The organism is Castellaniella sp. S9, assembly GCF_027257175.1.
Lineage (GTDB): Bacteria > Pseudomonadota > Gammaproteobacteria > Burkholderiales > Burkholderiaceae_B > Castellaniella.
The window spans coordinates 110,947-167,748 of the sequence record NZ_JAPFGD010000007.1 but is presented as its reverse complement, the minus strand read 5'-3'; the positions used below and the strand labels follow the sequence as shown (position 1 = coordinate 167,748).

Here is a 56,802-nt window from a genome sequence, read left to right as displayed (position 1 = left end):
CCCTTCCAATATAGCCTCAGGCGCTAAGGTAAATTATGGATCCCATTACGATTGGCACCATCGCGCTTGCCGCGATGATAGGGGCCGTGGCCGGCGGTGTGCCTGTCGGCATCGCCATGATCGGCGTTGCTTCGCTAGGAATGTATCTCTCGGCAGGCTGGCTTTTCATGCTGACGACGCTTGAAACGCTGCCTTTTGCGGTATCGGCGGACTACGCGTTTGTCGTTCTTCCAATGTTCATGTTGATGGGCGCACTAACGTCCCAGACAGGCATAACCGGCGAACTTTATACCGCCGCGCACCGCTGGGTCAGTGGAATGCGTGGAGGCCTGTATTACGCCACCATACTGGCATCAGGCGCCTTTGGCGCGATCAATGGTTCGACAGTGGTGAGCGCGGTTCTTTTCACCAAGATTGCCCTGCCGGAGATGATCAAGCATGGGTACAACAAAGGGATCAGCGCGGCGGCAATCTGTTGCGCAGGCACCTTTGCGGCCCTCATCCCACCCTCTATTGCGCTGATTCTTTACGGCCTTCTCACGAACGAGTCAGTCGGTGCATTATTGATCGCTGGTGTTGTCCCCGGCCTGCTGACCATTGCCATTTACATGCTCGGCGTGGGTGTCATGCTCCGGTTCAAGCCGTCTTGGGCACCAAGTCTTGATGTCAAGTTCAGCTTCAAAGAGAAGATGACGAGCCTGAAGCCGCTGTGGGCGATTGTGATCCTTATTGTTTTGGTCATGGGCGGAATTTATACCGGAGCCATATTCCCGTCGGCCGCAGGCGCCGTAGGATCCGCGGGCGCCATTGTGATTGCGATCATGCGTCGCAGGATGCCGGCCGATAAGTTTTGGGCGGCATTGCGCGAGTCGCTGTCTATCACGGCGGCCCTCTTTCTCATCATTATTGGCGGCCTCCTGTTCTCGCGCTTGTTGTTGGTGTCGGGCTTCGTCAGCACGATCACTGACGTGATGATCGCGATGGAGTTGACTCCGGCGCTTTTCGTCGCGATGGTGATCGTCCTGTATCTGGTTCTGGGCATGTTCGTCGACTCGATTTCTTTGATGGTCATGACGATTCCCGTCCTGCATCCCATTGCAGTGGCCTTTGGACTCGATCCCATATGGTTCGGTGTCGTGATCGTCAAGCTCATCGAACTCGCCGTCATCACACCGCCGGTCGGGTTGAACCTGTATGCGGTGATTGGCGCGTCGGAAGGCAAGGTGTCCAGCGCAGAACTGTTTCGCGGCGTGGTGCCCTTCATTCTATTTGAGTTGGTCACCCTCGCCATCATCATTGCGGTGCCTCAGCTGACGCTGTGGATGCCGGGCCAGATGATGCAGTAAATATATCGCGCGCCGCGGCGGCGGCGCGCGAGGAGATATTCGTGGCAATAAAAATAATTGAGGTTTCAGCAGAGGCGTACGAGCTGAAATTCAAGTCGACATACCAGAATGCGCGCGTTGTGACGCCGAATAATCGATACGTTCGCGTGCAGGTCAAAAGCGGGGAGTGCATCGGCATCGGCGAGGTGTCGCCCATGCCGGGTTATTCGGCCGAAACGTCGCTTTCCATTACCGAGGCCGTCAATCGCTGGCTGGGTCCCGCGGTCCTGGGGAGGGACGCCTTCGATTGCAACGAGATCGATCATCGCCTGGCCAGGACGCTGCCTGACAACTGGTATGCGAAGGCGGCCTTGGACATGGCATTGTGGGACCTGCGTGCACGTTCCTTGAATGTCAGCGCGGCCGCCTTGTTCGGCGGCAAGGCTCGGGACGAGGTGCCGATCGGGGCGGTCATTGCCCTGTCGGACCCAGAGTCCATGGCGCGCGATGCAGCGGTATGGTTGAAGCGCGGTGCCCGCTTTTTTCAATGCAAGATCGCCGAGGATGAGCGCTCCAGCGTCGCTCGGCTGTCGGCGATTCGCGAGGCCGTCGGCCGCGACGTTGAAATCGCCGTCGACGGCAATGCCAGTTTCTCTCTGATCGCCGCCCGTCGGACGGTCGAGGCGATCACGCAGTTCGATATCAAGTATTTCGAGCAACCGCTGCCTCGTTATGAATTGGATGGCCTGGCGACTCTTGTCCGGGAGGCCCCGTTTCCCATCGTGGCGGATGAAAGCCTGCATAGCGCCATGGACGCCATGCGCCTATGCGATCGAAAGGCGGCCAACGGATTCAACGTCAAGTTGTCCAAATCGGGCATCAGCGAAAGCAGGCGCATTATCGCCATCGCCGAGGCGGCGGGTATTCCGTATGGTCTGGGGACGATGTTCGAAAGCAAGCGCGGCACGCTGGCTTCCGTACAGTTTGCCGCCAGCATTCCTTCCCCGTTCTATCCGACCGAAGCGGTCGGCCCGTGGATGGTTGAAGATCCGGAGGATGTCCCCGGCCTTCAGTTGGCGGAGGGGACTCTTGCATGGAAGGTTCCGACCGGCCCTGGTTGGGGATATGCGTGACACTTTTACGTATCTTCAGCATGACTTCACTTTGAACTAAGTATGTAAGGCAGGACGCAATATGAGTAGCGATAAGCAGCAAACCGACTTGACCATCGCCCTGGGGAAGACGGTGATGAAGGCGCACCTCAAGCAACGGGGGCACGATCCACAAAGCGCCCATCGCCCGCACGTCGGGATCGTCAACACGTCCAGCGGGCTCGCCGTCTGTTATGCACACCTGGATGAAATCTCTGCCCTGGTGGCTGCGGCCGTGAAGGCGGCGGGGGGGCTTGCCACTGAGGTTCGGACCTCGGGCCCTACCGATGGTTTGTTTTTCGTGCTTGGAGGGCGAAAAGAGGTGCCGTCCGCGCGCGACGTACTGGCCAAGGACGTCGAGATGATGGCGCGTGGCGAGAACCTAGACGGCCTCATCTTTTTGTCATCATGCGACAGCACGACGCCGGGGCATTTGCTGGCGGCCGCGCGCCTCAATCTTCCGGCGATTGTCGTGCCCTGTGGCTTTCAGGCCGGTGGTAGCCATTGCGGTCGTCGGGTCGCCATCATGGACCTGTACGAGGGCGTGGGCGCGGTGGCGGCTAAGCGCCTCAGTACAGAGGAGCTTTCCGAGATGGCAGAGGTCGCCATCACCTCGCCCGGCGTGTGTGCCGGTCTGGGCACCGCCAATACGATGCACATGGTCGCCGAGGCGTTGGGCTTGGCGCTGCCGGGCACCTCGCCAATCTGGGCGGGCAGCGAGCGCCTTCGGCAAATCGCGGGCGAGGCCGGACGACATATCCTGGGATTGATCGAGAAAGGCCCCCGGCCTGCAGAGATCTTGACGGAATCGGCTTTGCGCAACGCGGCTGCGGTGGTTCTCGCGTCCGGCGGCGCAGCGACAGCTGTCCATCATTTACAGGCCTTGGCCGACCAGCTCGGCTTTTCCATGGATATGCATGCCGTGTTCGATGAACTGGGCGACCATGTCAAGCAAAGCCGGTTCATCTCGCCGGCCGGTCCAGGGGCCATGGAGGATCTCGAGTCCTCGGGAGGGACGCTGGCAATCATGAAGTCCATTGAGGCCCATCTTCAACGGGATGCCATGACGATTTCGGGCCCGCTGTCCGATGTGCTGCATGGCTTTTCTCCGTCAGCGGACGCGCCTTTGCCGGTGGACGATGCAGACGCCGCCTTGCCTGGCCTGGTGGTTTTGCACGGCAGCTTGGCGCCCGAAGGGGCGGTGGTGAGGCCGGGAATAGCACAGGCGGGCATGGGGATCTTCGAAGGGCCCGCGACCGTATTCCAGAACCCTCAAGCGCTTTTTGACAGCATGTCGTCAGGCCGGCTCGCCAGCGGTAGTGTCGCCGTGGTTTTGGGCAGCATTGACGATATGGCGTGCCTTGTGACCGGGGCGGGGCTTGGCGAGGATGTGGCCATCGTCTCGAATGGCGGGTTCTCCGGCTTGAGCCGAGGGCTCGTCGTGGGATTCATGAAATCCGCACAAACGAGCGATCACCCCATATTCCAGGTGCGCGACGGCGACAGGATCCGGATCGACGTTGCCAATCGATCGCTTGACTGGGAACGAGGGCCGATGAATCAAAACCCTGAACGCAGGGCGGCGAGCGCCGCCTCCGGTGCGGGGAGCATGGCGCAAGGGAGCGGCATATGAAGACACTGAGAGGCAGGGGCGTCGTTGCGGGCGTGGCCGAGGGCATCGCCTTGGTCAGCCAGGAACGGATATCCGTGAATCTGGGGATCAACGAGCAGACTGGCATCGTGGTCGAGCGCGGCCACGACCTGGAGGGCCAGTCCGTGGCCGGCAAGATCCTGGTCTTCAAAGGCGAGAAAGGCAGCGGCAGCAGCTCGCTCAGCCTGTTCCAGTTGGTGCGGCTTGGCCTGGGCCCGCTGGCGATCATCAATAGCGAGTCCGGTGCCATTATCGCGGCCGGCGCAGCGCTTGCCGGCATCCCGCTGGTACATCGTTTCGACAGCGATCCGCTGGCGGCGATCCGGACTGGGGATCATGTGCGCGTCGATGCGTCGACGGGGATTGTTCAGGTGACACAACAAGAGGGCGTGACGTCATGAAGCTGAATTCGGCGGAAAAAGAGTGGCTGGACGGTTCGCGCGGCCCTGGCGTGCAGCTTGCGATGAAAATGCTGGTGGCCGTCGGCGAAGCAACGGGGGCTGATCGGCTGATTCCCGTGTCTTCGGCGCACGTGGTGCTGGATTCCTTCCCGCTGGGCGAGCCTGGTGCTGTTCTGCTCGAAGAGCTCGCAGCGGCTGGCGAGCGTTTCGTGGTCCCCACCACCACCAACTCCATATCGATCGACCGCAACAAGCCCGAGGACGTGGACGAGGTCCAGACCAGGATTCTCGCGGCCAGCAGCCAGCTCGGTGCACTGTCGACGTGCTCCTGTAATCCCTTTAGCCAGATCATCGCCCCGATGTTCGGGGAATCGCTCGCCTGGAGCGAATCGGCTACCGCGCCGTATCTCAACGGCGTCATCGGCGCCCGGACCAACCGGGAAGGGGGTTCCGCCTTCGCTTCGGCCTTGACGGGCCTCACGCCGCGCTATGGCATGCATCTGGATTCAGAACGGCGTGGCGGAACGGTGTTCGAGGTGGATGCGGACCTGGATGACCTGTCGGACTTCAATGTCTTGGGCTCCATTGTTGCAAGGCGTACCGAGCAGGGTGTGCCTGTGCTCAAGCTGCGCAGCAGGCCGTCGGTGTCGCATTTGTTCGGGTTTGGCGCCTCCTTGGCTTTTCTGTCGAGTCTTCCGATGTACCACTTGGTGGGCATCACGCCGGAAGCACCCAGCATGGATGCTTTGTTTCCTGACGGGACGCCCTCCGCGATACGGATTTCGCAGAAGGACATCGAGGACGAGCACGAGCGCTTTTGCACGACGCAAGGCAATCGCGTCGACATCGTATCGCTTGGTCAGCCCCACGCGACATTCGATGAAGTCTGTGAAATCGACAGGTTGATCGCCGGCCGTCGCGTCAATGGCAACATCAAGTTTTCGATTTCGACCAACCAGTCCGTATTCGGCTTGGTCCGCGCCGCCGGTGTACTGCGATCCCTGGAGGCTGCAGGCGTCGAGGTGACGGTGGACAGAATGTGCTTCGGGTGCGACCTGGGCCCCATCAAGTATTCCTCGGACGTCGTGGTGGCAACGAACTCGGTCAAGCTCGCGAACAGCGCGCCCGGGACACGCAAGGTCTCTATACGCCTGGGCAGTACGAAAGAGTGCGTTGAGGCCGCCATCGCCGGCCAATGGGCCTAGTTGCCGCGTATCACGTGCGGCGCCTCTGAGGACCCTTGAACGGTGCGTTGGCCCGGTGGGGAATTTTATAAGACTGGTCATTCTGTTCTTGAATTGGAGACGTTATGAAGCTTGGACTAGACGGAAAAGTGGTGTGGGTGACAGGGGCTACAGGCGCCCTTGGTCGAGAGATCGCCCTGGGCTTTGCCGCTGAGGGGGCTCGAGTAGGCATTTCAGCGCGTACGCCGGATGCGCTGGATTCTCTATCCAAAGACATCAAGGAGGCGACGAACGCCGATGTATGGAGCCTGCCTGTCGATGTGACTGACGCTGCCGCGGTCGCTGATACGGCAAGCTCCCTTATTGAGAAAGCGGGACGGATCGATGTGCTGGTCACTACCGTAGCGGTGCCGGCGTTCGGGCCCTTCCTCGAGATCAATAACGACGCCTTTCAAGCTGCGCTGAACGTGAAGTACCTTGGATACATCAATTGTATTCACGCGGTCCTTCCGCATATGGTCCAGATGGGAGGAGGTGCGGTCGTCGGCATCACCGGTACGGGCGGGCGGCAGCCGATAGGCATTCATCTTCCTGGCTGCGGCGTCAATGGGGCTCTTAATATTGTTCTTAAAGGCCTTGCCAATGAATTTGGCGCCAGCGGAATCCGGGTTAATGCCGTCGCTCCCGGTATGATCTCGTCCCCGCGTGCGCGTCAGATGGCTGACGCCGGGATGGGAGATCCTGCCAAAGGTGTGCCTCTGCGAAGGCTCGGCGAGCCATCAGAAATCGCAGACGCAACTGTGTTTTTGGCGAGCGAACGAGCCACCTATATTACTGGCCAGATCCTCATGGTCGACGGCGGCCGGGTTGAATCGCTTTAACGTGAAAAACAGCGTGTTCTGGACGAGCGCGCCCTAACCTGGGCCGGGACGAATGGGGCCGCGCGGGGGCATCGCCCCCGCGCGGTTTACTTTTGCGGGCGCGGCGTGGCGCTGGTGCTGGGTGGCAGCGTCGGGTACACGACCTTGGGTTGTTCGCCGGTCAGGGTGTGCAGGAACTGCGTGATGGCCTTGACTTCGTCCGGATTCAGTTCCTGGCCGAGCTGGCTGGAGCCCATGATGGCCACGGCCTGCTCCAGGGACCAGACCTCGCCGCTGTGGAAATAGGGTGCGGTCAACGCGATGTTGCGTAACGGGCCGGCACGGAACACATATTCGTCGCTGGCCGTGTTGGTCACGGTGAAGCGGCCCTTGTCGTCGGGTGGCAGGATGTCGGCCCCCGGTTTCTTGATCACGCCGAAGGGAAAGTAGCCCTGTCCGCCGAAGTTCACGCCTTGGTGGCAGGCCACGCAGCCCTTGCTCATGAACAGGTGCAGGCCCTGGAGTTCCGTCACCTCGAGGACGTCCTGGCATTCTGGGCGGCCGGGATGCACACGGCCGCTGCGGCGGCCAGTGCGAGAACAGAGCGTTTGACCATGGTGTTCCCCTGGGTTGTGGATATATCCACTATGTGAACATGGTCATTCGGAAGGCGTATTGATACCGGTCAAGGGGAGGCTCAATGTACCGATTGGGAAATCAGACGTTCATGACGCGGCCCATACTCGTGCAAGGCGTCGCGCACCTTGGCGACCTGTTCCGGTGTCACGGCCGAGGCCTTGTTGCCCCAGTTGTTTCGCACGAAGGTCAGTACGTCCGCCACCTGCCGGTCGTCCAGCTTCCAGGCAAAGCCCGGCATGCCCAGGCCCGTGGGCAGTTCGGCGGGGTCGGCCATGAACTCACCGCCCAAGACCACCTGTATCAGTGATTGCGGCTGCTCCGCGTGAACCGGCACGCTGCCGGCCAGGCGCGGAAACGCGTCCTCTTGGCCTTCGCCGTCCGCCATGTGGCAGCCCATGCACTGATCGACGTATACGGCCTTGCCGCGTGCCATGACTTCCTGGGTGACGGCTTTGTCGTCGCCGTCGTGGTCATCGGCCTGGCCCGTGTCGTGTGCGGGAATATCCTTGAGGTAGGTGGCGATCGCGGTCAGGTCCTGCTTGCTGAGGTGTTGCGTCGAATTCATGACGACTTCCGTCATGGGGCCGGCGTTGGCCGTGTTCGCATTGGCGCCGGTGCTCAGGTACTGCACGATGTCCTGTGTCGACCACGCGCCCAGCCCGTCGCGCTCGTGGCTGGTCAGGCTGGGGGCGAACCAGGATTCGCCGGCGTCGCCTCCTTGCAGGGCATGGTCGCGGTCGGTGGCGCCCAACATGTTCTTCGGACTATGGCAGGCTGCGCAATGTCCGGCACCGTTCACAAGGTATGCGCCGCGATTCCAGAGCCTGGATTTGTCAGGGCGGTCGATGAATTCCCCTTCGTCAAAGAACAGCAGGTTCCAGCCCGCGACCAGTTGGCGCCAACCCAGCGGCCACATCAGTTCATTGTCCGGTGCAATGGCGCGAACGGGTTCCAGGGTATCCAGGTAATCCTTGATGGCGTCCACATCTTCGCGTGTCATCTTGGTAAACCATGGATAGGGACAGGCCGGGTATAGGTGCTGGCCGTCCTTGCGTATGCCGCTGTGCAGGGCTCGATAAAAGTCGTCCTTGCTCCAGTTGCCGATTCCGGTGGCCAGGTCGGGGGTGATGTTGCTGGAATAAATCGTGCCAAACGGGGTTTCCAGCGGATAACCCCCCGCGAAAGGCTTGCCGCCCTTGACCGTGTGGCAGGAGATGCAGTCGCTGGCCTGGGCCAGATAGCGTCCGCGCTGGACATTGGTAAATTCAGTGCCTTGGGCACGGGCGCCGCCGGCCAGTACTGCCGCGCCGACCAACAGCGTCAGTCCCGCAAGGTTTTGCCGGGTCATATGCATGATGTCGCTCCGATCACGCCTGGACCAAGGGTCCGGGCCGCTTCAGATATTGGTGTCGTATGGCATCGGCCGCCCAGAATGCCAGGGCGCCCACGGTGCCGGTGGGGTTGTAACCGTGGTTCTGCGGGAAGTTGCAGGCGCCCACCACGAAAACGTTGGGCACGTCCCAGCACTGCAGGTAGCGGTTCACCACACTGGTGCGCGGGTCGTCGCCCATCACCGCGCCGCCGGTATTGTGCGTGGTCTGGTAGGGGACGATGGTATACGGGCCCGTGCGCTTCTTCACGTTGATCGAGCGGGGCTTCATGGCCTTGGCAATTCCCTCGGCCTTGCCGGTCAGGAAGTCGGACATCCGGAGGTCGTTGTCATGAAAATCGAAGGTCAGGCGCAGCAGGGGCTTGCCATAGATGTCCTTGTAGGTCGGGTCCAGATCCAGATAGGCGCCGCGCTGGCTCACGACGCTTCCATGCGTCGAGATCGAGACGCTTCTCAGGTAGTTCTCGGCCATGGCCTTCTTCCATTTCGAGCCCCATTGGGGCGTGCCCTTGGGAAGCCGGTGCTGCAGAATGGGTCGGCCGCCCGTGGTCCATAGCGCGATGTAGCCGCCGCCCATGAAGCCTTCGGGGCCGTGGTCGAAGTTGTCGCCGTTGAACTCGTCGATGGCTTGGCCCAGGGCGCCGGCCCCCATGTAGGGGTTGATGAGCTCGTCCACGAAGGCATCCACCGATGAGGTGATCTGGTAGGCATAGTTGCGTCCCGTCACGCCGGTGTCGCTGACCGGATCGTAGGGTTGGCCGATGCCCGAGAGCAGCAGCAGATGGACGTTGTGCTGGGCATACGCGCACAGGATGACCAGCTGTGCGGGCTGTTCGTACTCCCGCCCTTCGAGGTCGTAATACAGCACACCCTTGGCCTTGCGGCCGGTATTGTCCAGCACCACCTGTGTCACGTCGCAGCCGGTGCGATACGAAAAATTGTCCTTCTTCAGAAGCACGGGCAGTATGGTCGTTTGCGGGGAGGCCTTGGAATAATTGCCACAGCCGAACCATTCACAGAAGCCGCAGTAGGTGCATTGACCCATTTGCACGCCCAAGGGGTTTTTGTAGGGACGCGAGGCGTTGGCGGCCGGTGCGGCAAAGGGATGGTAGCCCAGTTCGCGTGCCGCCTTGTCGAACATCAGCGAGCCGGCGCTGCGCTCCAGCGGGGGCAGGGGATACTCGCGGCTGCGCGCGCCCTCGAAGGGGTTGCCTTCGGCCTGCGTGCGACCGCCCAGGTTGCCGGCCTTGCCCGACACGCCGCACAGGTACTCGAAGCGGTCGTAGTAGGGTTCCAGCTCGTCATAGGTGACGCCCCAGTCCTGGATGGTGACGTCTTCGGGCACGAAGCCCGCGCCGTAGCGCTCTTCGACATGCGAGCGCATCACAAAATCGTCGGGCAGAAAACGCCATGTCTGTCCATTCCAATGCACGCCCGCGCCGCCCACGCCTGCGCCGGGGCGGAAAGAGCCGAGTCTGCGCATGGGCAAAGCCACTTGGTCGGACGTGTTGCGAAAGCTCATGGTCTCGCGCACGGGCGCCTGGAACAGGCCGCCGCGCACGGCATACTTGAGTTCGTCCTGGATGTGCGTGGTTGCAAAATCGGGAACCGTGGCGCGATCCGCGCCTCGCTCCAGCGCCAGGACCTGCAATCCCTCCTCGGTCAGTTCCTGAGCGATGATGGAGGCTGTCCAGCCGAATCCCACCAGCACCACGTCCACGGGTTTCATCCTTGTCGCCATGTCTTCTCCTTCAAGTGCGGGCGCCCGTGTCCCGCCGGCCTTGCAGGCCGACGGTTGGCAGCGAGTAGGGCTGGCCATACTGGCGCACTTCCTTCACATAGTTGTAGCGGGGCCCTGGAAAGCCGATCAGATTCCAGCCGGCGAAGTCGCGGTTGCCGCCATACATGGGATCGGCCAGAAAGCCTTCTTGCGTGTTCTGCAGCAGCAGCGTGAAAAACGCCTTGACGGGCACGTCCTTGACGGTGAGCTTGCCGTCCTCCAGATTGTGCAGGATCTGGTCTTGTTGCGCTTCGGGCAGCTCTGCGTAGCTTTTCCCCTCGTGTTGCTCGCGGCAATAGGCGTCGATGGCCGCGATGGCCTTGCGGTAGAGTTCGGCCGGGGTTTCCTCCAGCTGATAGCCTTGCTGCTCCGTGCCTTGTGACCACGGCCCTTGCCGATACCATCGGTCGGCCCGCCCGAACGGCCCCGACAGTTGCAGGTCGATGAAACGAGGCACGCCGGCTTCCAAGGCGCCAGGGTCCGCGCTGTCGCCGGGGATGAGCCGGGCCGTCGCGGCTTCGATGAAGCGCTGTTCGTCAGCGGAAAAGAAGGTGCGTGTCACGGTGGCGGGAGCCGCATCCGCACCGCAGCCCTGTAGCGCAAAAAGTACCGAGCCCGCCAGCGACGCCGCGATGAATCGTCGTCGGCTCAGGGCAATGTCGTGGAGTGTCGGCCCGGCCGTCGATGACTGCCGTCCGTCTTGCCCAGCCGAAAGCACGCCGGAGGATGCGTGTCCGAATGAAGGGGGTGTATCCATGGGTGTCTCCAGGAAATGGCGGATGCCGGGCTGAGGCGGCAACTGTCATTCCTGAACGCAAGCTGGCACAGGGGCGCGGGCCCGATACTTCTTTTACACCAGACAGTAAAAGACACTTTTTCAGCGTGTTGTCAGATTGGGCCTTTGCGGCGGCAGGGCACAGCCCGGGTGGTCTGGAGGAGGCGTGCGGCAAAAACGCCACCGCGCAATGGGTGGCGTCGAGGCTTGATTGGGCTGGTGCCGGCTAGAGGAGTCGAACCCCCGACCTTCGCATTACAAGTGCGCTGCTCTACCAACTGAGCTAAGCCGGCAAGGCTGCCTATTCTACAGGAACATTCCCGGCCGGCCCCATCCGGACGTCGACGGCGACGCGCCGATGTCGCGGCCCGGGCGGTGGCCGAAACCGTTTCCTTCAAGCCTCAATGTTGTTACGATGGGCTTTGTTTGTAACAAGGAGCATCCCATGCACCCTGGCGCCAGCCTGGCCACCCTGGCCGTGATCCTCGCCGTGCAGACGCATGCCGTGGCCGCGGCCGACCCTGCGAAGCAGACGCCGGCCTATATCGAGCTGCGGCGGGACGTGTTGATCAATGCCGACCTGTGGACCGACCAGCCGCGGATTCTGGCCGCCAACTATGGCTTCGAGGGCATCATCGGCATCCCCGGCCTGCAGATCGGCAATCTCGACCTTGCCAAGGATGCGGGTGCCGGCGTCAACTGGGACTGGGCGGAGCTGGACCCCACCCCGCCGCTGCGCAACCTGACCAGCGCCGCCAGTGTCATCGGTCTTGCGGCGGCGGGTTTTGGCGCCGCTCCGACGTACGCCGACGCCATGCCCATCGAGGTGAGCTGGCCGCTGCTGCCCAGCTCGGTGTCGCCGGAAAACATTGCCATCACGCTCAATACCGGCGAGGTCGTCACGCCGGTGGCGGCGGCGTTGAATCCGAACTACGACCACAACGAGCGTCACGTGATCGTGGTGTTCGGCGAGTTCGGCAATCGTCTGACGCCCGGGACGCCGGGGGCGATCCATCCCACCTCCGTGGCGTTCGTGCCGGGCAATTCGCCGCTGATGGCGGTCGGCCCGGATGGGCCGGTGTCCATCGTCGGCCTGTCCGCGCCCAGCACCAATCCCTACGAGGCGGGACCGTCGTTGGTCGGTGCCAAACTGAGCCGATTCTCGCCGGCAGGCGATTTCCCGCCGCCCGCGCTGGCCGGCGCCTTTCCCAATGACGCCTATTCGGCGTTCGGCGAGGGGGCGCAGTATCGGCTGCGCCTGTTCACGTCGGGCGGCTTCTCGCCGAATGGCGTCAGCGGCTTTCTGCCCACGGATTTCCAGAAGTTCTTCCGCCTGCATGCGGTGGACGGCGCGGGCAAGGACGTGGTGCTGGAGGAAACGGGCCGGGTCTATGACCTGGGCGTCGGACGGGTCGAAATCCTCGGGCTGGCCGAGCTGGGCGCGCCTGGCGACGATGTGCAGGAGCCCTATTACGCCGAGGATCACGACAATTATTTCGATATCGTGTTGAAGGGCGACCTGGAGGCCGTGCGCAGGCTGCGGGCGGTAGAGATCCCCACCAGCAAAGGGGGCTACAGCGACATCTACAATCCCGGCGGCCCGGGCCAGGACCCTTCGCCGGGTACGACCTATACCGAACCGGCGCCGCCGCAAACCTTTCCCATCGCCCTCAGCCTGGATGCGCCGCGCACGGTCAGCCATGCCGCGCAGTCGCTGGAACAGTATGACCTGGACGACGACTTGCCTGTGGTGTTCCGCCTGCGTGCGAATGGCCAGCCGGATCGCCTGACCAGCAGTTCGCGACAGGCGGCCGATCTGGTCGGCGGCGGCTTCGTGCTCCAAGGGGTGGAGTTCGCCAATGAAATGGCGCGGCCCGGCGTCAGCGCCGTGATGAGCTATGTCTCGGACGACGGCGATCGCATCTATACCCTCGACGCGTCGGAGCAGGCGCGCCTCGAGGCCGATGCCGGCTGGCGCGCGGAAGGTCTCGCCTTCGGCGCTTTCGCGCGGCCTTGGCCCGGCCTGTCGCCGGTGTATCGATTCCGCGACCGTGCCACCGGCCATCACTGGTTCTCGCCGGATATAGCCGTCGGTGGGCGCCGGCGGGCGCAGGTCGAATACGAGGGGGTGGCCTGGTATGCAGCCCTGTTCGTACCGGCGGACGCCTCGGGAATGGGCGGTGGCTCGGGCGGTGGCGCAGCGGGACCCCTCTGGCTGGCGGGCTTGGCCGCTCTGTGGTGGTATCGGCGCCGGTATGCAGGCCGTCGGGCTACTTGACGACCTTGAGCCGGGGAGGCTTGGGATCGTCGGGCCCGCCCCCGTCCGGCGGCGGGGTGCGCGGGGCCTCGGGCCCGGCGTCGGGGCTGCCGTCCTGGCCGCCGGGGTAGGGCTGTGATTCGACCACCTCGAAACCCATACCCGCGCCGGTCTCGCGCGCGTAGATGGCGGCCACTGCCGCCACGGGAACGAACAGGTGTTCGGTCACCCCGCTGAACCGGGCCTCGAACTCGATGTAGTCGTTGCCGATGGCCAGCCGGTTGGTGGCCAGGGGGCTGATGTTCAGCGTGATCTGGCCGTCATGGATATGGGCTGCCGGGACGACGGTGTTGGCGTCCACGGTGACGACGATGTGTGGCGTGTAGCCGTTGTCCATGCACCATTCGTGCAGGGCGCGGATCAGGTAGGGTTTGGTGGAGGCTTCCTGCATGTTCAGCGCCGCATGACCTTTTCAGACGGGGTCAGCGACTCGATGTAGGCCGGGCGTGAGAACAGGCGCTCGGCGTATTTCTGGATGGGCGCGGCGCTCTTGGGCAGTTCGATCTCGTAGTGGTCGAGGCGCCACAGCAGCGGGGCGATGGCCACGTCGAGCATCGAGAATTCGTCGCCCAGCATGTATTTGTTCTTGACCAGCAGCGGGGCGAGCTGGGACAGGCGGTCGCGGATGTTGTTGCGTGCGGCCTCGCGGGCCTTGGCCTCGACCGGGTTGCGGTTCTCGAGCACCGAGACGTGGACGAACAGCTCTTTTTCGAAGTTGTACAGGAACAGCCGGGTGCGCGCCCGCATGATGGGGTCGGCCGGCATCAGCTGCGGATGCGGGAAGCGCTCGTCGATGTATTCGTTGATGATGTTGGATTCGTACAGGATCAGGTCGCGCTCGACGAGGATGGGAACCTGTCCGTACGGATTCATCACGGCGATGTCCTCGGGCTTGTTGTACAGGTCGATGTCGCGGATCTCGAAATCCATGCCCTTTTCAAACAACACGAAGCGGCAGCGTTGGGAAAAGGGGCAGGTCGTTCCGGAATAGAGCACCATCATGTCGTGGGTTCCAATGCAAAGATGTTTCAATCCGCACCCGTGAGCGGGCGGAGCGGCAAGAACGGGGCTGCACCGCTACGGCGACCGATCATCCCCTTCAGGAGATGGTTTCCATCGAGCCTTCGACGGGAACGTGCGGTGCGACCCCTGAAAAACGGAACAGGCGCATGACACGCCCATTCCATCCGCCAGGCCGGTCACGCGCCCCGGAGGGCGCGGGATCTACCTGACATGCTTCCAGTATGACGCATTCATGCGTATGGCGACAAACAGGAAGAGGAACAGGAACAGCATGACCCATACGCCGATCTGCTTGCGCAGGAGCTGGTTGGGTTCGGCCATCCAGCCCAGGAAATTGCTGATGTCGGCGACGTTGCTCTCGAAGGCGCTGAACTGCTTGGGATCATCGGTATGGAAGGTGATCTTTTCGGACGGGCCGCCATGGTAGTCCTTGAGCGCCTCGTCCTTGACGGTCGAGAAGCCCTCGGGGTCGAAGGTCTGGGTCGTGCGCGTCCACTGCGTGGAGCCGTCGTCGGCGGTGACCTCATGGACCGCGATGCGCGTCATGCTGCGCGGGCCCTCGAGTTCCCAGAGCACGTTGGGCATCGCCACGCTGGGGAAGGTGGTGTTGTCCCAGCCGGTCTTTTTGGAGGCGTCGCGATAGAAGGTGCGCAGGTAGGTGTAGATGTAGTCCACGCCGGACGGACCCATGGTCGTGCTCTTGGCGCGCGCGATCACCGACAGGTCGGGCGGCGTGGTGCCGAACCATTTCTTGCCGTCCTCGGGTGTCATGGCGATGGTCATGAGTTCGCCCACCTTGTCGGCGGTGAACAGCAGGTTTTTCTTGATGTCGTCCTCTGTCAGCCCCAGGTCGGTGAGCTTGTTGTAGCGCATGGAGTTGGCGCTGTGGCAGTTCAGACAGTAGTTGACGAAGAGTTTGGCGCCGTTTTGCAGCGCGGCCAGGTCGTTGATGCGGTCCGGGGCGCGATCCAGGTGCACCCCGCCTTCGGCCGCGACGGCCATCGCGCAGGTCAGGGACAGGGCCAGGGCACCGAGCAATTTTTTGATCATGATCTTTCCGTAACGTGGTGATGGCCTTAGTGGGCGTGGAACGTGACGCGGTCGGGCACCGGCTTGAAGGTGCCCAGGCGGCTCCAGACGGGCATCAGCAGGAAGAACGCCAGGTAGATGACCGTCCCGACTTGGCCCATGAGGGTGTAGGTCGGGGTGACCGGCTGCGTGCCCAGCCAGCCCAGGATCAGGAAATTGATGATGAAGATCGCGTACAGCACCTTGTGCCAGTTCGGACGGTAGCGGATGGACTTGACCGGCGAGTGGTCGAGCCACGGCAGGAAGAACAGGATCACGACGGCACCGCCCATGGACACGACACCCCAGAACTTGGCGTCGAAGACCTTGAGCAGCACGGCGACGGCCAGCAGGATGACCGGGACGATCACGCGCCAGATGCCGGGCAGGCGGCCCTTGATGAACAAGGCCACGGCCGCGATCAAGGCGGCGGCGGCCAGCACCCACGTAAAGTCGCTGGTGGTGGCGCGCAGCATCGTATAGAACGGCGTGAAGTACCAGACCGGCGCGATGTGCGGCGGGGTCTTGAGCGGATCGGCCGGGATGAAGTTGTTGTATTCGAGGAAGTAGCCGCCCATCTCGGGGCCGAAGAAAATGATCGCGGCGAACACGATGAGGAATCCGGCCACGCCCACCATGTCGTGCACGGAGTAGTAGGGGTGGAACGGGATGCCGTCGACCGGACGGCCGTATTTGTCCTTGGGGCCTTGCTTGATTTCGACGCCGTCGGGGTTGTTGGAGCCCACCTCGTGCAGGGCGAGGATGTGCGCCACGACCAGGCCGATCAGCACCAGCGGGATGGCGATCACGTGGAAGGCGAAGAAGCGGTTGAGGGTGGCGTCGGAGACCACGTAGTCACCGCGGATCCACAGCGACAGTTCGGGGCCGATGAAGGGGATGGCCGAGAACAGGTTCACGATCACCTGGGCGCCCCAGTAGGACATCTGGCCCCAGGGCAGCAGATAGCCGAAGAACGCCTCGCCCATCAGGCACAGGAAGATCGCCACGCCGAAGATCCAGACCAGCTCGCGGGGCTTGCGGTAGGAGCCGTAGAACAGGCCGCGCAGCATGTGCAGGTAGACGACCACGAAGAACATCGACGCGCCGGTCGAGTGCATGTAGCGGATGAACCAGCCGCCCGGCACCTCGCGCATGATGTACTCGACGGATTCGAACGCGAAGCGCGCGTCGGGCTTGTAGCTCATCACCAGGAAGATGCCGGTGACGATCTGGATGACCAGCACCAGCAGCGCCAGCGATCCAAAGAAATACCAGAAATTGAAATTCTTGGGAGCATAGTACTCGGACATGTGCTCCTTGATCATGCTGGTCAGCGGGAATCGGCGATCCACCCAACCCAGCAATCCGGTCGTCTCGACGTTTTTCTCGGCCATGAATGGCTCCTAGTTTCTCAGTGTCACGGAACGATGACCGCGGGTCATCAGGCCTGTTCGTTTTCTTCGACGCCGATCGTGACGCGAGTGCCGTCGGCGGAGAAAACGTAGGGCGGGATTTCGAGGTTGTCGGGGGCCGGTTTGTTGGCGAACACCCGTCCCGCCAGATCGAAGGTGGATCCGTGGCAGGGGCAGAACCAGCCGCCGGGCCAGTCGGCCGGCAGACCGGGCTGCGGCCCGGGCTGGAAGTGCGCGGTGGGCGAGCAGCCCAGGTGGGTGCAGATGCCGATGCAGACGAAGATCTCGGGCTTGCGGGAACGGTATTCGTTTTTGGCGAAATCGGGGGTATAGCCGGGGCGCTCGGACTGCGGGTCGGCGAGCTCGGCGTCGTGCTTGGGCAGGGCGTCGAGTTCGGCCTGCGTGCGGCGCACGATCCAGACGGGCTTGCCGCGCCATTCCACGGTCAGCATCTGGCCCGGCGCGAGGCCCGAGATGTCGGCCTCGACGGGGGCGCCCGCCGCGCGGGCCTTTTCAGAAGGAGCAAAAGAACCGACGAAGGGAACCGCCGTTGCCACACCCGCCACGCCGCCCAGGGTACAGGCCGAAGCGACCCAGAATCGGCGGGAAGGATCGGGTGGCAGGTTCGGATCGACCGCGCCCTGTTCGTCGGACTGTGTCGTGTTCTGACTCATTCTTGTATCCCTGGTTGCTGTGCCCGCTGGGCTTTGCGTTGAAATGTCTGCTTGCGCAAAAGGCTCTTCAGCCGCGTATTATAGCGTTACGCCAAGTAGGGCGAAATCCAAGAAGGGAGGTGGCATGGCCAACGCAAGAGGTTTCATCAAGGAATTCCAGGAATTCGCGATCAAGGGCAATATGATGGACTTGGCGATCGGTGTGATCATCGGCGCCGCGTTCGGCAAGATCATCGATTCGATCGTCAACGACCTCGTGATGCCGGTCATCAGCTTCATCCTCGGCGGCGAGGTCAACTTCGACAATCTGTTCCTGATTCTGCGCATGCCCGAGGGCTATGCGGGACCGCAGACCCACGAGGCCTTGACCCAGGCCGGCGGCGTGGTGTTCGCCTGGGGCCATTTTCTCACGGTGTTCATCAATTTCCTGTTGCTCGCCCTGGTGGTGTTCATCATGGTCAAGGCGGTCAACAACGCCCGGCGCCGCTTCGAGGCCCCGCCGCCGCCAGCTGCCGCACCGGCCACGCCCGAGGATGTCCTGCTGCTGCGCGAGATCCGCGACTCGCTGAGGAAATGATCGCGGACACGCGCTGTCCGCGGCCGCCTTCAGGCCGGGTTGTCGATGTCCACGAAATCGCAGCGGATGCCGAATTGCGCGGCGGCCGCTGCGCCCAGCGCCTGCACGCCGTAGCGTTCGGTGGCGTGGTGGCCCGCGCCGATGAAGGCCACGCCGGTCTCGCGCGCGAGGTGGACGGTCTGTTCGGACACCTCGCCTGTCAGATAGGCGTCGACGCCGGCCTCGACGGCGGCGTCCATCATGCCTTGCGCCGCGCCCGTGCACCAGGCCACGCGTGTGATCGGGCGTTGCGCGTCGCCGACGACCAAGGGCTCGCGCGCCAGGCGCCGTCCCACGTCGCGGGCCAGTTCCGCCAGCGGCATGGCCGCGCGCGGCCGGCCCAGCCAGACCAGCTCGTCGGGTCCGCAACGGCGCGGGGCCCCGGCCGTATCGGTGTCCGGCGTCCACCCCAGGACTCGCCCCAGTTGGGCGTTGTTGCCCAGCAATGGATGGGCGTCCAGCGGCAGGTGGTAGGCGAACAGGCTCAGTCCGTGCTCCAGCATGAGCGCCAGGCGGGTGCGCTTCGGGCCCCGGACGCGGGGATCTTCGTTTTTCCAGAACCAGCCGTGATGCACCAGGATGGCGTCGGCCTTTTCGCGGATGGCGGCCTCGATGAGCGCCTGCGAGGCGGTGACGCCGGCGATGATGCGGCCCACGGCGCCGCGGCCCTCGACCTGCAGGCCGTTGGGGCAGTAGTCGCGGAATCGCCCGGCCTGCAGCGTGTCGTCGAACCACGCCGCGAGTTCGTGCAGGGGTACCTGTGTCATTCCTTCTTCCTTCGATCCGAGTTCCCGGCGTGATGCCGGCCAGCATGCCATGCGTCGATTGTGGCTGATTTTCGCGCAGACCGTGACAGTGTGCCTGGGCATCCTGTTCATCGTCTCGACCTTGCGGCCCCAGTGGTTGGGGATGGGGGCGGCCCCCCCGCCCGGCGCGGCGGCGCCGGCCGTGCAAAGCTACGCCGCCGCCGTCGAGCGCGCGGCGCCCGCCGTGGTGAACATCTATACCGAGCGGCATGAGGACGTGCCGCTGATCCCGCTGCCAGGCGATCCCGGCCTGGAGCAGCTGTTGCGCCAATTGCCCGGCTTCACCCAGCGGCAGTCCTCGACCAGCCTGGGCTCCGGCGTGATCGTGCGCGCCGACGGATACATCCTGACCAACCACCACGTGATCGAGTCGGCCGATGCCATCCGGGTGGCCCTGCACGACGGCCGCCAGGCGCCGGCCCGGCTGGTGGGCGCCGATCCCGAGAGCGACCTGGCCGTGCTGCGCGTCGACCTGTCCGACCTGCCGGTGATCGCCTTCAGCCCGCGCCGCGAGGTCCGCGTGGGCGACGTGGTGCTGGCCATCGGCAATCCCTTCGGCGTCGGCCAGACCACCACGATGGGCATCGTCTCGGCGCTGGGCCGCAACCGCCTCGGGATCAACATCTACGAAAATTTCATCCAGACCGATGCGGCCATCAATCCCGGCAACTCGGGCGGTGCGCTGATCGATACGCGCGGCGAGCTGGTCGGGATCAACACGGCGATCTATTCCGAGACCGGCGGTTCGTTGGGAATCGGCTTCGCGATCCCGGCCGCGGCGGCGCACGACGTGCTCGATCAGATCATCCAGCACGGCAGCGTACAGCGCGGCTGGCTGGGCCTGGAACCCCAGGATGTCACGCCCGACCTGGCGCGCGCCTTCCACCTGCGCAAGGCGACCGGGGTGATCGTGGCGCGCGTGCTGCCGCGCGGGCCGGCCGCGGCGGCGGGCATCCAGGTGGGGGATATCGTGCGGACCCTGGATGGCGAGCCCGTGCGCGATTCGGTCGATCTGCTCAACCGGCTGGCGCCCCTGGCGCGGGGCACGCCGGTGCGCCTGGGCTTGCTGCGCGGCGGCCGCGACATCGAGGTCGAGGTGAGGATCGGCGCGCGTCCCTCGGCGCCGCGTCCGCCGCGCCGCTGACCAGGGCGCCTGCCGCGCGGCTCAGCGCTCTCAGCGCAGCTTGCGCGCCGCCGCCATGGCGAAATACGTCAGGATCCCGTCGCCGCCCGCGCGCTTGAAGGCCAGCAGGGACTCCATCATCACCTTGTCGTGGTCCAGCCAGCCGTTGGCGGCCGCGGCCTTGATCATGGCGTATTCGCCGCTGACCTGGTAGGCGTAGGTCGGCATGCCGAAGGCGTCCTTGACCTCGCGCAGCACGTCCAGGTAGGGCAGGCCCGGCTTGACCATCACCATGTCGGCACCCTCGCGGATGTCGGCGGCGACCTCGCGCAGGGCCTCGAGCCGGTTGGCGGGGTCCATCTGGTAGGTCGCCTTGTCGGCGGCGCCGAGGCTGGCCGCCGAGCCCACCGCGTCGCGGAACGGACCGTAGAAGGCGCTGGCGTACTTGGCCGAGTAGGCCATGATGCGCGTGTGGATGCGGTCCTGTGCGTCGAGCGCGCGCCGCACGGCGCCGATCCGGCCGTCCATCATGTCGCTGGGGGCGACGATGTCGACGCCGGCCTGGGCCTGGGTCAGCGCCTGGCGCACCAGGACCTCGACCGTGGCCTCGTTCAGGAGCTGGCCGTGTTCGTCGATGAGGCCGTCTTGGCCGTGGCTGGTGTAGGGGTCCAGGGCCACGTCGGTCAGCACGCCCAGTTCCGGAAAGCGGGATTTCAGCAGGGCCACCGTGCGCGGCACCAGGCCGTCGGGGTTGGCGGCCTCGGCGCCGTCGGGCGTCTTGAGCGCCGGGTCGATGTGCGGGAACAGGGCCAGCACCGGGATGCCCAGGGCCAGGCAGTCCTCGGCGGTGCGCAGTAGTTCGTCGGGCGAGTGGCGCACGACCTCGGGCATCGAGGCCACTGGATCGCGGACCTTGCTGCCCTCGCAGACGAACACCGGGTAGATCAGGTCGTCGGCCGTCAGGGCGTTCTCGCGGACCAGTCGGCGCGAGAACCCGTCGCGCCGGTTGCGGCGCAGACGGACGTTGGGGAATTCGGTATGGGGCAGGAATTTCGTCATGGCACGACCTTGGGTGAAATCCAGTTTTCGATGTGGGCACCGGCCTCGTCCAGGCCGATCCGGTGGGTGGCCGAAAAGGGCAGCGCGCTGAGGGTGCCGATCTCGGCCAGGTCCTTGCGCGCCTGGGCGACGGCCCGCAGCCGCTGGCCGTAGGGCAGCTTGTCGGCCTTGGTCAGCAGCGCCAGGGTGGGCAGGCCGCGCATCCCGATCCAGTGCGCCAGCCGCCGGTCGAGGTCGGTCACCCCGCGCCGGATGTCGATCAGCAGCACCACGCCGGCCAGCGAGCTGCGCGTGTGCAGGTAGCCGCCCAGCACTTCGGCCCACTCGTCGCGCGCGGCCTTGTCGACCGCCGCGTAGCCGTAGCCCGGCAGGTCGACCAGGAAGCCCAGCCAGGCGCCGTCCTCGACCGGATCGGGAATGCCGAACAGATTGATCAGCCGCGTGCGGCCCGGCGTCTTGCTGGAGAACGCCAGCCGGCGCTGGTTCGTCAATACGTTGATCGCCGAGGACTTGCCGGCGTTCGAGCGCCCGGCGAAGCAGACCTCGGCGGTCGTCGGCGGCGGCAATTGCTCGAGGCGGGCGGCCGAAACCGTGAAGCGGGCGCGATGCAGGAGGGACACGGCGGGGGCGGTCTCAGTAATGGTCAAAGGCTATTGTATAATTTCGAATTGAACTTGTTGCGCCGTCTGTCGCGAAGCACGCAGTATCCTCGGCGCGGGCATGGTGGCGCCATGGTGCGCCGTGATCGAATAACAATCGAGGACTTCATGAATCGCATGCTCTCCAGAATGGTCATGGCCGCCGGCCTGGTTGTCGCCGGCAGCGTCTCCAGCGCCCTGGCGGCCGATGCGGGCGTCGCCCGGCCCGACGCAGCGGCCGGCGAGCAATTGTTCGTCAAGGGCGACCCGGCGCGCGGCGTGCTCGCCTGTGTGACCTGTCACGGTGAGGGCGGCAACAGCACCATCCCGATGAATCCCAATCTCGCGGCGATGCCGCACGAGTACCTCGCCAAGCAGCTCGCCGATTTCCAGAAAAAGGACGACAAGCCCGCCGTGCGGCGCGGCCATGACGGCGCGGATTCGATCATGACGGCCATCGCCGCCGGCATGACGCCCGAGGATATCCAGAACGTCGCCCTGTACCTGTCGCAGCAGCCGCTCAACCCGGACACCGCCGCGACGGCGACCAACGAGGACACGATGGAGCGCGGCCAGCATATCTGGCGCGCCGGCCTGGTCGATCGCAAGGTGCCGGCCTGTGCCGCATGCCACGGGGCCAACGGCGCCGGGATCCCCGGCGAGTTCCCGCGCCTGGCGGGACAGCACCCGGAATACCTGGTCGACCAGCTCAAGCTTTTCCGTGCCGGCGACCGTGCCAATGGCATCATGCACGACATCGCCGACAGGATGAACGACAAGGACATCGCCGCCGTGGCGGATTACGCCGCGGGCCTGCGCTAGACAGGGGGCTGTTTCCGTATTGCGGTCAGGGTTATCGGAGGGGCCGGCCGCGATCCGATGTATCGTTTTTTGATTGACATATAAATCGAGGGGGGCACGCGCAAGCGCACCTCCCTTTTTTTGCAGAATCGGATTGCCGTGACGCCGTCTTCCAGTTTTCGCGTGCGAGGCGCGGACGTGATCGAACTGCTGGGTTCGATGCGCTTTGCCATCAGCCTCCTGGTCTTCATTTGCGTGGCCAGCCTGATCGGCACGGTCTTGCCTCAGAACCAGGCCGCCAATACCTACGTCGACCAGTTCGGCCCCTTCTGGTTCGCGGTCTTCGACCGGTTCTCCATCTGGCATATCTACAACAGCTGGTGGTTCCTGCTGATCATGGCGTTCCTGGTGGTGTCCACCACCTTGTGCGTCTTGCGCAATGCCCCCAAGATGATCCGCGATGCCCGCTCATTCCGGGAATATGTGCGCGGCTCCAGCCTGCGCGCGTTCCATCATCGGGTCGAACTGCAGGCGAACGACGATGTGGCGCAGGCGGGCCGCAAGGTCGGCGCGCTGCTGCGCGAACAGGGCTTCCGCTACCGCGTCCGCGAGGACGGCGACAGCCTGATGGTCGCCGCGAAAAAGGGCGGCGCCAATCGCCTGGGCTATATCTTTGCCCACGTCGCCATCGTGGTGGTGTGCCTGGGGGGGCTGCTGGACAGCGAGCTGCCGGTGCGCCTGCAGGCCTGGCTGCTGGACAAACATCCGATCACCGACAACATGCTGATCGCCGACGTGCCTGAATCGGGGCGCCTGCCGGCACGCAATCCCAGCTTCCGGGCGAATATGCTGGTGCCCGACGGCAAGCAAAGCAGCATGGGCATCGTGTCGTACGGCCAAGGCGTGCTGCTGCAGCCGTTGCCGTTTTCGTTGCGGCTCGAGCGTTTTTACGTCGATTACTACGAGACCGGGATGCCCAGCGATTTCCGCAGCGACGTCGAGGTCACCGATCTCGCGACGGGCGAGCGCTTCGAACAGACGATCCGGGTCAACGAGCCCCTGCGCTACAAGGGCGTGACCGTCTACCAGTCCAGTTTCGATGACGGCGGCAGCACGCTGCGTCTGCGCGCCTGGCCCCTGAAGGGGACGGGCGAGCCCACCGAGGTCGAGGGGACCGTCGGCCAGGAAACCTCGCTGGGCAAGGGCGCGGCCGCCGTGAAGGTCGATTTCACCAGCCTGCGGGTGATCAACGTCGAGAACATGGGCGACGGGGCGCTGCCGCAGCCCTCGGGGATGGCCGAGCACGTCGCGGCCGTTACCGGCAGCGCCGCGCGCCCGCGCAACGATGGCTTGCGCAATGTCGGGCCCAGCGTCCAGTACCAGGTGATCGGCGCCGACGGCCAGGCGCACGAGTTCAACAACTACATGCTGCCGGTCGAGATCGACGGATTCCCGGTGTTCCTGCTGGGGATGCGCACGAATGCATCCGAACCCTACCGCTACCTGCGCATCCCGGCCGACGCGCAGGGCACCATGGGCGAGTTCATGCGGCTGCGGCAGGCCTTGGCCGATCCGATCCTGCGCGAGGCGGCGGCGCGGGGGTTCGCCGAACGCAACGCCCCCGAGGGCGAGCAGCGCCAGCTGCTGTTCCAGGCGGCACGCGGCGCCCTGCAGACGTTTTCCGAGCGCGGTTTCAATGGCATACTGGAATCTGCGCCGGAAGGCGAGCGCGAGAAAATCCTGAATTTCGCAGTGCCGATGATCCAGCTCAGCCTCACCGAATTGCGTGATGCCATGCACCGGCAGGCGGGCCAGCCGCCCGTCGATTACCAGGGTGCCGATGGCGAGCGCGAGGTCCAGTGGATGCGCCTGGCGGTCCTGGGCTTGACCAGCCTGCCCGATTATCCGGCGCCGATGGCCCTGCAGCTCAGCGGCTTCGACCAGGTACAGGCCAGCGTCTTCCAGGTGGCCCGCAGCCCGGGCAAGACCACCGTCTACCTGGGGTGCATCCTGCTGGTGATCGGGGTGTTTTCCATGTTCTACATCCGTGAGCGCCGCGTCTGGGTGTGGATCCGTCCGGGGTCGGGCGGCAGCGAATTGCTGGCCGCCATGACGTCCCAGCGGCGCACGCTGGACTTCGACCATGAGTTCCGGCGGCTCAAGGGCGCCTTGCAGCGCCGGTTCGCCCAGGGCGATGGCCCCGGGGACAAGGGGTAATCATCATGACTGAATCCGTCGTCCGTTCGAACCTGCCCACCTGGGAGGACACCATGTCCTCCAGCGGCGACCGTCGTGGCCGGCGCGGCCGTCCCGACTGGACCGACATCGCGTTCTTCGCCGTGCTGGCCGCGGGCGCCGCTTATGTGCTGACCGGCTACGGCCAGTTCATGGATTATTACGAAAAAGCCATTCTGGTGGGTGCGGTCGGGCTCTTCAGCTGGATGGCCTGGCTGTGGCGGCCGCTGCGCACCCTGATGATCGCCAGCGGATTGTCGGCTTTGCTGGCGATCTGGCTCTACAGTCCGACCGGCGAGCTGCTGCAGGGCGACCTGTCGCGCGCCCAGACGAATTTCCTCCTGCAGTACCTGTTGTCTTCGCAATCCGCCATCCTGTGGATGTGCGCCCTGTTCGCCCTGGCCACCATCAGCTACTGGATCGGTTTCGCCAGCCGCACCGCGGCGTGGCTGGGCACGGTGCTGACCTGGAGCGCCGTCTATGCGGGCGTCACCGGCCTGTTGGTGCGCTGGCGCGAAGGCCACCTGCTGGGCCCGGACATCGGCCATATTCCCGTCAGCAACCTCTACGAGGTCTTCGTCCTGTTTTCGCTGATCACGGCCCTGTTCTATCTCTATTACGAGCGCCGCTACGCGACGCGCGCGCTGGGCGGCTTTGTGCTGCTGGTGATCAGCTCGGCGGTCGTGTTCCTGCTGTGGTATTCGTTCACCCGCGACGCCTATCAGATCCAGCCCTTGGTGCCGGCCCTCAAGAGCTGGTGGATGAAGCTGCACGTGCCGGCGAATTTCATCGGCTATGGCACCTTCAGCCTGGCCGCGATGGTGGGTTTCGCCTACCTGGTCAAGGAGCATGGCCAGACCGTCCAGCGGCGGCGCTTGATACCGGTCTTCATCCTGGGCGCCGTGCTGTGCGCCGAACCCATGATGTTCGGCTCCCGCGAACTCTCGGCCACCTGGATGCTGTACTTTGGCCTCGGCGCCCTGATCGTGGGCGGCATCCTCGCCTGTCGCGCGCCGATCGCGCGCCGCCTGCCGCCGCTCGAGATCCTTGACGACATCATGTATCGCGCCATTGCCGTCGGCTTCGCGTTCTTTACCGTGGCCACCATCCTGGGGGCGCTATGGGCCGCCGATGCCTGGGGCACGTACTGGCAATGGGATCCCAAGGAAACCTGGGCGCTGATCGTCTGGCTGAACTATGCGGCCTGGTTGCACATGCGCCTGATGAAGGGCTTGCGCGGCACCATGGCCGCGTATTGGGCGCTGGGCGGCTTGCTGGTGACGAGCTTCGCCTTCCTGGGGGTCAATATGTTCCTGTCGGGGCTGCACTCGTACGGCGAACTATAGGCCGCCCCTGCGCCGGCGGCGGCACGTCCGTTCAAGCCTCGTCGGCCAGGGACTGGATGAAGCTCCGCGCCCGGTCGTCGGCGATCAGGGGCAGGACGGTCTCGTTGGCCAGGATCTCGGAAGGCGAGCGCGCGGCCGACAGGACGTGGCCCTGGACGTGGTCCACGCCCATCCTGGCAAGGGTCTCCAGGGTTTCGAAGTCCTCGACCCATTCGGCAATGCATTCCATGTGCAGGTTGTGGGCCAGCTCTATGATGCTGTTGACGATGGCGATGTTGGCTTCGCTGCGGATCATGTCACGGATCAGCGAGCCGTCGATCTTGATGATGTCGGCGGGCAGTTCCTTCAGGTACGAGAACGAGGTATAGCCCGCACCGAAATCGTCGAGGGCGACCTTGGCGCCCATGCGTTGCAGGCGCCGCATGAATTGCCGCGTGCGTTCCAGGTCCTGCAGCGCCACGCCCTCGGTGATTTCGATGCACAGCCGGCGGGTGAGCTGCGGATGCAGGCCCAGAATGCCGAACAGCACATCGATGAACTTGTCGTCGTTCAGGGACACGCCGCTGAGGTTGACGTTGACCTGTTGCGTGCGGGCGAGCTTGGTCTGATGCCGGGCCATCCACTCGAGCGTGGCCGACAGCACCCATTTGTCGATCGTGCCGATCATGCCGTTTTCCTCGGCTGCCTGGATGATCTTGGTGGTGCTGATGCTGGTGGCGTCCGAACTGCGCGCACGCAGCAGGATCTCGATGTTGAGGGTGTGCAATGGGCGCCTGAGCGAGACGATCGGCTGCATTTCGAGGTAGATGTCTCGTGGGCTGCCGCCCTCCTCGAGCTGGTCGAACAGCCGCAGCTCCTCGATGTGGTCGAAGAGCTCGCTGGCGTTTTCCTCGTAGAGCATGATTTCCGTGTGCTGCTTGCGCGCGGCCCGGCAGGCCCGGCTGGCGGCCGAGATCGCATCCTTGGGATTCATGTTCTGATGGATGTCGATGATGCCCATCGCGCTCTTGATCTGAAAGGCGCGATTGCCGATGTACAGGGCTGAGCCGTTCAGGCTGTCGATGATGTCCTGCCCGATGGGCCGCGCCTCGCTGGCGCGCAGGTTGGGGAACAGGATGACGAATTCGTCGTTGCCCACCCGTCCCAGGCGCTGGCTTTCGTTGAGCGAATATTTGAGGCGTTCGCACACCATCTGCAGGAGTTCGTCGCCCGCGGTGTGCCCGAACGTGTCGTTGATGTGCTTGAGGTGGTCGAGACTGAGAAACGCCAGTGCGCAGGGCTTGCCCTCGTTGACCAGTTGCGTGATGCATTGTTCGGTGGCGCTTTCGATGCCGCGGCGGTTGAGCGCATTGGTCAGCGGGTCGTTCTCGGCCATCAGGCGCAGCTTGCGGATCGTTTCGGTCCGTGCGCTGATGTCCTGCAGCGAGCCCTCGATTCGGCCGCCCACTAGCGTCGCGCGCAGCAGGAAACTGCGGGCCGGGCCGGGCTGTGTGAGATTGTCGAGCATCCGGATTTCGGTTTCGATGCCGAGTTCGGTGTTCCGGGCCACCTGCTGCCAGTCCTGCGCGGGAAAGAAATCGGTCCAGAGCAAGCCGCGGTAGTCTTGCCCGTCGGCCAGCCCGAGGCTCTGGCGCGTGGCGGCGTTGAGGTGTTCGAACAGATGGCCGGAACTGAGCGTGAACAGGCCGAATGGCACCAGGGCGTCGGCGACGATGAGCTCGTTGCGCGCACGAAAACCGCTCTGGCGTTCCTCGCGCATGTGTTCGGCGGCACCCAGGGCGACCATGACGCTGGACAGCAGCAGGATGATGGCCCCGGCCAGCGTATCGATGCCGTCGCCCAGGCCCAGGGCATACAGCACCAGGCCCAGGAGCAGGGTCGCCATGGCCAGGCACAGGCCGCCGATGTGCCACTGCCAGATCCTGGAAGGAGAGCGCAGCAACGCATACAGCAGCATGACGGTGATCAGGCCCGAACCGACCCAGGCCGCGAGGAACAGTACGGGCTGGAACCAGGCGTAGGGCAGGACCAGCGCGGCCACGATGAGCGCAATGCTGCTGAGGCGTCCGACCCGCTGGACCTGCTTGCGGGCGGTGGCGCCCAGGCTTTGGTCGAACAGGCGCAGGAACAGGCTGTAGGTGAGGATGTAGTAGGCGGTGGCGGTCGCCTTGCGCAGGAGGGGGATGAGGTCCGCCGGGATGGCGTGGCCCACCCACTGCATGTCCCACCCCATGACCCAGGCGCCCAGCCGCAGGTTGCCGACCAGCCATGCGGCCAGGAGCATGTACATCCATTCGCGATTCGTCAGGGCGATGATCGCGATGAACAGAGCCAGGGTCAGCAGCCCGCCCTCGACCAGACCGATGGCGCGCGACAGCCGGGTCACGGACTGGGCCAGCGCCGCGCCGTTCCAGAGCGTGGCCGACACGTCGCCGGCGACGGCGAGCCGGGTCGCGCAGACGAGGCGCCCGGGGCGTTCGATGCCATCGAGGCGGATCACCGGCCCGTGCAGGTTGCGATGGAGCTGTCCGCTGGTCACATCGCCCACCATGGCGCCGACGGGGCTGGCCATTGCCCCGGCATCCCAGCAGAACAGCGACTGTGCGTAGGGATTGGGAATGCCGAGGATCGGGGTGCCTGTGCCGCCTGCGGCGGCCGGGATTTCAATCAGGAACCAGGCCGGCTCGCCGTTGGCCGTGAGTTCCGCCTTGTAGCGCGTGGGCGTCGAGTTCAGCAGGTCGAGCGCCTCGGCGGGACCGGCCGGGGGGGCCGAGGCATCGGGCAGGGCGCGGATCGCCAGCGGGGTGCCGGCGGTGTCGGGATACAGATTGCCCAGGACGAGGACCGCCACCGCCACGCCCAGCAGGATCGCCAGCGGGGTCAGATAATAGGCGATCAGGCGCACCGCCAGCCCACAGAAATCCGCCACCCGCGAGGGGGTGGAGGCAAGAGGTGGTTTGCTGGGCGCCATAGGACGGGACTTAAGGTTTTTCCGCCCTCTGGGCGTAACCGGCATGATACGGGTTAAACGGCCGTGTTCTGTAGTTCTTTACCCCCACATTATGGGGCCTGGCCTGAGCGTAGACCAGAATGTCGTGGCGCCGCGCAGAAGGGCTGCGTCGTCGGCGCAACGCGGCCGGCCGGGGGGTGACGAGGCGTGGCGCCCGCCGTCATGTGCCGCCGGTGGATCCTTGGGCCGGAATCCGCTCGGAGGCGTACAGATCGGCGACGGACTCGCGCGGCCGGATCAGGTGGGCCTGGCCGCCGTCGACCAGGATCTCGGCCGCCCGCGGGCGCGTATTGTACTGGCTGGCCATCGAGAACGCGTACGCGCCGGCGGACATGATCGCCAGGAGATCACCCTGCTCGATCGAGAGTTCGCGCTCGCGGGCGAGCCAATCGCCGCTTTCACAGATGGGCCCCACGATGTCGTAGCGATGACTCGTCTGACCCGCGCGCGGCGCCACCGGTTCGACGTCGTGCCACGCCTCGTACAGCGCCGGCCGCATCAGGTCGTTCATGGCGGCGTCGACGATCGCGAAGTTGCGCGCCGGCGTGTGCTTCAGATACTCGATGCGGGTCAGCAGCACTCCGGCATTGCCCACCAGCGAGCGCCCCGGCTCGAGGATCAGCTGCAGATGCGCGAGACCGCGGGATTCGAGGGTGGCAAAGACCGGACCGAGCAGCTCGGCCGGGTCCAGCGGCGTTTCGTCGGTGTAGCGGATGCCCAGGCCGCCGCCCAGGTCCAGGTGGCGCAGCTCGATGCCGTCATTGCGCAAGGCGAGGATCAGATCGATCAGCTTGTCCAGGGCGTCGAGGTAGGGGGCGATCTCGAGGATCTGCGAGCCGATGTGGCAATCGACGCCCGCGATCTCGAGGCCCGGGTGTTCCATGGCTTGGCGGTACAGGCCGCGGGCGGCGGCGATATCCACGCCGAACTTGTTTTCCTTGAGTCCGGTCGAGATATAAGGATGGGTGTGCGCGTCCACGTCCGGGTTCACCCGCAGCGACACCGGTGCGCGCAGGCCCATCTCGAGGGCGATGTCGGCCAGGCGCTCGAGTTCGGCGGCGGATTCGACGTTGAAGCACTTGATGCCCGCCGACAGGGCCTGCCGGATTTCCCAGGACTGCTTGCCCACGCCTGAAAATACGATCCGCCCCGGGTCCGCGCCGGCGGCCAGCGCGCGCGACAGCTCGCCGCCGGAGACGATGTCGAAGCCCGCGCCCAGGCGCTGGAACTCGTGCAGCACGGCCAGATTGGAGTTGGCCTTCATGCCGTAGCAGATCAGGGCGTTGCGCCCGGCGATGGCGCGCGCATAGCGGTCCCAGGCGGCGTGCAGGGCACTGCGGGAATAGACGTACAGGGGCGTGGCGTACTGGTCGGCCAGCTCGGGCAGCGGGATGTCCTCCGCATGCAGGATGCCGTTCTTGAACTGGAATTGCGGGGCGACGGTCATGGGCGTGTCCTGTGGCCGGGCTAGGGGTTGTCGGCGCGGTTCCGGGGCCTCGCGCGGCACCGGCGCGTTCCTATGGCTGGGCGGTGGGGGCGGCGGATGCGGGGGGCGCGGCCGGCGCCACGGAGGGGGGCGCGGCCAGTGCCGGATCCGGTGGGGGCGGCGGCGGCAGGGTCAGGGGCCCTTTCATGCCGCAGGCTGAAAGAAGGAGGGCCAGAAGGGCGGCCGGGCCGGCGCGGCGCGCGAAGTGGCGTAGCAGTATGCGCATGTCAGAATGGAACGCGGGTCGGTTGGGTGTCGCTGTTGCCGGTCCCGCCGCCACCGACACCCAGTTGGTCGAGCAGGTTGCCGATGCCGTCCATGGGGGCGGCGCCTGCCACCGAGTCGCCCGGTGCGGGCAGGCCGACGCGGGCGATGGCGGTGCCGGGCGGGAATTCGCTGAAGTAGAACTCGCCGTCGATGCGCGACAATCCGCTGGGCATGGGGCCCGGCGGGATCTCGGGCTGTCCGTCGAGGGCGACGCGCATGTAGTTCAACCAGATCGGCAGGGCGGCGCCGCCGCCGGTCTCGCCCGACCCCAGGGACTTCGGCTGGTCGAAGCCCATCCAGGCGACGGCCACGAGTTTGGGTGTGAACCCCGCGAACCAGGCGTCCTGCGAATCATTGGTGGTGCCGGTCTTGCCGCCGATGTCGTTGCGCTTGAGCTCGCGGTGCGCCCGGGCGCCGGTGCCGTAGGTCGCCACGCCGCGCAACATGTCGTCCATGACGTAGGCGGTGCGCGGATCGATGGCGCGCGCCAGGGTGTCGCCGCTCACGGTGGGCCGCGCCCGCATGATCACCTTGCCGGCGCTGTCGGTCACGTGGTCGATGAGGTAGGGCGGGACCCGGTATCCGCCGTTGGCGAAGACCGCATAGCCGCCGGCCATTTGCAGCGGCGTGACGCTGCCCGCGCCCAGCGCCAGGGGCAGCACGGCGGGTTGGCGCGAGCGGTCAAAGCCGAAGCGCGTCACGTAATCCTGGACGTACTGGGGGCCGACCGCCTGCATGATCCGGATCGAGACCATGTTCTTGGACTTGTAGAGGCCCTGCCGCATGGTGAGCATGGGCTCGTACGTGCGGCCGTAGTTCTTGGGGTTCCAGGCCTTGGATCCGGTCTGCTCGGCGGTCAGCGAGAACGGTTCGTCGGAGATCTGGGTCGCCGGCGTGAGGCCGCGCTCGAGTGCGGAGGCATAGATGAAGGGCTTGAAGGAGGAGCCCGGCTGGCGCCAGGCCTGCGTGACCCGGTTGAACTTGCCTTCCTCGAAGTCGAATCCGCCGACCATGGAGATGACCGCGCCGTCCTGGGCGCGCACCGATACCAGCGCCGCCTGCACCGTGGGCTTGTTGATCAGTTCCCAGTATTCCGGACGCTTGTGCACGTAGACGACGTCGCCGCGATCGATGCGCAGCTCGGGCTTGGCCTTGGGCGTCAGGCCGCGGGCGATCACGCGCAAGGCCCGCTTGTCCGTGATGTCGATGATTTCGGAGGCGCTGCGGGCGACCTTGACGCCGTTGGCATCGGCGGCCAGCACGACGCCGGCGATCAGGTCGCCGTTGTCCGGGTACTTTTCCTGTACGGCGTCGAGGATCTCGTCGAAGGCCTCGGCCTGGGACTCGATGCCGTCCGGCAATTCGACCGAACCCTCGGGGCCCGGATAGGGCGCGCGCCGCGTATAGTCCAGCACCCCTTCGCGCAGCGCCTGGTAGGCGGCCTCCTGGTCCTTGGAATGGATGGTGGTGTAGATGTTGAAGCCGCGGGAATAGATGTCGTCCTGGTAGACCCCGTAGAGCAGTTGCCGGGCGAGCTCCGCCGGATATTCGCCGTGCACGGCGTAGCGGCCCGTGGGCGTGCCTGGGGCGGACTTGATCTCGATGGGCTGGGCGAGCGCCTGCTGGTATTCGTCCTCGGTCAGGTAGCCCAGATTGCGCATGCGTCCCAGCACGTAGGCCTGCCGTCCCTTGGCCCGCTTGAAATTCGAGATCGGGTTGAAGCGCGAGGGCGCCTTCGGGATGCCCGCCAGCATGGCGGCCTCGGCCGCGGTGATGTCCGAGAGCTGCTTGCCGAAATACGTGCGGCTGGCCGCGGCGAAGCCGTACGCCCGATGTCCCAGGAAGATCTGGTTCATGTACAGATCGAGGATCTCGTTCTTGGTCAGCGTGGCCTCGATCTTGAAGGTCAGCAGCAGCTCGTAGAATTTCCGGGTGTACGTCTTTTCCGAGGACAGGTAGAAATTGCGCGCCACCTGCATGGTGATGGTGCTGGCCCCCTGGGACTTGGACATGTTGACGATGTTGGCCATCGCCGCGCGCAGCACGCCGGCCCAGTCGATCCCGCCGTGCTGGTAGAAGCGGTCGTCCTCGGCGGCGAGGATGGCGGATTTCATGATGTCCGGGATCTCGTCGAAGCGCAGCACATTGCGGCGTTCCTCGCCGAATTCGCCAATCAGGACGTGATCCGAGGTATAAATGCGCAGCGGCACCCGCGGCCGGTAGTCGATCATCGCGCTCAGGTCGGGCAGGTTCGGCCAGGCCAGCGCCAGGGCGAGCGTCCCCAGGAGGGCCCCGCAAAGGCCCAGGCCGGCCACGAAGACCACGGACTTGAGGATGAAGCGTGACAGCCAGGAACGCGACGGCGCCGATGCGGAGGAGGATTGTTTCTGAGAGCTCATCAGGGGCGATTTTAAGCCCAAGCGGTGTCGGGCCAGAAAATGTGCGCGGAGTCAATGTAACCGGATGATGCGGGCCGCACCTCGGCTGCCGGGCCGCTAATGCGATAATACACGCAAAATGAAAGCCACTTTATCCCTCATGGACATCGATTCCGAAGGACACGACGCCGGGCGCGCCGCCGCATCGGGCGCCGGCGCGTCGCCGCCCATCATCCTGGTGGGCATGATGGGCGCGGGCAAGACCACGATCGGACGGCAGCTCGCCCATGCGTTGGGGCGCAAGTTCCTCGACCTGGATCACGAGATGGAAGCCCGCTGCGGGGTCCGTATTGCATTGATCTTCGACATCGAGGGCGAGGCCGGGTTCCGCAAGCGCGAAACCGCGCTGCTCGACGAGTGCTCGCAGCGTCCCGGCCTGGTGCTGGCCACCGGCGGAGGCGCCGTGCTCGCGCCCGAGAACCGCGAAATCCTCAAGTCGCGCGGCCTCGTGGTGTACCTGCGCGCGGGGGTGGACGAGCTCTTCCGGCGCGTGGCCCGCGACCGCAACCGGCCCTTGCTCAAGACCTCGGACCCGCGCCAGCGCATCGCCGAACTCATCGCCCAGCGCGAACCGCTGTACGAAAGCGTGGCCGACATCACGCTGGACACCGGCCATATGCCGGCCTCGCAAGTATTGCGCAGCCTGCTGCCGCACTTGCTGGACTACCAGGCCCAGGGGGATGCACCTTGAGCGACATCCAGGTCCGGGTCGACACCCCCGGGGGGGCTTATCCGATCCATATCGCGGCCGGCCGGCTCGATGAGTTGGCCCACAGCATCCCGGACGACGCCACGGCCGTCGCGCTGGTCACGAATGACACGGTTTCCGCCCTATACGGCACGCGTGCGCGCGCCGCGCTGGCCGCCTCGGGCAAGCCCGTGCATGTGATCGAGCTGCCCGACGGCGAGGGCCACAAGACCTGGGAAACCCTCAATCGGATCTTCGACGCCCTGCTGGTTGCCCAGCTCGATCGCAAGGCGGTGCTGGTGGCGCTGGGCGGGGGCGTGGTGGGCGACGTCTGCGGCTTTGCCGCCGCCTGCTACATGCGCGGCGTGCGCTTCGTGCAGGCGCCTACGACGCTGCTGGCTCAGGTGGATTCCTCGGTGGGCGGCAAGACCGCCATCAATCATCCGCTGGGCAAGAACATGATCGGCGCCTTCTACCAGCCGCTGGCCGTCGAGATCGACACCGACGTGCTGGCCACGCTGCCGCCGCGCGAGGTTTCCGCCGGCTTGGCCGAGGTCATCAAATACGGCATGATCGCCGATGCGCCGTTCTTCGACTGGTGCGAGGCGCATGCGCAGGCCCTGCGCGCGCTCGATCCCGAGGCCGTGCGCCACGCCATCCGCCGTTCGTGCGAAATCAAGGCCCGGGTGGTGTCCCGGGACGAACGGGACGTGGGCCTGCGCGCCATCCTGAATTTCGGCCACACTTTCGGCCACGCGATCGAATCGGGCCTGGGTTATGGCCAGTGGCTGCACGGCGAGGCGGTGGGCTGCGGCATGGTGATGGCCGCCGAACTGTCGGTCCGGGCCTGCGGGCTGGACGCCGCCGTGGTCGAACGCATCCGTAGCCTGGTGGCGGCGATCGGCTGCCCGGTGCGCGCCCCCGATCTGGGCGTGGACCGCTGGCTCGATCTCATGCGTGTCGACAAAAAGGTCGAAGGACGCGTGATCCGCTATGTGCTGCTGCCCGCGCTCGGCCGGGCCGACGTCCAGGGGGTCGATGACGACCTGGTCCGCCCCCTGCTGGCGTCGGGGCGGCTCATCGAGGGCCGCTGAGCCGTGCAGGCGCTGGCAGCCTACGCCTGCCATCCGGACGCCTCGCGCGGCCGTGTCCATGCCGAGCCCGCGCCTGTCGGGCGCAATGCCTTCCAGCGGGACCGCGACCGCATCATCCACTGCAATGCTTTCCGGCGCCTCGAATACAAGACCCAGGTCTTTCTCAACCATGAGGGCGACCTGTTCCGCACGCGCCTGACCCACAGCCTGGAGGTGGCCCAGATCGCCCGGTCGCTGGCCCGCAACCTGGGGGTGCACGAGGACCTGATCGAGGCGATCGCCCTGGCCCATGATCTGGGCCACACGCCCTTTGGCCATGCCGGGCAGGACGAGCTCAACGCCTGCATGCGGGCCTTCGCGCCGGCGGCGGGCGGCTTCGAGCACAATCTGCAGAGCCTGCGCGTGGTCGACGAGCTCGAGGAGCGCTACGCCGCCTTCAACGGCCTGAACCTGTGTTTCGAGACGCGCGAGGGCATCCTGAAGCATTGCGCCCGACGCCACGCGCGTTTGCTGGGCGCGGTTGGCGAGCGTTTCCTGAACGGCACCCAGGCGTCGCTGGAGGCCCAGCTGGCCAACCTCGCCGACGAGATCGCCTACAACAATCATGACATTGACGACGGCCTGCGTTCGGGCCTGATCACGGTGCAGCAGCTGCAGCGCCTGGAAATCTTCGCCGTGCATTACGCACAGGTGCGCCGCCGCTACCCCAACGCCGAACAAAAACGCCTGGTGTCCGAGGTCATCCGTGCGATGATCAATACGCTGGTGCTCGACCTGACGCACCAGACGCAGGCGCGCATCGCCGATTTGCGCCCGTCATCGGTCGACGAGGTGCGCGCCGGTCCGCCGCTGGCGGCGTTCTCGGAGGGCATACGCGCCCAGGCCGACGCCCTGAAGAAATTCCTGCTGGACAATCTGTACCGCCATTCCCAGGTCATCCGCATGACCGCCAAGGCGCGGCGCATCGTGCGCGATCTGTTCCAGGCGTTCATCGAGGATCCCCGCTTGCTGGCCGACGAGTACCGTCGCGAAGACCCGGTTGCCCAGGCGCGCGCCATCGCCGATTACATCGCCGGCATGACCGATCGCTACGCCATCCGCGAGCATCGCGCGATTTTCGTGATGGACTGACGGCAGTCCCCGGCACTGCTTGCGGCCGTCCCGCCGGCGTGTGCGAATGGGGTTCAGCCTTTGGCGCGGTCCAGCACCGCGCGCAGGTGATGGCCGGTATGGCTGTCGGGGTGCGCGGCAATCGCCTCGGGCGTGCCCTGGGCCACGATGCGTCCGCCGCCGGCGCCGCCCTCGGGGCCCAGGTCCACGACCCAATCCGCCGTCTTGACGACGTCCAGGTTGTGCTCGATCACCAGCACCGTGCTGCCGGCATCGACCAGGCGCTGCAGTACGCCGAGCAGAACGGCGATATCCTCGAAGTGCAGGCCCGTGGTGGGCTCGTCCAGCACGTACAGGGTGCGGGCGGTGCCTCGCCGCGAGAGTTCCTGCGACAGCTTGACCCGCTGGGCCTCGCCGCCCGACAGCGTCGTCGCGCTTTGGCCCAGGCGAATGTAGGACAGTCCCACGTCGGCCAGGGTGCGCAGCTTGCGCGCGATCGCCGGCACGGCGTCGAAATAGTCCATCGCCTGGGCCACCGACAGGTCCAGGACCTCGCTGATGTTGCGCCCCCGGTAGCGGATGTCCAGGGTTTCGCGGTTGTAGCGCAACCCTTGGCAGACCTCGCAGGGGACGTACATGTCGGGCAGGAAATGCATTTCGACCTTGACCACGCCGTCGCCCTGACAGGCCTCGCAGCGCCCGCCCTTGACGTTGAACGAGAACCGCCCCGGGTCGTAGCCGCGCAGGCGCGCCTCCGGCACCCCGGCAAAGAGCTCGCGGATCGGGGTGAACAGGCCGGTGTAGGTCGCCGGATTGCTGCGCGGCGTGCGGCCGATGGGGCTTTGATCCACGCTGATGATCTTGTCGAAGGCTTCGAGGCCCTCGAGGCGGCCGTAGGGGGCCGGTTCAGCCTGCGTGCGGTGCAGGGCGCGCGCCATGGCGGCGACCAGGGTGTCGTTGATCAGGGTCGATTTGCCCGATCCCGAGACACCGGTGACGCAGCTCAGGCGTCCCGCGGGAATGGCCAGATCGACGGCCTGCAGGTTGTGCCCCCGGCAGCCCGTGATGCGCAGCCAGGCCTGGTCCTCGGTGACGGGCCGGCGGGACGGGATGGCGATGCGCCGCTGGCCGGACAGGTACTGGCCGGTCAACGAGGCGGGCGATGCCGCGATCTGCGCGGGCGTGCCCTGGGCGATCACTTCGCCGCCGTGCTCGCCCGCGCCCGGCCCCATGTCGAGGATGTGGTCGGCGGCGCGGATCATGTCCTCGTCGTGTTCGACCACGATCACGCTGTTGCCCTGATCGCGCAGCTGCTGCAGGGTGTGGATGAGGCGGTGGTTGTCGCGCTGGTGCAGGCCGATCGAGGGCTCGTCCAGTACGTACATCACGCCCGTGAGGCCCGAGCCGATCTGGCTGGCCAGGCGGATGCGCTGGGCCTCGCCGCCCGACAGCGTGTCGGCGCCGCGGTCCAGCGTCAGGTAGCCCAGGCCCACGTCGTCCAGGAAATCCAGGCGCGCGTTGATCTCGTGCACGATGCGCTCGGCGATCTCGCGGCGGGCGCCGTGCGGCGGCAGGTCGCGAAACCAGCGCCGGCAGTCGGCCAGCGACAGGGCCTCGACCTCGTAGATGGCCAGGCCGCGCCGTTCCCCCGGACCGGGGTCGTCGCCGATCAGCACGTTGCGGGCCTCGGCACGCAGGCGCGCGCCGCCGCATTCCGGGCAGGCGGTGGTATGACGCAATTTTCCGAGTTCCTCGCGCACTGCGCTGGAATGGGTTTCGCGCCAGCGCCGTTCGAGGTTCGGTATGACGCCTTCGAAGACGTGCCGGCGCACCGAGGTGGCCCCGTCGGCGCCGAGGTACAGGAAGGGAATCTCGTCGGTCCCGGATCCGTGCAGGATCTTGCGGCGCAGGTCCTCGTCCAGCCGTTCGAAGGGGGTCTCGAGGTCGAAGCCGTAATGCGTGGCCAGGCTGCGCATCATGGTGTGGGTAAAGGCGTTGCGCCGGTCCCAGCCGTGTATGGCGCCGCCCGCGAGGCTCAGTTCGGGGAAGGCCACGACGCGTTGCGGGTCGAAGGACTCGACCGTGCCCAGGCCGTTGCAGGAAGGGCAGGCGCCGACCGGGTTGTTGAAGCTGAACAGGCGCGGCTCCAGCTCGGCCAGCCCGTGCGCGCACACCGGACAGGCATAGGTGCTGGAGAAACCCTGTTCGGTGCCGTCGTCCAGGTCCAGGGCGATGGCGCGGCTGTCGGCAAGTTCCAGCGCGGTCTCGAAGGATTCCGCCAGGCGCTGGCGGCTGTCGGCCCGCGCCCGCAGCCGGTCCACCACCACGTCGAGGTCGTGCGCGCCGGCCGGCGGCAGCTCGGGCATGGGGTCCAGCGCCAGGATCTCGCCGTCGATGCGTACGCGTACGTAGCCCAGTGCCAGCAGCCGCGCGCATTCGGCGACGAGGTCGCCGCCGGCGCCCCGCGCCAGGGGGGCGAGGATCGCGATGCGGTGTTCGCCGGGCCGGGCCAGCACCTTGTCGACCATCTGGCTGACGCTCTGGGCGCGCAGCGGCAGACCATGTTCCGGACAATAGGGCGTGCCCACGCGCGCATACAGTAGCCGCAGGTAGTCGTGGATCTCGGTCACGGTCCCCACCGTCGAGCGCGGATTGTGCCCCGCCGCCTTTTGTTCGATGGCGATGGCCGGGGACAGGCCGGCGATCACGTCCACGTCGGGCTTGTCCATCATCTGCAGGAACTGCCGCGCGTAGGCCGACAGGCTCTCGACATAGCGCCGCTGGCCCTCGGCGTACAGCGTGTCGAACGCCAGCGAGGATTTGCCCGAACCCGACAGGCCGGTGAAGACCACGAGCCGGCGCCGCGGCAGGTCCACCGAGATGTTCTTGAGGTTGTGCGTGCGTGCGCCGCGAATGCGTATGGCTTCCATGCCGTGTGGGGGTTCAGGTTTTTCAAAGACCAACTTGCTACTATAACGCGCAGCCCCCTTCGATCCGAACCACGCACCCCGACCACCATGCCACACTCGTCCACCGCCCTGAAGCTGACGCCCCTCGAGCGGCGTGCCAGCCTGTCGCTGGCGGCCTTGTTTGCCGCCCGCATGCTGGGGCTGTTCCTGCTGACGCCGATCTTCGCGGTCGCCGCCACCTCGCTGGTGGGCGGCAACGACCCCGCGCGTGTCGGACTGGCCCTGGGCGCCTACGGCCTGACCCAGGCGGTCATGCAGATTCCCCTGGGCATGGCGTCCGACCGCTACGGCCGCCGGCCGGTGATCGTGTTCGGCATGCTGCTGTTCGTCATCGGCGGGGTGGTGTGCGCCATGGCTGCGTCGGTCGACTGGGTGACGGTGGGCCGGGTGATCCAGGGGCTGGGCGCCGTGTCCGCCGCGATCACGGCCTGGATCGCCGACGCCACCCGGCCCGAGGTGCGCACGCGCGCCATGGCGATGGTGGGCGGCTCGATCGGGATTTCCTTCGCGCTCTCGCTGGTGCTGTCGCCGATGCTGGTGGGCGAGTTCGGACTGTCGGGGCTGTTCTGGGCGATCAGCCTGCTGGGTTTCGTCTGCCTGTTGATCGCGATGTTTTTCGTGCCCTCGGTGCCGCGCTCCGAGGCCGACATCGTGCAGGCCACCGCCCGCGACGTGCTGGGCCACAAGGGCCTGCTGCGCCTGAATTTCGGCGTGTTCTGCCTGCACTTCATCCTGATGGCGGTGTTCATGGTGGCGCCCGGTCTGCTGGGGCGCCTGGGCGGCTACGATTCCTCCAGCCTCTGGCAGGTCTACCTGCCCGTGATTCTCGCCTCCTTCGTATTCATGGTGCCGGCGGTCTTCGTCACCGAAAAGCGCCAGGCGCACAAGGCGGCCCTCGAGTGGGCGGTGATGGGCCTGGTGGTGGTGCTGGGCCTGCTGCCGTGGCTGCAGGATGCGTTCTATCCGGCGGTGCTGGCGCTGGTGGGGTTCTTCGTCGCCTTCAATATCCTCGAGGCGCTGCAGCCCTCGCTGGTGTCGCGCGCGGCGCCGCCCCACTACAAAGGCCTGGCGCTGGGCTTCTACAACACCGCGCAATCCCTGGGGGTGTTCGCCGGCGGCGTGCTGGGCGGCGTGCTGGTGCGCTGGGGCGGCTCGGCGGCGGTGTTCTGGGTGGGCGCCATGCTGTCGGTGGTCTGGCTGTATACGGCGCGCGGGTTCCGCGAATCGCGCTGAATCCGTCCGCAGGCCGGCTGCTGTTTTACGTAGCTGCCGTGCTGGGCGATAATGTCCGGCTGACAGCAATCCGGTGCCGCCCGGCGAGCCGCTTCGCCGATAATGGATGCACCCGCAATTCATCACAGGATCTACATCATGGCCTCCGTCAACAAAGTCATTCTCGTCGGCAACCTGGGGCGCGACCCCGAAGTCCGCTACAGTCCTGACGGCGCGGCGATCTGCAACGTGTCGATTGCCACCACCTCCCAATGGAAGGACAAGGCCACCGGCGAGCGCCGCGAGGAAACCGAATGGCATCGCGTGGTGTTCTACAACCGCCTGGCCGAGATCGCCGGCGAATACCTGCGCAAGGGACGCGCGGTCTACGTCGAGGGCAGGCTCAAGACCCGCAAGTGGCAGGACAAGGAAACCGGGGCCGACCGCTACAGCACGGAAATCGTCGCCGACCAGATGCAGATGCTGGGCGGGCGCGACAGCGGCGAGGGCGGCGGCGATACGGGCGGTTTCAGCCAGGCTCCCGCACGGCGTCCCGCGCAGCAGCCGCGCCCCGCGGCGCCGGCAGCCGCGCCGGCCGGCAACCTGGCCGACATGGACGACGATATTCCATTCTAGGGATTTTCCCTTTTAGGGATACTCCCTTCTAGGGATACTCCGTATACGTCGTTGCGGCGCATAGATTCAATGCTCCCGGTGGTCTGCGGCGCCGCGCATGCCTGCAATGGCACAGGCCGCCATGCATAAAAAAACCTCTGTGAATCCAGAGGTTTTTTTATGCATGGCGGTCTTGCCCATGTGGTTTTCCGGAGGGATTCGGCCAGTATTTTGGAAAGTCCCCGACAGCGGCCGACCAGTATTTTGGAAAGACTGTAAACAAACTGTAGGTCTTGATTCCCAAATGAAAAAAAAGTGATTTCTGAACCAAAGGGAAACGACTTCTAATCGATAAAACCCCATGCCATACTAGGTTTCACAGAAAAACCGGCACGAGGATCGACCATGGCAATTCCTCATCGGATACGCGGCGTATTATCGCCCGTGCTGACTCCGTTCAACAGCGATTATTCAATTTCCGAACCGCGTTTCGTCGCGCATTGCCGGACATTGGTCGACCTGGATGTAGGCCTGGCGGTCTTCGGCACGAACTCCGAGGCCAATTCGCTGTCCGTCCCGGAAAAAAGGCGCCTGCTGGACGTCCTGATCGACGCGGGCATTCCGCCGGCCAGAATGATGCCGGGGACCGGCTGCTGCTCGATCAGCGATTCGATCGAGCTCACGCGCCATGCGGTCGGGGCCGGTTGCGCCGGCGTGCTGATGCTCCCGCCGTTCTACTACAAGGGGGTCGGCGACGAGGGCCTGTACCGGAACTTCGCCACCATCATCGAGGCCGTGGCCGATCCGCGCCTGCAGGTCTATCTCTATCACATTCCCCCCGTCAGCCAGGTCGGCATCAGCTATGCCTTGATCGAGCGCCTGCTCAAGGACTTCCCCGGCACCGTCGCCGGCATCAAGGACAGCTCGGGCGACTGGAACAACACCCTGGGGATGCTGGAACAATTCCAGCCCCACGGTTTCGACGTGTTCGCGGGCAGCGAGCCCTTCCTGCTGCAGACCATGCGGCACGGTGGCGCGGGTTGCATCACGGCGACCGGCAACGTGAATGCCGCGGCGATCGCCCATCTGCACGCCAGCTGGCAGGCCGAGGATGCCGACAGCCAGCAAGCCGCCCTCAATGCCGTGCGGGCCGCCTTCCAGCGGCAGCCCATGATTCCGGCCATGAAGGCGGCCATCGCCCTGCAGCAGGACGACCCTGAATGGGCGGTCCTGAGGCCCCCGCTCGTGGAACTGACGCCGGACCAGGCTCGTCAATTGAAGGAGGACCTGGCGGCCCTCCGGTTCACCCCCAATGCCGCCGTGGGCGCCGTCTGACGTCACGCCCGGATCCGTCATTGCCGCAGGAGCATCTAGACCGCAATAAGAATTCCAATCATTAGGAGACCACCCACAATGACTCGGAAACCGAGCAGGCGCAGATGGTTCGGAGAGCAGCAGCGTTTCGCGCTGATGCTGATCGTCCCGGCAGCCGCCATACTGACATTCTTCCAGCTGATCCCCATCATCATGGGGACCAGCGCCAGCTTTCGCGACTGGATGCTGTACAACCCGAAAAAAACCTGGGTTGGGCTGGCGCAATACGAGAAGGTTCTGACGGATCCGGCGTTCCTCACGGTCGTCATGCCCAATACGTTCCTGTTCATGTTCTGCAGCGTCGTGATCTCGCTGGTGATCGGCCTGGCGCTGGCAGTCGCCATGAACCGGGTCTTTCGCGGCCAGAAATTCGTCCAGACGGTGCTGCTGCTGCCCCTGATGGTCGCGCCGGTCATCGCCGCCATCATGATGCGCTGGATCTTCAATGACCAGTTCGGCATCGTGAACGTCGTCCTGGACGCCGTGGGCATCGGCGGCCTGCCCTGGCTGGTGCAGCGCTGGACCGCGTTCAGCGTGATCGTGCTGACCGATATCTGGCTGTGGGCGCCGTGGTTCACGCTGCTGTTGCTGGCGGGGCTGCAGAGCCTGCCGCGCGAACCCTTCGAGGCCGCGCAGATCGACGGCACGACCCGCTGGCGCGTGTTCCGCTATCTGACGCTGCCCATGCTGCGGCCGGTCATCATCGTCTGCATCGTGATCCGCGCGATCGACGCATTCCGGACCTTCGACACCGTCTGGGCCCTGACCGGCGGCGGGCCGGCGCGCCAGACCGAACTATTCAGCCTTTATGCCTACGAGGAGGCCTTTGTCTTCCTGGATTTTGCCAAAGGCACGGCGGCCGCCATGATCGGCGCTGTCATCATTCTCGTGGCCGGGCTGCTGCTGTATCGCGTGCTCGGCCATGTGCGGGAGGGTTCGTGATGAACAAGGTCCAACACTCGATCTTTGCGGCGTTTACGCCGGGCGCGCGACGACTCCCGTTCATCGTCGGCATGTCCATCACATGCTTCCTGTTCGCCTTCCCCGTCCTGTGGCTGATCCTGACCTCGGTCAGGCCGGAATCGGACATCTATTACGTCTACAAAGGCACGAATTTCACGCTGGACAACTTCCGGCAGGTGCTCGACAACCCCCGGGTCACGCTGGCGTTCTTCAATAGCGCGGTGGTGGCGACGGTCGCGACGTTTTTTTCGATCCTCGTGACGGTGTCCAGCGGCTACATGCTGTCGCGCCTCAAGGGGCCGATCGCCCGCACCTGGTTCGGCACCATCTATGCCTTGCGCTGCGTGCCTTTCGTCACCTGGGTCCTGCCCCTGTATTTCGTCGAGCAGCAGTACGGCCTCTACGATACGTACACGGGGCTGTTCCTGGCCCACGTGGCGGTCCACATCTGCTTTTTCTCGTGGCTGATGAAGGGTTTCTTCGACGGCATCGATCCCGCCATGGAGCATGCCGCGCTGATCGATGGCTGCACGCGCTGGGGGGCCTTCCTGCGGGTCGCGCTGCCGTCCGCCATCCCGGCGATCTCGGCCTTGTCCGTCCTCAGTTGGCTGTTTTCGTGGAACGAATTTCTCTTTGCCCTGATTCTGTCCGGACAGCACACGCCCCTGACGACCGTCGTCATGGCGCAGTTCGTCTCCGAAATGGGCATGCAATGGAACCTGATGGCCGCAACGGCGGTGCTGGCCCTGGTGCCGGCCTTCCTGTTGACCCTGTTCGGGCAGAAGTATGTGCTGCGCGGCCTCAAGATCTGATCCTGCGCATGGTGCCCGCCGGCAGGCGGGCTGCCGATGCCCGAGCAAACGGAGGTATTGCCCATGACCTGACCCAGAAGTCCGTATCAAATCTTTGTTGGTGAAAGCCAACCTAACTCGAGGAGGCTGAGGTGACCAAACTAAAACTAAAGCGGTTATTCATATTGAGCATTGCCGGCGCCGGGCTGGCGATGGGTAGCGCCATGGCGCAGCAAAAGGAATTGCGCATTGCGTACCAGCCCAATCCCATGCAGGAATCATCGATCGACATGATGGTCAAGTGGGGTGAGGCGAACAACGTCAAGATCGTCAAGATCCCCAACTCGTACGGCGTGTACGTCGAAAAGATGACCGCGTCGCTGACGTCCGGGGCCGACCAGTATGACGTGATCTGGCACAACGACGACTGGGGCCAGCTCTGGGCGCACTTGCTGGAGCCCGTGGATGACATCGATGCCCTGAAGCACGCGGATAAATGGAGCAACGACCCCATCATCTTCGCCAACAAGGAGGGCAAGATCACGGTCGTCCCCATGGGGGAAACCCTGGGCGCGCTCTTTTACCGGACGGACCTGATCAAGGAAAGCGAGCTGCCCAAGACCTGGGCCGAACTCGTCGCCTTGGGCAAGAAGCTGCAATCCGAGGGCAAGGTCAAGTATGGCTTTGTCGGCGGCATGGACAAGAACGCCGACTGGAACTCCACGCTCTGGACCTTGTGGAACAACGAGTGCGACGTGATGCTGCCCATGCACACGCGTGACAACGCGGTGCTCGCGAAGAACGGCTGGAAGGGCGGGATCGGCCAGCCTTGCGGTCAACAGGTCGCCGAGTTCTGGTGGGATGCGCTGAACAAGGACAAGCTCATTCCGGCCGGCATGCCGGCTTACGGGCGCAACGAGGCCAACGCCGTCTTTACGGCCGGCAATGCCGCGTTCACCGTTGCCGATACCACGTACTGGGGCGATTTCAACGATCCCAAGAAATCCAAGGTGGCCGGGAATGTGGGTCTGGCGAAGTTCCCGCTGGGTCCGAACGGGAAGGTCGTCCGCAACTGGGACGAGATCTGGGGCTGGGCCATTCCCAAGGCGGCGCCCGCGGCCAACAAGGCATTGGCCAAGGAAATGCTGGGCGCCATTATGATGGACAAGGAAGGCCAGCTCGCCTTCTGGGAAAAGACCGGCGCCCCGCCGCCCAACGTCGATTTCTGGCCTGAAATCGCCAAAGCGGACCCCTTCATGGAGAAGCTCCTGGAGATGTATCTGAATAATCCCGACAAGGTGCATTCGGCATACTATTTCCCGAACTGGTCCGCCGTGCACAAGGCCTATAACGATGCGATGACCAAGGCGATTACCGGCGACCGTGCGGACATCGCCAAGGCGCTAGCAGAAGGCGATGAACATATTCACGCTGCAGCAACCAAGTAATCTCACGCAATAGGTGATCCGCGCCCCCGCGGGCGGCGCGGATCGCTCTCACATGAGACCCACAATGAGTGAAATTGTTTTAAGCCAGGTCAACAAGCACTACGGGACCGCCCACCATGCCGTCAAGGACGTGGATCTGACCATTGCGGACAAGGAATTCGTCGTTTTGGTGGGCCCCTCGGGCTGCGGAAAATCGACGACCCTGCGCATGATCGCAGGCTTGGAGGACATCAGCAGCGGCGAGATCCGTATCGGCGGCCGCGTGGTCAACGACCTGCCGCCGCGGGACCGCGATATCGCCATGGTCTTCCAGAACTATGCCTTGTACCTGCACATGACCGTCTATGACAACCTGGCCTTCGGCTTGCGCAACAAGAAGGTCCCGGAGGCCGAAATCAAAAAATCCATCGATCAGGTGGCCGGCATACTGGGCCTGGGCGAGATGATGCAAAGGCGGCCGCGCCAGCTCTCCGGCGGCCAGCAGCAGCGGGTCGCCCTGGGGCGCTGCATCGTCCGCAACCCTCAGGCCTTTCTGTTCGACGAACCGCTGTCCAACCTGGATGCCAAGCTGCGCACGCAGATGCGCCTCGAGCTCAAGCGGCTGCGGACCCAGGTGCCCACCACGTCCGTCTTCGTCACGCACGACCAGGTCGAGGCCATGACGCTGGGCGATCGCGTCGTGGTGATGAAGGACGGCTGCATCCAGCAATGCGGCACGCCCCTCGAGGTCTATACCGAGCCCGCCAATAAATTCGTCGCCGGCTTCATCGGCGCGCCGGCCATGAACTTCGTCGAGGTCGAGATCCGCGCCGAGGATGGCGTGTTGATGGCGCATGCGCCCGGCCTGCGCCTGCGGGTGCCCGAGCGATGCCGCCAGACCTTGGCGCCGTGGGTGGATCGCCGTGTGACCATGGGCATACGCCCCGAGCATGTCTCCATCAAGCCGTCCGATGATCCGGCGGGGTCCGGGCATGTCGAGGTCATCGAGCAGCTCGGTTCCGAAATCTTGCTGCAGGTCCGGGTCGAGGGGTGGTCGCTGACCGTCTCCCGCGTGGACCCGCAGGGACACCTGCAGACCGGGGATGCGGTCAGCCTGTCCATCGTCAGCGACCAGTTGAGCTTTTTCCATCCCGAAACAGAGTGGTTGATCAAATGACGCCTTTTACGACACCGGAGAACCTTCGTGTGCTGATCACCGGCGCGGCCGGCAACATCGGCATGTGCCTGCGCACGCATCTGCGCGATCGGTATGCGCTGCTGCGCCTCGCCGACATCGCCGACCAGGAGCCGGCGCAGGGTCGCGAGGAGGTCTGCCGCATGGACGTGCGTGACATGGATTCCATCGAACGCTGCATGCAGGACATCGATTGCGTCATCCATCTGGCCGGCATCCCGGGCGCGGACACCTGGGAAAAGATCCTGCCGATGAATATTGAGGGCTGCTACAACGTGTTCGAGGCGGCTCGCCGCAAAGGCGTGCGCCGCGTCATTTTTGCCAGTTCCAATCACGCCGTCGGCTACCATCGCCGGGAACGGTTCCTCGACGACACGGTGCAGCCGCGCCCGGACTCGCGCTACGGGATCTCGAAGGTGTTCGGCGAGGCCGTCGGCCGGATGTATGCCGACAAGTACGGCCTCTCGGTGGCGTGTTTGCGCATCGGCACCTTCCGCAGCCCCGACCGCCCGACGGAATCCCGCCAGTTGCTGACGTGGATCAGCCATCGCGATATGGCCCAGCTGGTGCGCTGCTGCATCGAGCACGAGTCCTATCACTTCGTCGTGGCCTATGGCGTGTCCAACAATCTGCGCAGCCGCTGGGACAATTCGAACGTGAAATTCCTGGGCTACCGGCCGCAGGACGACTCTGAAGCATTCGCGGCCGAGATCCTGGCACAGAACATTCCCGAGGATCCCATCGCCGCGCAATTCCATGGCGGCTTCTATTGCCCGCTGGAATTCGTCGGCTCCACCGATCGCATTTCGTAGAGGAGACATCATGTACGCCGCACCGCCAGTGATCCAGACCACGGTTTTTGCCAGAATTCCGGATTCGCTCCGAATTCGCGGCCGTTCGAACCGGTGGGTCGACGTGCAGCGCGGCGGCGCCGCCACCGAATGTTTCCTGGAGGGCCCCTCGTTCGACCGCGAGGGCTATCTCTATGTGGTGGACGTCGCCTGGGGGCGTATCCTCAGGATCAGCCCCGATGGGGCCGACGTCGAGGTCGTGGTCCAGTACGACGGAGAGCCCAACGGCCTGAAGATCCACCGGGACGGACGTGTCTTCGTCGCCGACTATCGCCACGGCATCATGGTCCTCGACCCCGCGACGCGCCGGATCGAGCCGTTCCTGGAACGTTCGATACTGGATCGCTTCAAGGGCATCAATGACCTGGTCTTTGCCAGCAATGGCGACCTGTATTTCACCGATCAGGGCATGACGGGGCTGCATGATCCCAGCGGCTGCCTCTATCGCTATACGGCGGCAGGCCGGCTCGACCGCCTGCTCGATAACATCCCCAGTCCCAACGGCCTGGTTCTGAGCCTCGATGAAAAGGCGGTCTTCGTCAATGCCACCCGCGGCAATTGTGTCTGGCGGGTGCCCTTGTCGCCCCTGACCGGCATGCCCTACAAGGTGGGTAATTTCATCCAGCTGTCGGGCGCCCTGGGCGGCCCCGACGGCCTGGCCATCGATAGCGCGGGCAATCTGGCGGTGGCGCACATCGGGCTGGGCGTGGTGTGGCTGTTCAGCCGGCTGGGGGAGCCCCTGGCACGCATCAATTCATGCGAAGGCCTGTCCATCACCAACCTGGCGTATGGCGGACCGGAAAATAAAACGCTTTACATCACCGAATCGGATTCGGGTTCGATCCTGAAGGCCGAACTGGAGGTTCCAGGACAGCCGATGTATTCACATTCGTAGCACAGCCGGTCTCAAAGCGCGATCTTGCCGAATTCCTGGACGAGGCCTTTGCGCGCGGTGGACCGCAGCCAGAGCAGCCCGATCGAACGGGTGGGGGTGGGTCCCGGCAGCTTGTATTGGAGGACCGCCGGATCCTGGATGCCGTGGGCTGCGGAGCTGGGCAATATGGCGACGCCCAGGCCGTTTTTCACGAGGTCGGCAATATGATTGATGCCGTCGAGCTCGAGTATGGTTTCAGGCACGATGTCATGGGCCTTTAAATAATCATCCACCATCTTGCCGCCGACCACGCGTCGGTCGTAACGGATGAACGGATTTTCCCGAATAATATCGAATGGTGCTTTTGGAGGGGTGGATGCAGGCGTCAACAGGATAATCGTATCGGTGCGCAGAAGCTGCCAATGGCAGGTCTTGGGCAGCTCGAACAGCGGCTTGGTCAAAATGGCGGCGTCCAATTGATTTTGAATGACGCGCTGATAGAGAATCGTCGAGGCCGCGGGTTCTATGAGAATCTGGATATTGCGGTGTTTTTGTATCCATTTTCTGAGCATTGCCGGCAGCATGCCGTTCATGACCGAGGGAATGGCGCCCAGCGTCAGGGGGCCGGCTGGCAGTTCGTCGTTCGTGGCCAGCGAATTGAGAACGTCGACCTCCGCCAATATCAGTTTGGCCTGGGCCAGGATTTTCGTGCCCGACTCCGTCGGCATGACCGTGCGCCCGGCGCGTTCGATCAGCCGGGTGTGGACCTGATCCTCGAGCGCCTTGATGCGCATCGAGATGGCTGTCGGCGTCAGGTGCAGCGTCCTGGCGGCTTCCGCGATGGAGCCGAGTTCCACCACCTGGACGAAGCTCTCGAGAAATCTGATATCCATTGACAAGCCTGGCGTGGTGATGAAGAACGGATCATTTTAGGGGAAAAATACTTTCCATTCTCTCTAAACACAGGAAAAGATAATTGTACATTTATTCCCGATCGCCAAGAATATATTCACCGGGACATATGCCCGGTTTTTCGCCATCTCGAAACAAGGAAATGCCATGCCGATCATCGAATCCGTAGAGACCTGCGCACCTGCCGTCCCGCTCGATAAAGTGACTGCGTTTTCGAATAGAACCGTCACGACCCGACACTACGGCCTCGTCAAGGTCCGCTCGACCGAGGGTGTCGAAGGCATCGGGTTTTGTTATGTGGGCAGCTCCGGCGGCAGCGTATTCACCAAGGCCGTGAAAGAGCTCTTTTCCCCGCTGCTGCTGCAGGCCGATTCGTACGGTGTGGAATCCTTGTGGGCGAAAATGTACCAGGAGGCCCTGCTGCAGGGGCGTTACGGCACCGTCATGCGCGCGCTGAGCGCGCTGGACATCGCCTTGTGGGACCTCAACGCCAAGACCCATCAATTGCCGCTGCACAAGTATCTCGGGGCGTTCGAGCTGGACTCCGTGGCGGCCTACGCCAGCGGCGGTTATTACCTGGACGGCAAGGGCCCCAAGGAACTGGCCAAGGAAATGACCGACTACGTCGCCATGGGGTTCAACACCGTCAAGATGAAATCCGGGCGCTTGACGCCGGGCGAAGAGGAAATCCGCCTGAAGGCCGTGCGCGATGCCGTAGGGCCGGATGTCGACATCATGATGGACATGAACAACGCATGGTCCGACGTGACCGAGGCCATGCGCTACGTCCGGCGCTTCGAGGCCTACGATCCCTATTTCTTCGAAGAGCCCTTTTCGCCGGACGACATCGACAACCATGCCCGCCTCGCACGCCTGACGAAAGTCCCCGTGGCGACGGGGGAAATCGGCTATGGCCGCTGGTACCACAAGGTCCTCATGGACAAGGAGGCCGCGTCCATCTTGCAGTCCGACGCCGCGGTCTGCGGCGGCATCACCGAATGGCGCCGCATCGCCCAGACCGCGGCCAGTTATGGGCTGGTGATGTATCCGCACTGGTTCCACGACCTGCATGCGCCGCTGGTGGCCAGCACCCCCAATGCGCGCTGCGTCGAGTTTTTCTGCAATGATCAGGTTCTGAACTTCAGGAACCTGATCGACCGGCAGCTGTCCTTCGAGGGCGGACGGGTCCGCCTGCACCAGGATCCGGGGCTGGGGTTCAATTTCGACGAGAAGTTCATCTCGAAGCTGACCCAATGGGAGTAGGCGAGGGCATCCAATGAAGGAACATCTGCTGCAGATCGGCGAGTTCCCGCCTTTCGTGCAAGCGATGATCGATGAGCGGTACCAGTGCCACCATCGATCCGACATCGAGCGCGACGAGGGCTTGCGCATTCGCGTGCGCGGCATCATCACCCGCAGCAATTACGAAGTGCCCGCGGATCTCGTCCGCACCCTGCCACACCTGGGGATCATTGCCACCTGCGGCGTCGGCTACGACGGCATACCCGTCGAACTGGCCAGGGATCTGGGCATCCGCGTGACCAACACGCCGGATGTCCTGAACAGCGCGGTGGCCGAACTGGCCATCGGCATGATGCTCTCGCTCCTGCGCCGCCTGCCCGCGGCCGATCGGTACGTTCGCGCGGGCCGATGGGGCGCCGTGCAATGGCCCTTGGGCGAAAGCCTGGCCGGCAAGCGGGTCGGCATGGTGGGCCTGGGCCGGATCGGCAAGGAGATCGCCGCGCGCCTCGAGGGCTTCGACGTGCGGCTGGCCTACCATGGGCGCACCGACCAAGGCCTGCGGTATCGTTTCCAGCCGGATATCCTGGCGCTCGCCAACGACAGCGACATCCTGGTCGTCACGGCGCCCGGAGGCCCGGCCACCCGCCACCTGATCGGCCGGGAGGTCCTGCGGGCGCTGGGCCCGGACGCGTACCTGGTCAACATCGCCAGGGGTTCGCTGGTGGATGAGGACAGTCTGCTGGAGGCCCTGGCCGGCGGTATCATTGCCGGTGCGGCCCTCGACGTCTACGAGAACGAGCCGCGGATCGACCAGAGATTTTTGGAACTCGAGAATGTCCTGTTGTTGCCGCACATCGGCAGTGCGACCCACCAGACGCGGCACGCGATGGCGATACTGGCCCTGAACAATCTCGAGCACTTTTTTCGGGACGGCAGCGTACTGACGCCCGTCTGAGACCACGTTCGGAGGGTTACGCAATGCATGGGCAAACCAAGGTCGCCATCGTCACGGGGGCCGGCAGCGGCATCGGCAAGGCAGCCGCCCTGGCCTTATTGGGCGACGGCTATCGCGTCGTGCTGGGCGGGCGCCGCGCCGCGCCGCTGGACGAGGTCGCCGCCGAATCGGGCGCCGCGGACCGCGTCCTGGCCGTACCGACCGATGTGTGCGACGAGCAGTCCGTCGCCGCGCTGTTCGCCGCCTGCGTGCAGCGCTTCGGCCGGGTCGACGTGGTGTTCAACAACGCGGGCAGCGCATCCGCCCGCGTGCCGCTCGAAGACCTCAGCCTCGCACAATGGCAGACGGTCGTCGACGTCAACCTGACGGGCATGTTCCTGTGCATCCGCGAGGCGTTTCGCGTGATGAAGGCGCAGGACCCGCAAGGCGGCCGCATCATCAACAACGGCTCGATTTCGGCCCATGCGCCGCGTCCTGATTCCATCCCCTACACGGCGACCAAGCACGGCGTCACGGGCTTGACCAAGACCGCGTCGCTGGATGGGCGCAAGTACAACATCGCGGTCGGCCAGATCGACATCGGCAATGCCGGCACCGACATGACCGTCCGCACGGCGCAGGGCGTGCCGCAAGCCAATGGCCAGGTGACCTCCGAGCCCATCATGGACGTCGGTATCGTCGGGCAGTCCGTCCTCTATATGGCGAACCTCCCCCTCGAGGCCAACGTCCTTTTCCACACGGTCATGGCGACCCGCATGCCCTTCGTCGGGCGCGGCTAGGCGGGAACGGCGTTGATGGCATGAGAACGGCATAGGGGACGAGGATGGCCAAGGCGACGGGATTGAAGAAAGGACTGACCCAGTACGGCGACACGGGGTTTTCCCTGTTCCTGCGAAAGGCCTTCATCAAGGGGGCGGGATATACGGACGATGCGCTGGACCGGCCGATCGTGGGCATCGCGGACACCGGCAGCGGATTCAATCCCTGCCATGGGAATGCCCCGCAACTGGTCGATGCCGTCCGGCGCGGCGTGATGCTGGCCGGCGGCATTCCGATTCCCTTTCCGACGATCTCCATCCACGAAAGCTTTGCGCATCCGACCAGCATGTTTCTGCGCAATCTCATGTCCATGGAGACCGAGGAAATGCTGCGCGCCCAGCCCATGGACGCGGTGGTGCTGATCGGCGGCTGCGACAAGACCGTCCCCGCCCAGCTCATGGCCGCGGCGTCGGCCGGCATTCCGGCCATCCAGCTGGTGACGGGATCGATGCTGACGGGCGCCTATCGCGGGACGACCGTGGGGGCCTGTACGGACTGCCGGCGCTATTGGGCGCGCTATCGCGCCGACGAGATCGGCGAGGCGGAAATCTCCGAGGTCAATGACCAGTTGGTCGGCAGCGTGGGCACCTGCTGCGTGATGGGCACGGCCAGCACCATGGCCTGCGTGACAGAGGCCCTGGGCATGATGCTGCCCGGGGGCGCCTCGGCGCCCGCGGTGACGGCGGACAGGGCCCGGATCGCGGAACAGACCGGCACGCAGGCGGTGGCCATGGCCGCGGCCGGCCTGACGCCGCAGCGCATCCTGACGACCCAGGCCTTCGAGAACGCCTTGCGGGTGCTGTTCGCGATCGGCGGTTCGACCAATGGACTGATCCATCTGACCGCGATCGCGGGGCGCATGGGCCTGCGGGTGGATCTCGATCGCGTCGACCGCATGAGCGCCGAAACGCCCGTCCTGGTCGACCTGAAGCCCTCGGGCGAGCACTACATGGAGGACTTCCACCGGGCGGGGGGGCTGCCCACCGTTTTGCGCGAACTGAAGTCCCTGTTGCACCTGGACGCCCTCACCGTGACCGGCCGCACGCTGGGCGAGGAACTGGAGGCGGCGGGCCCGGCCTTCGACCAGACGGTGGTGCGGCCGCGTGCCCGGCCCATCTTCGCCCAGGGGGGGCTGGCCGTTTTGCGCGGCAATCTCGCGCCGGGCGGCGCGCTCATCAAGCAATCCGCCGCGAGCCCCGCGCTCATGACGCATGAGGGCCGCGCCGTGGTGTTCGAAAACAGCGAGGACCTGGCCATGCGGATCGATGATCCCGACCTGGAGGTCCAGGCCGACGACGTGCTGGTCCTCAAGCACATCGGTCCGGTGGGTGGGCCCGGCATGCCGGAGGCCGGCTACATCCCGATCCCGCGCAAGCTCGCCCGGCAGGGCGTCACGGACATGGTGCGCATTTCGGACGGGCGCATGAGCGGAACGGCCGCCGGCACCATTGTGCTGCACGTGACGCCCGAGTGCGCGCTGGGCGGGCCGCTGGCATTGGTCAGGACCGGCGACCGGATCCGGCTGGACGTGCCCAACCGGACGCTGGATCTGCTGGTGGACGACGCCGAGCTCGCCGCCCGTGCCGCGGCGCGTCCGCAGGGCGCGGCCCGGCATGCCGAGCGAGGCTACCTGAAGCTCTACCTGGACACCGTGCTGCAGGCCGACGAGGGCTGCGATTTCGATTTCCTGCAGCCACCGTCTTTCACGCGGAGTATTCCGGACGCCTGAGCCTTTGTGCTACAACGGGGGGTCATCGCCCTGTGGGCTCTCGGAAAGGACGGCCATGCGCGTATCCCAACCCAGGATAGGGCTCGCCCTTGGCAGCGGGTCGGCGCGCGGCTGGTCGCACATCGGCGTCATCCGCGTCCTGGAGGACGCCGGCATTTCGCCCGACATCGTGTGCGGGACGTCGATCGGCGCACTGGTCGGCGCGGCCTATGCGGACGACCAGCTCCAGCCGCTCGAGACCTGGGTGCGGGACCTCACCTGGCAGGGTGTGGTGGGCTTGCTCGATTTCACCGTCGGCGGCGGCCTGATCCATGGCGAAAAGCTCTTCTCTTTTTTGCGTGCGCACCTGAGCGACAAGACGATACCCAGCCTGTCCAAGGCCTATGGGGCCGTCGCCACCGAGCTGGCCACGGGGCGCGAGGTCTGGCTGCGCGAGGGGGCCGTGTTCGATGCCGTGCGCGCTTCCGCCGCCCTGCCGGGCTTGTTCACCCCCATGCCGCGCGAGGGTCGCCTGCTGGTCGATGGCGCGCTGGTGAATCCGGTGCCCGTGTCCCTGTGTCGTGCGATGGGAGCGGACGTCGTCATCGCGGTGGACCTGAACGCCGACCTCATCGGGCGGCATGCCGAGCCTGACGAGGCGGCCGTCGCGGCGGAACCCGGCGCCCTCGCCTCGGTGTTGAGCCGCCTGCCGCTGCGGCTCGGCGGCCTCAGAGGCGCGCCCGAAGGCGCCGTGGACATGCCGTCGATCTTCGACGTGCTGAGCCTCAGCCTCAACATCATGCAGGTGCGCATCACCCGCAGCCGCCTTGCGGGCGAACCGGCGGACATCATGATCCGGCCCCGGCTGGCGGACTTTGCCTTGATGGATTACCACCGCGCGGCGATCGCGATCGAGGAAGGCGAACGGGCCGCGCAGCGGGCGCTGCCGGAATTGCGGGAGACGCTCGGCGGGCGTTGATCGCCCGCCCGCATCGGGAGACTCGGATGTTCCAGCAAGGCGATCGATTCCAAGGCACTCGTGCGCCAGTGGGCGCTGCTTTGCAGGGGTGGTGGGCGGGGATCCGGCTGCGCGGCGCGGATGGTCCGGGGGAGGGCCTGGCGGTGGATGGCCGACACATGCGGGCCTGGCTGGCCGCGCTTGGCCTGGCGTCCCTGGTCGAGTCCAGCGGCGGCCGGGATGCGGCGGGCGCCTATCTGGATTTCCGCCTGCGCCCCGACGCCGCGGCGCGCTGCGCGCCCGGCCACGACACCTCGGGCCTGGCGGTGGCGCTGGGCCTGGACACCGCGGGCCGGGACCGCGACCTGGATACGGAGATCCTCGCGGCAATGCTGCTCGGTCCCATCGCCTTCGAGCTGCCCTCGCACGATGAACTGGTCTCGGCCGTACGCCTGCGCCGCCGCATCGTACGCGCGGCGCGCCGTACCGTGCTGTCCTTCGACACCGAACACGCCGAGCGCCCCGAGGAATGCTGGACCTATGGCGAGGCCACCGGGTTCACCATCGTCCCGGGACACGGCCTGATCGATGCATTGCGCAAGGCCACCCAGCCCGGGATCGGCGGCCGGCGGTATTCCTTTTCCTGCTACCGGGCCACCGAGTACGTCATGCTGCTCGCGTTGGCGCAGGAACTGGCCGAATGCAATCCCGGCCTCCTGGCCATCCTGCAGCGCCAGTGGGAAACCCGCGCCATCATGTCGGGCGAGTTCCACGAGGTGTTCCTGCACGAATACGGGTCGCTGCGCGAGCCGCTGCCGGCCCGCTACTACGTGCCGGGCGACCGCCTCTGGTTTCGCAATCCCGACGAAGCCTCCGCCAATGTCGAGGGCTACGAAGGGTCCTGGGTGTTCTACCTGGGCGAGGGCCGCTACACGAACTTCTGGACGCCCGAGCGGCATTACTCGCTGACCCACAAGTGCGTCGAGCTTTATCACTGGCGTCACGGCCTGCGCCGCGACGCGGCGGGCCGGCCGTGCATGGACGAGGCCGTGGTCGAGGCCCGTGTGCGTGCGGACCTGGACGATCCGACGGCCGTTGCCGCCGTTCTCGAGCGCATGCTGCGCCTGCGCGATCCGGCCGGGGTGTATGCGCAAGGCGGTTGCATCGACGCCACGCGCGAGTACGTCCGTTGCGTGCGGCCCGGCACTTGCACGCTGCGCTTGCCCGGCATGGCATCGAGCCAGGCGGCGTAGGCCGGCCTACAGGAAATGGTCGAGGAATCGCCGGCTGGCCTTGTCCAGGGCCGTGACCTTGCGGATCAGGTACTGGACGCCGTGGCTGTCGGTGATCAGCAGTGTATCGGTCGAGAGCCGGCGGATGTCCTCCTCGGCCCGCAGAGTGAACTGGGCTGGACCGCGATCGGTCTCGACCTGCCAGACGCTGGGCGTCGTATGGGCCGATACCCGGCGAATGCGCCGGATCTCGGGAACGAATTCGCGGCTGGCGAGTTCCTCGGCGATCAGGTGCCGCGGGTCGTCGGGCAGATCATCGAGGCGCTCGATCCAGGCAA

Annotated in this window: 50 protein-coding genes and 1 tRNA gene (2 of these 51 cut by a window edge); 31 read left to right on the top strand and 20 right to left on the bottom strand. The window is 65.1% G+C overall.

Annotated features, from left to right (window positions below):
- The 7 genes from OOZ48_RS13020 to OOZ48_RS12990 form a co-directional block, all read left to right on the top strand.
- Positions 1-14, top strand: the final stretch of a protein-coding gene (locus OOZ48_RS13020; protein ID WP_269498987.1) for a TRAP transporter small permease subunit. 496 nt of this gene lie to the left of the window's left edge; only the last 14 of its 510 coding nucleotides appear in the window; the start codon falls outside the window, past its left edge; the stop codon is at positions 12-14.
- Between the two features lie 21 nt (positions 15-35).
- Positions 36-1,346, top strand: coding sequence for a TRAP transporter large permease (locus OOZ48_RS13015; RefSeq protein WP_269498985.1), 1,311 nt, complete (start codon positions 36-38; stop codon positions 1,344-1,346).
- A 41-nt stretch (positions 1,347-1,387) separates the two neighbouring features.
- Complete coding sequence (locus OOZ48_RS13010) at positions 1,388-2,458, top strand: mandelate racemase/muconate lactonizing enzyme family protein (RefSeq protein ID WP_269498984.1); 1,071 nt, start codon at positions 1,388-1,390, stop codon at positions 2,456-2,458.
- 61 nt (positions 2,459-2,519) lie between these two features.
- The gene (locus tag OOZ48_RS13005; RefSeq protein ID WP_269498982.1) at positions 2,520-4,109 is read left to right on the top strand and encodes a dihydroxy-acid dehydratase domain-containing protein; all 1,590 of its coding nucleotides are present in this window, start codon (positions 2,520-2,522) and stop codon (positions 4,107-4,109) included.
- Positions 4,106-4,528, top strand: a complete 423-nt coding sequence (locus OOZ48_RS13000; RefSeq protein WP_269498980.1) for an aconitase X swivel domain-containing protein — start codon at positions 4,106-4,108, stop codon at positions 4,526-4,528. Before OOZ48_RS13005 ends, OOZ48_RS13000 begins: the two co-directional genes overlap by 4 nt.
- Positions 4,525-5,733 (top strand): aconitase X catalytic domain-containing protein, encoded by a 1,209-nt coding sequence (locus OOZ48_RS12995; protein ID WP_269498978.1) that lies wholly within the window; start codon positions 4,525-4,527, stop codon positions 5,731-5,733. The genes OOZ48_RS13000 and OOZ48_RS12995 overlap by 4 nt, the downstream gene beginning before the upstream one ends.
- A gap of 104 nt (positions 5,734-5,837) precedes the next feature.
- Positions 5,838-6,593, top strand: a complete 756-nt coding sequence (locus OOZ48_RS12990; protein WP_269498976.1) for an SDR family NAD(P)-dependent oxidoreductase — start codon at positions 5,838-5,840, stop codon at positions 6,591-6,593.
- Between the two features lie 86 nt (positions 6,594-6,679).
- Here the strand turns inward: OOZ48_RS12990 and OOZ48_RS12985 are convergent, their stop codons facing one another.
- From OOZ48_RS12985 to OOZ48_RS12965, 5 genes are all read right to left on the bottom strand, one after another.
- A complete protein-coding gene (locus OOZ48_RS12985) occupies positions 6,680-7,144 on the bottom strand; it encodes a cytochrome-c peroxidase (protein WP_269498975.1) in 465 nt (154 codons plus the stop codon).
- 125 nt (positions 7,145-7,269) lie between these two features.
- Positions 7,270-8,565 carry a cytochrome c gene (locus tag OOZ48_RS12980; RefSeq protein ID WP_269498974.1) on the bottom strand — a complete coding sequence of 432 codons (1,296 nt, stop codon included), beginning with the start codon at positions 8,563-8,565 and terminating at the stop codon, positions 7,270-7,272.
- Positions 8,566-8,578: 13 nt separating this feature from the next.
- The gene (locus OOZ48_RS12975; RefSeq protein WP_269498973.1) at positions 8,579-10,342 is read right to left on the bottom strand and encodes a GMC family oxidoreductase; all 1,764 of its coding nucleotides are present in this window, start codon (positions 10,340-10,342) and stop codon (positions 8,579-8,581) included.
- A 10-nt stretch (positions 10,343-10,352) separates the two neighbouring features.
- A complete protein-coding gene (locus OOZ48_RS12970; RefSeq protein WP_269498971.1) occupies positions 10,353-11,138 on the bottom strand; it encodes a gluconate 2-dehydrogenase subunit 3 family protein in 786 nt (261 codons plus the stop codon).
- Positions 11,139-11,373: 235 nt separating this feature from the next.
- Positions 11,374-11,449 (bottom strand) — tRNA-Thr (locus OOZ48_RS12965).
- 152 nt (positions 11,450-11,601) lie between these two features.
- Between OOZ48_RS12965 and OOZ48_RS12960 the strand changes: the two genes are divergently transcribed.
- A complete protein-coding gene (locus OOZ48_RS12960) occupies positions 11,602-13,434 on the top strand; it encodes a hypothetical protein (protein ID WP_269498970.1) in 1,833 nt (610 codons plus the stop codon).
- Here the strand turns inward: OOZ48_RS12960 and OOZ48_RS12955 are convergent.
- The 5 genes from OOZ48_RS12955 to petA all read right to left on the bottom strand — a co-directional run bounded on the left by OOZ48_RS12955 (position 13,427) and on the right by petA (position 17,650).
- A complete protein-coding gene (locus OOZ48_RS12955; protein ID WP_269498969.1) occupies positions 13,427-13,864 on the bottom strand; it encodes a ClpXP protease specificity-enhancing factor in 438 nt (145 codons plus the stop codon). The genes OOZ48_RS12960 and OOZ48_RS12955 overlap by 8 nt on opposite strands.
- Before the next feature lie 2 nt (positions 13,865-13,866).
- Positions 13,867-14,475 (bottom strand): glutathione S-transferase N-terminal domain-containing protein, encoded by a 609-nt coding sequence (locus tag OOZ48_RS12950; protein ID WP_269498967.1) that lies wholly within the window; start codon positions 14,473-14,475, stop codon positions 13,867-13,869.
- A 222-nt stretch (positions 14,476-14,697) separates the two neighbouring features.
- Positions 14,698-15,546, bottom strand: coding sequence for a cytochrome c1 (locus OOZ48_RS12945; protein ID WP_269498965.1), 849 nt, complete (start codon positions 15,544-15,546; stop codon positions 14,698-14,700).
- A 26-nt stretch (positions 15,547-15,572) separates the two neighbouring features.
- Positions 15,573-16,958 carry a cytochrome b gene (locus OOZ48_RS12940; protein WP_269498962.1) on the bottom strand — a complete coding sequence of 462 codons (1,386 nt, stop codon included), beginning with the start codon at positions 16,956-16,958 and terminating at the stop codon, positions 15,573-15,575.
- Positions 16,959-17,005: 47 nt separating this feature from the next.
- On the bottom strand, positions 17,006-17,650 hold the full coding sequence (petA, locus tag OOZ48_RS12935) for a ubiquinol-cytochrome c reductase iron-sulfur subunit (RefSeq protein WP_269498960.1): 645 nt from the start codon (positions 17,648-17,650) through the stop codon (positions 17,006-17,008).
- A gap of 124 nt (positions 17,651-17,774) precedes the next feature.
- Here petA and mscL point away from each other — a divergent pair, with 124 nt between their 5' ends.
- Positions 17,775-18,227, top strand: a complete 453-nt coding sequence (gene mscL, locus OOZ48_RS12930) for a large conductance mechanosensitive channel protein MscL (RefSeq protein ID WP_269498958.1) — start codon at positions 17,775-17,777, stop codon at positions 18,225-18,227.
- A gap of 29 nt (positions 18,228-18,256) precedes the next feature.
- Here the strand turns inward: mscL and OOZ48_RS12925 are convergent, their stop codons facing one another.
- Positions 18,257-19,033: a Nif3-like dinuclear metal center hexameric protein gene (locus OOZ48_RS12925; RefSeq protein ID WP_269498956.1), complete on the bottom strand. Its 777-nt coding sequence runs from the start codon at positions 19,031-19,033 to the stop codon at positions 18,257-18,259.
- Positions 19,034-19,082: 49 nt separating this feature from the next.
- Between OOZ48_RS12925 and OOZ48_RS12920 the strand changes: the two genes are divergently transcribed.
- Positions 19,083-20,216, top strand: coding sequence for a S1C family serine protease (locus OOZ48_RS12920; RefSeq protein WP_269498954.1), 1,134 nt, complete (start codon positions 19,083-19,085; stop codon positions 20,214-20,216).
- A 30-nt stretch (positions 20,217-20,246) separates the two neighbouring features.
- On the opposite strand, the gene hemB is transcribed toward OOZ48_RS12920, so the two are convergent.
- The gene (gene hemB, locus OOZ48_RS12915; protein WP_269498952.1) at positions 20,247-21,254 is read right to left on the bottom strand and encodes a porphobilinogen synthase; all 1,008 of its coding nucleotides are present in this window, start codon (positions 21,252-21,254) and stop codon (positions 20,247-20,249) included.
- On the bottom strand, positions 21,251-21,874 hold the full coding sequence (yihA, locus tag OOZ48_RS12910) for a ribosome biogenesis GTP-binding protein YihA/YsxC (protein WP_269498951.1): 624 nt from the start codon (positions 21,872-21,874) through the stop codon (positions 21,251-21,253). Before yihA ends, hemB begins: the two co-directional genes overlap by 4 nt.
- A 147-nt stretch (positions 21,875-22,021) precedes the next feature.
- Here yihA and OOZ48_RS12905 point away from each other — a divergent pair, with 147 nt between their 5' ends.
- From OOZ48_RS12905 to ccsB, 3 genes are all read left to right on the top strand, one after another.
- Positions 22,022-22,714 carry a c-type cytochrome gene (locus OOZ48_RS12905; protein ID WP_269498950.1) on the top strand — a complete coding sequence of 231 codons (693 nt, stop codon included), beginning with the start codon at positions 22,022-22,024 and terminating at the stop codon, positions 22,712-22,714.
- Between the two features lie 198 nt (positions 22,715-22,912).
- On the top strand, positions 22,913-24,910 hold the full coding sequence (locus OOZ48_RS12900) for a cytochrome c biogenesis protein ResB (RefSeq protein ID WP_269499149.1): 1,998 nt from the start codon (positions 22,913-22,915) through the stop codon (positions 24,908-24,910).
- A gap of 5 nt (positions 24,911-24,915) precedes the next feature.
- Complete coding sequence (ccsB, locus tag OOZ48_RS12895) at positions 24,916-26,274, top strand: c-type cytochrome biogenesis protein CcsB (RefSeq protein WP_269498949.1); 1,359 nt, start codon at positions 24,916-24,918, stop codon at positions 26,272-26,274.
- Positions 26,275-26,305: 31 nt separating this feature from the next.
- Here the strand turns inward: ccsB and OOZ48_RS12890 are convergent, their stop codons facing one another.
- The 4 genes from OOZ48_RS12890 to OOZ48_RS12880 all read right to left on the bottom strand — a co-directional run bounded on the left by OOZ48_RS12890 (position 26,306) and on the right by OOZ48_RS12880 (position 33,436).
- Complete coding sequence (locus OOZ48_RS12890; RefSeq protein ID WP_269498947.1) at positions 26,306-29,245, bottom strand: putative bifunctional diguanylate cyclase/phosphodiesterase; 2,940 nt, start codon at positions 29,243-29,245, stop codon at positions 26,306-26,308.
- A gap of 199 nt (positions 29,246-29,444) precedes the next feature.
- Complete coding sequence (gene lysA, locus OOZ48_RS12885; protein WP_269498945.1) at positions 29,445-30,731, bottom strand: diaminopimelate decarboxylase; 1,287 nt, start codon at positions 30,729-30,731, stop codon at positions 29,445-29,447.
- Positions 30,732-30,801: 70 nt separating this feature from the next.
- The gene (gene lptM, locus OOZ48_RS18555) at positions 30,802-30,996 is read right to left on the bottom strand and encodes an LPS translocon maturation chaperone LptM (RefSeq protein WP_442867586.1); all 195 of its coding nucleotides are present in this window, start codon (positions 30,994-30,996) and stop codon (positions 30,802-30,804) included.
- 1 nt (position 30,997) lies between these two features.
- Positions 30,998-33,436, bottom strand: a complete 2,439-nt coding sequence (locus OOZ48_RS12880; protein WP_269498943.1) for a penicillin-binding protein 1A — start codon at positions 33,434-33,436, stop codon at positions 30,998-31,000.
- 223 nt (positions 33,437-33,659) lie between these two features.
- Between OOZ48_RS12880 and OOZ48_RS12875 the strand changes: the two genes are divergently transcribed.
- From OOZ48_RS12875 to OOZ48_RS12865, 3 genes are read left to right on the top strand one after another with little or no spacing between them, the layout of a single operon-like run.
- The gene (locus tag OOZ48_RS12875) at positions 33,660-34,166 is read left to right on the top strand and encodes a shikimate kinase (protein WP_269499147.1); all 507 of its coding nucleotides are present in this window, start codon (positions 33,660-33,662) and stop codon (positions 34,164-34,166) included.
- Positions 34,167-34,171: 5 nt separating this feature from the next.
- Positions 34,172-35,257: a 3-dehydroquinate synthase gene (aroB, locus tag OOZ48_RS12870; RefSeq protein ID WP_442867590.1), complete on the top strand. Its 1,086-nt coding sequence runs from the start codon at positions 34,172-34,174 to the stop codon at positions 35,255-35,257.
- A gap of 3 nt (positions 35,258-35,260) precedes the next feature.
- A complete protein-coding gene (locus OOZ48_RS12865) occupies positions 35,261-36,388 on the top strand; it encodes a deoxyguanosinetriphosphate triphosphohydrolase (RefSeq protein ID WP_269498939.1) in 1,128 nt (375 codons plus the stop codon).
- A gap of 53 nt (positions 36,389-36,441) precedes the next feature.
- Here the strand turns inward: OOZ48_RS12865 and uvrA are convergent, their stop codons facing one another.
- The gene (uvrA, locus tag OOZ48_RS12860; RefSeq protein ID WP_269498937.1) at positions 36,442-39,297 is read right to left on the bottom strand and encodes an excinuclease ABC subunit UvrA; all 2,856 of its coding nucleotides are present in this window, start codon (positions 39,295-39,297) and stop codon (positions 36,442-36,444) included.
- An 87-nt stretch (positions 39,298-39,384) separates the two neighbouring features.
- Here uvrA and OOZ48_RS12855 point away from each other — a divergent pair, with 87 nt between their 5' ends.
- The 9 genes from OOZ48_RS12855 (at position 39,385) to OOZ48_RS12815 (ending at position 48,659) form a co-directional block, all read left to right on the top strand.
- A complete protein-coding gene (locus tag OOZ48_RS12855) occupies positions 39,385-40,569 on the top strand; it encodes an MFS transporter (protein ID WP_269498935.1) in 1,185 nt (394 codons plus the stop codon).
- 138 nt (positions 40,570-40,707) lie between these two features.
- On the top strand, positions 40,708-41,184 hold the full coding sequence (gene ssb, locus OOZ48_RS12850) for a single-stranded DNA-binding protein (protein WP_269498933.1): 477 nt from the start codon (positions 40,708-40,710) through the stop codon (positions 41,182-41,184).
- Positions 41,185-41,568: 384 nt separating this feature from the next.
- Positions 41,569-42,498 (top strand): dihydrodipicolinate synthase family protein, encoded by a 930-nt coding sequence (locus OOZ48_RS12845; protein WP_269498932.1) that lies wholly within the window; start codon positions 41,569-41,571, stop codon positions 42,496-42,498.
- 78 nt (positions 42,499-42,576) lie between these two features.
- Entirely contained in the window at positions 42,577-43,479 is a 903-nt protein-coding gene (locus OOZ48_RS12840; RefSeq protein ID WP_269498930.1) for a carbohydrate ABC transporter permease, read from the top strand.
- On the top strand, positions 43,479-44,312 hold the full coding sequence (locus tag OOZ48_RS12835) for a carbohydrate ABC transporter permease (protein ID WP_269498929.1): 834 nt from the start codon (positions 43,479-43,481) through the stop codon (positions 44,310-44,312). Before OOZ48_RS12840 ends, OOZ48_RS12835 begins: the two co-directional genes overlap by 1 nt.
- Positions 44,313-44,476: 164 nt before the next feature.
- On the top strand, positions 44,477-45,739 hold the full coding sequence (locus OOZ48_RS12830; protein WP_269498927.1) for an extracellular solute-binding protein: 1,263 nt from the start codon (positions 44,477-44,479) through the stop codon (positions 45,737-45,739).
- A gap of 64 nt (positions 45,740-45,803) precedes the next feature.
- On the top strand, positions 45,804-46,895 hold the full coding sequence (locus OOZ48_RS12825; RefSeq protein ID WP_269498925.1) for an ABC transporter ATP-binding protein: 1,092 nt from the start codon (positions 45,804-45,806) through the stop codon (positions 46,893-46,895).
- A complete protein-coding gene (locus tag OOZ48_RS12820) occupies positions 46,892-47,725 on the top strand; it encodes an NAD-dependent epimerase/dehydratase family protein (RefSeq protein WP_269498923.1) in 834 nt (277 codons plus the stop codon). The genes OOZ48_RS12825 and OOZ48_RS12820 overlap by 4 nt, the downstream gene beginning before the upstream one ends.
- Positions 47,726-47,735: 10 nt before the next feature.
- Positions 47,736-48,659: an SMP-30/gluconolactonase/LRE family protein gene (locus tag OOZ48_RS12815; protein WP_269498920.1), complete on the top strand. Its 924-nt coding sequence runs from the start codon at positions 47,736-47,738 to the stop codon at positions 48,657-48,659.
- An 11-nt stretch (positions 48,660-48,670) separates the two neighbouring features.
- Here the strand turns inward: OOZ48_RS12815 and OOZ48_RS12810 are convergent, their stop codons facing one another.
- Entirely contained in the window at positions 48,671-49,531 is an 861-nt protein-coding gene (locus OOZ48_RS12810) for a LysR family transcriptional regulator (protein WP_269498918.1), read from the bottom strand.
- Between the two features lie 166 nt (positions 49,532-49,697).
- Between OOZ48_RS12810 and OOZ48_RS12805 the strand changes: the two genes are divergently transcribed.
- Genes OOZ48_RS12805 through OOZ48_RS12780 form a run of 6 tightly spaced genes read left to right on the top strand, consistent with a single transcriptional unit; the run spans position 49,698 to position 56,485 of the window.
- Positions 49,698-50,813 (top strand): mandelate racemase/muconate lactonizing enzyme family protein, encoded by a 1,116-nt coding sequence (locus OOZ48_RS12805; RefSeq protein WP_269498916.1) that lies wholly within the window; start codon positions 49,698-49,700, stop codon positions 50,811-50,813.
- A gap of 13 nt (positions 50,814-50,826) precedes the next feature.
- Positions 50,827-51,747, top strand: a complete 921-nt coding sequence (locus OOZ48_RS12800) for a 2-hydroxyacid dehydrogenase (RefSeq protein ID WP_269498914.1) — start codon at positions 50,827-50,829, stop codon at positions 51,745-51,747.
- 23 nt (positions 51,748-51,770) lie between these two features.
- Complete coding sequence (locus OOZ48_RS12795; RefSeq protein ID WP_269498912.1) at positions 51,771-52,526, top strand: SDR family oxidoreductase; 756 nt, start codon at positions 51,771-51,773, stop codon at positions 52,524-52,526.
- Between the two features lie 44 nt (positions 52,527-52,570).
- A complete protein-coding gene (locus OOZ48_RS12790; protein ID WP_269498911.1) occupies positions 52,571-54,295 on the top strand; it encodes an IlvD/Edd family dehydratase in 1,725 nt (574 codons plus the stop codon).
- Positions 54,296-54,350: 55 nt separating this feature from the next.
- Positions 54,351-55,253 (top strand): patatin-like phospholipase RssA, encoded by a 903-nt coding sequence (rssA, locus tag OOZ48_RS12785; protein ID WP_269498909.1) that lies wholly within the window; start codon positions 54,351-54,353, stop codon positions 55,251-55,253.
- A gap of 26 nt (positions 55,254-55,279) precedes the next feature.
- On the top strand, positions 55,280-56,485 hold the full coding sequence (locus OOZ48_RS12780; RefSeq protein ID WP_269498908.1) for a hypothetical protein: 1,206 nt from the start codon (positions 55,280-55,282) through the stop codon (positions 56,483-56,485).
- A 6-nt stretch (positions 56,486-56,491) separates the two neighbouring features.
- Here OOZ48_RS12780 and OOZ48_RS12775 read toward each other — a convergent pair whose 3' ends face one another.
- Positions 56,492-56,802, bottom strand: the 3' portion of a protein-coding gene (locus tag OOZ48_RS12775) for a cyanophycin metabolism-associated DUF1854 family protein (RefSeq protein WP_269498906.1). Its footprint extends 175 nt past the window's final position; the window shows 311 of its 486 coding nt (coding positions 176-486); its start codon lies beyond the right edge, outside the window; its stop codon occupies positions 56,492-56,494.

What these genes read in the sequence shown, in the direction of transcription:
- OOZ48_RS12780 (WP_269498908.1), top strand. Translation starts at nt 55,280, where the DNA reads ATGTTCCAGCAAGGCGATCGATTCCAAGGCACTCGTGCGCCAGTGGGC.
- OOZ48_RS12975 (WP_269498973.1), bottom strand. Translation starts at nt 10,342, where the DNA reads ATGGCGACAAGGATGAAACCCGTGGACGTGGTGCTGGTGGGATTCGGC.
- OOZ48_RS13005 (WP_269498982.1), top strand. Translation starts at nt 2,520, where the DNA reads ATGAGTAGCGATAAGCAGCAAACCGACTTGACCATCGCCCTGGGGAAG.
- OOZ48_RS12800 (WP_269498914.1), top strand. Translation starts at nt 50,827, where the DNA reads ATGAAGGAACATCTGCTGCAGATCGGCGAGTTCCCGCCTTTCGTGCAA.
- OOZ48_RS13015 (WP_269498985.1), top strand. Translation starts at nt 36, where the DNA reads ATGGATCCCATTACGATTGGCACCATCGCGCTTGCCGCGATGATAGGG.
- OOZ48_RS12805 (WP_269498916.1), top strand. Translation starts at nt 49,698, where the DNA reads ATGCCGATCATCGAATCCGTAGAGACCTGCGCACCTGCCGTCCCGCTC.
- OOZ48_RS12990 (WP_269498976.1), top strand. Translation starts at nt 5,838, where the DNA reads ATGAAGCTTGGACTAGACGGAAAAGTGGTGTGGGTGACAGGGGCTACA.
- OOZ48_RS12890 (WP_269498947.1), bottom strand. Translation starts at nt 29,245, where the DNA reads ATGGCGCCCAGCAAACCACCTCTTGCCTCCACCCCCTCGCGGGTGGCG.
- mscL (WP_269498958.1), top strand. Translation starts at nt 17,775, where the DNA reads ATGGCCAACGCAAGAGGTTTCATCAAGGAATTCCAGGAATTCGCGATC.
- OOZ48_RS12825 (WP_269498925.1), top strand. Translation starts at nt 45,804, where the DNA reads ATGAGTGAAATTGTTTTAAGCCAGGTCAACAAGCACTACGGGACCGCC.
- OOZ48_RS12815 (WP_269498920.1), top strand. Translation starts at nt 47,736, where the DNA reads ATGTACGCCGCACCGCCAGTGATCCAGACCACGGTTTTTGCCAGAATT.
- OOZ48_RS12940 (WP_269498962.1), bottom strand. Translation starts at nt 16,958, where the DNA reads ATGGCCGAGAAAAACGTCGAGACGACCGGATTGCTGGGTTGGGTGGAT.
- OOZ48_RS12835 (WP_269498929.1), top strand. Translation starts at nt 43,479, where the DNA reads ATGAACAAGGTCCAACACTCGATCTTTGCGGCGTTTACGCCGGGCGCG.
- OOZ48_RS12855 (WP_269498935.1), top strand. Translation starts at nt 39,385, where the DNA reads ATGCCACACTCGTCCACCGCCCTGAAGCTGACGCCCCTCGAGCGGCGT.
- petA (WP_269498960.1), bottom strand. Translation starts at nt 17,650, where the DNA reads ATGAGTCAGAACACGACACAGTCCGACGAACAGGGCGCGGTCGATCCG.
- OOZ48_RS12955 (WP_269498969.1), bottom strand. Translation starts at nt 13,864, where the DNA reads ATGCAGGAAGCCTCCACCAAACCCTACCTGATCCGCGCCCTGCACGAA.
- OOZ48_RS12900 (WP_269499149.1), top strand. Translation starts at nt 22,913, where the DNA reads ATGCGCTTTGCCATCAGCCTCCTGGTCTTCATTTGCGTGGCCAGCCTG.
- lysA (WP_269498945.1), bottom strand. Translation starts at nt 30,731, where the DNA reads ATGACCGTCGCCCCGCAATTCCAGTTCAAGAACGGCATCCTGCATGCG.
- OOZ48_RS12810 (WP_269498918.1), bottom strand. Translation starts at nt 49,531, where the DNA reads ATGGATATCAGATTTCTCGAGAGCTTCGTCCAGGTGGTGGAACTCGGC.
- OOZ48_RS12980 (WP_269498974.1), bottom strand. Translation starts at nt 8,565, where the DNA reads ATGCATATGACCCGGCAAAACCTTGCGGGACTGACGCTGTTGGTCGGC.
- lptM (WP_442867586.1), bottom strand. Translation starts at nt 30,996, where the DNA reads ATGCGCATACTGCTACGCCACTTCGCGCGCCGCGCCGGCCCGGCCGCC.
- OOZ48_RS12960 (WP_269498970.1), top strand. Translation starts at nt 11,602, where the DNA reads ATGCACCCTGGCGCCAGCCTGGCCACCCTGGCCGTGATCCTCGCCGTG.
- OOZ48_RS12920 (WP_269498954.1), top strand. Translation starts at nt 19,083, where the DNA reads ATGCGTCGATTGTGGCTGATTTTCGCGCAGACCGTGACAGTGTGCCTG.
- ccsB (WP_269498949.1), top strand. Translation starts at nt 24,916, where the DNA reads ATGACTGAATCCGTCGTCCGTTCGAACCTGCCCACCTGGGAGGACACC.
- OOZ48_RS12875 (WP_269499147.1), top strand. Translation starts at nt 33,660, where the DNA reads ATGATGGGCGCGGGCAAGACCACGATCGGACGGCAGCTCGCCCATGCG.
- OOZ48_RS12880 (WP_269498943.1), bottom strand. Translation starts at nt 33,436, where the DNA reads ATGAGCTCTCAGAAACAATCCTCCTCCGCATCGGCGCCGTCGCGTTCC.
- OOZ48_RS12995 (WP_269498978.1), top strand. Translation starts at nt 4,525, where the DNA reads ATGAAGCTGAATTCGGCGGAAAAAGAGTGGCTGGACGGTTCGCGCGGC.
- OOZ48_RS13000 (WP_269498980.1), top strand. Translation starts at nt 4,106, where the DNA reads ATGAAGACACTGAGAGGCAGGGGCGTCGTTGCGGGCGTGGCCGAGGGC.
- OOZ48_RS12820 (WP_269498923.1), top strand. Translation starts at nt 46,892, where the DNA reads ATGACGCCTTTTACGACACCGGAGAACCTTCGTGTGCTGATCACCGGC.
- ssb (WP_269498933.1), top strand. Translation starts at nt 40,708, where the DNA reads ATGGCCTCCGTCAACAAAGTCATTCTCGTCGGCAACCTGGGGCGCGAC.
- OOZ48_RS12795 (WP_269498912.1), top strand. Translation starts at nt 51,771, where the DNA reads ATGCATGGGCAAACCAAGGTCGCCATCGTCACGGGGGCCGGCAGCGGC.
- OOZ48_RS12970 (WP_269498971.1), bottom strand. Translation starts at nt 11,138, where the DNA reads ATGGATACACCCCCTTCATTCGGACACGCATCCTCCGGCGTGCTTTCG.
- OOZ48_RS12925 (WP_269498956.1), bottom strand. Translation starts at nt 19,033, where the DNA reads ATGACACAGGTACCCCTGCACGAACTCGCGGCGTGGTTCGACGACACG.
- OOZ48_RS12840 (WP_269498930.1), top strand. Translation starts at nt 42,577, where the DNA reads ATGACTCGGAAACCGAGCAGGCGCAGATGGTTCGGAGAGCAGCAGCGT.
- OOZ48_RS12845 (WP_269498932.1), top strand. Translation starts at nt 41,569, where the DNA reads ATGGCAATTCCTCATCGGATACGCGGCGTATTATCGCCCGTGCTGACT.
- OOZ48_RS12905 (WP_269498950.1), top strand. Translation starts at nt 22,022, where the DNA reads ATGAATCGCATGCTCTCCAGAATGGTCATGGCCGCCGGCCTGGTTGTC.
- hemB (WP_269498952.1), bottom strand. Translation starts at nt 21,254, where the DNA reads ATGACGAAATTCCTGCCCCATACCGAATTCCCCAACGTCCGTCTGCGC.
- OOZ48_RS12945 (WP_269498965.1), bottom strand. Translation starts at nt 15,546, where the DNA reads ATGATCAAAAAATTGCTCGGTGCCCTGGCCCTGTCCCTGACCTGCGCG.
- OOZ48_RS12950 (WP_269498967.1), bottom strand. Translation starts at nt 14,475, where the DNA reads ATGATGGTGCTCTATTCCGGAACGACCTGCCCCTTTTCCCAACGCTGC.
- rssA (WP_269498909.1), top strand. Translation starts at nt 54,351, where the DNA reads ATGCGCGTATCCCAACCCAGGATAGGGCTCGCCCTTGGCAGCGGGTCG.
- OOZ48_RS12790 (WP_269498911.1), top strand. Translation starts at nt 52,571, where the DNA reads ATGGCCAAGGCGACGGGATTGAAGAAAGGACTGACCCAGTACGGCGAC.
- uvrA (WP_269498937.1), bottom strand. Translation starts at nt 39,297, where the DNA reads ATGGAAGCCATACGCATTCGCGGCGCACGCACGCACAACCTCAAGAAC.